The 51,855-nt window shown below is 68.5% G+C and carries 52 protein-coding genes, 4 tRNA genes and 1 pseudogene; 10 read left to right on the top strand and 47 right to left on the bottom strand.

The window, feature by feature from the left end; all coding sequences use genetic code 11:
- The 10 genes and pseudogenes from FHU35_RS18760 to rplJ all read right to left on the bottom strand — a co-directional run.
- Positions 1-1,003 (bottom strand): annotated as a pseudogene (locus FHU35_RS18760) (MCE family protein); the annotation flags it as partial.
- A 127-nt stretch (positions 1,004-1,130) separates the two neighbouring features.
- Positions 1,131-2,324, bottom strand: a complete 1,194-nt coding sequence (locus FHU35_RS18755; protein WP_145741391.1) for an MCE family protein — start codon at positions 2,322-2,324, stop codon at positions 1,131-1,133.
- Positions 2,321-3,301: an MCE family protein gene (locus FHU35_RS18750; protein ID WP_145741389.1), complete on the bottom strand. Its 981-nt coding sequence runs from the start codon at positions 3,299-3,301 to the stop codon at positions 2,321-2,323. The genes FHU35_RS18755 and FHU35_RS18750 overlap by 4 nt, the downstream gene beginning before the upstream one ends.
- On the bottom strand, positions 3,298-4,356 hold the full coding sequence (locus FHU35_RS18745) for an MCE family protein (protein WP_145741387.1): 1,059 nt from the start codon (positions 4,354-4,356) through the stop codon (positions 3,298-3,300). Before FHU35_RS18745 ends, FHU35_RS18750 begins: the two co-directional genes overlap by 4 nt.
- Positions 4,353-5,696, bottom strand: a complete 1,344-nt coding sequence (locus FHU35_RS18740; RefSeq protein WP_145741385.1) for an MCE family protein — start codon at positions 5,694-5,696, stop codon at positions 4,353-4,355. Before FHU35_RS18740 ends, FHU35_RS18745 begins: the two co-directional genes overlap by 4 nt.
- Positions 5,693-6,532 (bottom strand): MlaE family ABC transporter permease, encoded by an 840-nt coding sequence (locus FHU35_RS18735; protein WP_145741383.1) that lies wholly within the window; start codon positions 6,530-6,532, stop codon positions 5,693-5,695. The genes FHU35_RS18740 and FHU35_RS18735 overlap by 4 nt, the downstream gene beginning before the upstream one ends.
- Positions 6,533-6,554: 22 nt before the next feature.
- Positions 6,555-7,343 carry an MlaE family ABC transporter permease gene (locus tag FHU35_RS18730; RefSeq protein ID WP_145741381.1) on the bottom strand — a complete coding sequence of 263 codons (789 nt, stop codon included), beginning with the start codon at positions 7,341-7,343 and terminating at the stop codon, positions 6,555-6,557.
- Positions 7,340-8,650, bottom strand: coding sequence for an ABC transporter ATP-binding protein (locus tag FHU35_RS18725; RefSeq protein ID WP_145741379.1), 1,311 nt, complete (start codon positions 8,648-8,650; stop codon positions 7,340-7,342). The genes FHU35_RS18730 and FHU35_RS18725 overlap by 4 nt, the downstream gene beginning before the upstream one ends.
- A gap of 390 nt (positions 8,651-9,040) precedes the next feature.
- A complete protein-coding gene (rplL, locus tag FHU35_RS18720) occupies positions 9,041-9,427 on the bottom strand; it encodes a 50S ribosomal protein L7/L12 (RefSeq protein WP_145741377.1) in 387 nt (128 codons plus the stop codon).
- Between the two features lie 130 nt (positions 9,428-9,557).
- Positions 9,558-10,073, bottom strand: coding sequence for a 50S ribosomal protein L10 (gene rplJ / locus FHU35_RS18715; protein WP_145741374.1), 516 nt, complete (start codon positions 10,071-10,073; stop codon positions 9,558-9,560).
- A gap of 294 nt (positions 10,074-10,367) precedes the next feature.
- Here rplJ and FHU35_RS18710 point away from each other — a divergent pair, with 294 nt between their 5' ends.
- Complete coding sequence (locus tag FHU35_RS18710) at positions 10,368-11,147, top strand: hypothetical protein (protein ID WP_145741372.1); 780 nt, start codon at positions 10,368-10,370, stop codon at positions 11,145-11,147.
- 212 nt (positions 11,148-11,359) lie between these two features.
- Here FHU35_RS18710 and rplA read toward each other — a convergent pair whose 3' ends face one another.
- The 13 genes from rplA to FHU35_RS18645 form a co-directional block, all read right to left on the bottom strand.
- Positions 11,360-12,067: a 50S ribosomal protein L1 gene (rplA, locus tag FHU35_RS18705; RefSeq protein WP_145741370.1), complete on the bottom strand. Its 708-nt coding sequence runs from the start codon at positions 12,065-12,067 to the stop codon at positions 11,360-11,362.
- Between the two features lie 94 nt (positions 12,068-12,161).
- A complete protein-coding gene (gene rplK, locus FHU35_RS18700; RefSeq protein WP_145741368.1) occupies positions 12,162-12,596 on the bottom strand; it encodes a 50S ribosomal protein L11 in 435 nt (144 codons plus the stop codon).
- A 154-nt stretch (positions 12,597-12,750) separates the two neighbouring features.
- Entirely contained in the window at positions 12,751-13,611 is an 861-nt protein-coding gene (gene nusG / locus FHU35_RS18695) for a transcription termination/antitermination protein NusG (protein WP_145741366.1), read from the bottom strand.
- A gap of 80 nt (positions 13,612-13,691) precedes the next feature.
- Positions 13,692-14,066 carry a preprotein translocase subunit SecE gene (gene secE / locus FHU35_RS18690; protein ID WP_145741365.1) on the bottom strand — a complete coding sequence of 125 codons (375 nt, stop codon included), beginning with the start codon at positions 14,064-14,066 and terminating at the stop codon, positions 13,692-13,694.
- 30 nt (positions 14,067-14,096) lie between these two features.
- Positions 14,097-14,169: transfer RNA gene (locus FHU35_RS18685), tRNA-Trp, on the bottom strand.
- A gap of 185 nt (positions 14,170-14,354) precedes the next feature.
- Entirely contained in the window at positions 14,355-14,780 is a 426-nt protein-coding gene (locus FHU35_RS18680) for a MaoC family dehydratase (RefSeq protein WP_145741363.1), read from the bottom strand.
- Positions 14,777-15,226, bottom strand: coding sequence for a MaoC family dehydratase N-terminal domain-containing protein (locus FHU35_RS18675; protein ID WP_145741361.1), 450 nt, complete (start codon positions 15,224-15,226; stop codon positions 14,777-14,779). The genes FHU35_RS18680 and FHU35_RS18675 overlap by 4 nt, the downstream gene beginning before the upstream one ends.
- Positions 15,227-15,366: 140 nt before the next feature.
- A complete protein-coding gene (rpmG, locus tag FHU35_RS18670; protein ID WP_132621563.1) occupies positions 15,367-15,531 on the bottom strand; it encodes a 50S ribosomal protein L33 in 165 nt (54 codons plus the stop codon).
- 64 nt (positions 15,532-15,595) lie between these two features.
- Positions 15,596-15,671 (bottom strand) — tRNA-Met (locus FHU35_RS18665).
- Between the two features lie 102 nt (positions 15,672-15,773).
- Positions 15,774-15,846 (bottom strand) — tRNA-Thr (locus FHU35_RS18660).
- Between the two features lie 132 nt (positions 15,847-15,978).
- Positions 15,979-18,606, bottom strand: coding sequence for a putative bifunctional diguanylate cyclase/phosphodiesterase (locus FHU35_RS18655; protein WP_145741359.1), 2,628 nt, complete (start codon positions 18,604-18,606; stop codon positions 15,979-15,981).
- Between the two features lie 314 nt (positions 18,607-18,920).
- Positions 18,921-19,895 (bottom strand): alpha/beta hydrolase, encoded by a 975-nt coding sequence (locus tag FHU35_RS18650; protein WP_246110398.1) that lies wholly within the window; start codon positions 19,893-19,895, stop codon positions 18,921-18,923.
- Positions 19,896-19,955: 60 nt separating this feature from the next.
- On the bottom strand, positions 19,956-20,210 hold the full coding sequence (locus FHU35_RS18645) for a hypothetical protein (protein WP_145741357.1): 255 nt from the start codon (positions 20,208-20,210) through the stop codon (positions 19,956-19,958).
- Between the two features lie 65 nt (positions 20,211-20,275).
- Here FHU35_RS18645 and FHU35_RS18640 point away from each other — a divergent pair, with 65 nt between their 5' ends.
- Positions 20,276-20,584: a hypothetical protein gene (locus tag FHU35_RS18640; protein WP_145741354.1), complete on the top strand. Its 309-nt coding sequence runs from the start codon at positions 20,276-20,278 to the stop codon at positions 20,582-20,584.
- A 74-nt stretch (positions 20,585-20,658) separates the two neighbouring features.
- A tRNA-Tyr gene (locus FHU35_RS18635) sits at positions 20,659-20,740 on the top strand.
- A gap of 158 nt (positions 20,741-20,898) precedes the next feature.
- Here FHU35_RS18635 and FHU35_RS18630 read toward each other — a convergent pair.
- Both FHU35_RS18630 and FHU35_RS18625 read right to left on the bottom strand, forming a co-directional pair.
- Positions 20,899-21,306, bottom strand: coding sequence for a type II toxin-antitoxin system VapC family toxin (locus FHU35_RS18630; protein ID WP_145741349.1), 408 nt, complete (start codon positions 21,304-21,306; stop codon positions 20,899-20,901).
- On the bottom strand, positions 21,303-21,587 hold the full coding sequence (locus FHU35_RS18625) for a hypothetical protein (protein WP_145741343.1): 285 nt from the start codon (positions 21,585-21,587) through the stop codon (positions 21,303-21,305). The genes FHU35_RS18630 and FHU35_RS18625 overlap by 4 nt, the downstream gene beginning before the upstream one ends.
- A gap of 142 nt (positions 21,588-21,729) precedes the next feature.
- Between FHU35_RS18625 and FHU35_RS18620 the strand changes: the two genes are divergently transcribed.
- The 5 genes from FHU35_RS18620 (at position 21,730) to rfbA (ending at position 25,149) form a co-directional block, all read left to right on the top strand.
- On the top strand, positions 21,730-22,143 hold the full coding sequence (locus FHU35_RS18620) for a hypothetical protein (RefSeq protein WP_145741341.1): 414 nt from the start codon (positions 21,730-21,732) through the stop codon (positions 22,141-22,143).
- Positions 22,144-22,607: 464 nt separating this feature from the next.
- Complete coding sequence (locus tag FHU35_RS18615; protein ID WP_145741339.1) at positions 22,608-23,051, top strand: hypothetical protein; 444 nt, start codon at positions 22,608-22,610, stop codon at positions 23,049-23,051.
- A 39-nt stretch (positions 23,052-23,090) separates the two neighbouring features.
- Positions 23,091-23,483, top strand: a complete 393-nt coding sequence (locus FHU35_RS18610; RefSeq protein WP_145741337.1) for a VOC family protein — start codon at positions 23,091-23,093, stop codon at positions 23,481-23,483.
- Between the two features lie 47 nt (positions 23,484-23,530).
- On the top strand, positions 23,531-24,022 hold the full coding sequence (locus FHU35_RS18605) for a YajQ family cyclic di-GMP-binding protein (protein ID WP_145741335.1): 492 nt from the start codon (positions 23,531-23,533) through the stop codon (positions 24,020-24,022).
- 251 nt (positions 24,023-24,273) lie between these two features.
- On the top strand, positions 24,274-25,149 hold the full coding sequence (gene rfbA, locus FHU35_RS18600) for a glucose-1-phosphate thymidylyltransferase RfbA (RefSeq protein WP_145741333.1): 876 nt from the start codon (positions 24,274-24,276) through the stop codon (positions 25,147-25,149).
- Between the two features lie 7 nt (positions 25,150-25,156).
- Here the strand turns inward: rfbA and htpX are convergent, their stop codons facing one another.
- Complete coding sequence (htpX, locus tag FHU35_RS18595) at positions 25,157-26,032, bottom strand: zinc metalloprotease HtpX (protein ID WP_145741331.1); 876 nt, start codon at positions 26,030-26,032, stop codon at positions 25,157-25,159.
- A gap of 195 nt (positions 26,033-26,227) precedes the next feature.
- Here htpX and FHU35_RS18590 point away from each other — a divergent pair, with 195 nt between their 5' ends.
- Positions 26,228-27,136, top strand: coding sequence for a YceI family protein (locus FHU35_RS18590; RefSeq protein WP_145741329.1), 909 nt, complete (start codon positions 26,228-26,230; stop codon positions 27,134-27,136).
- 52 nt (positions 27,137-27,188) lie between these two features.
- On the opposite strand, the gene ddaH is transcribed toward FHU35_RS18590, so the two are convergent.
- Positions 27,189-28,043 (bottom strand): dimethylargininase, encoded by an 855-nt coding sequence (ddaH, locus tag FHU35_RS18585; protein WP_145741327.1) that lies wholly within the window; start codon positions 28,041-28,043, stop codon positions 27,189-27,191.
- Positions 28,044-28,117: 74 nt separating this feature from the next.
- Between ddaH and FHU35_RS18580 the strand changes: the two genes are divergently transcribed.
- Positions 28,118-28,561: an Lrp/AsnC family transcriptional regulator gene (locus tag FHU35_RS18580; RefSeq protein WP_145741326.1), complete on the top strand. Its 444-nt coding sequence runs from the start codon at positions 28,118-28,120 to the stop codon at positions 28,559-28,561.
- 61 nt (positions 28,562-28,622) lie between these two features.
- Here the strand turns inward: FHU35_RS18580 and FHU35_RS18575 are convergent, their stop codons facing one another.
- The 20 genes from FHU35_RS18575 to FHU35_RS18480 all read right to left on the bottom strand — a co-directional run bounded on the left by FHU35_RS18575 (position 28,623) and on the right by FHU35_RS18480 (position 51,789).
- Positions 28,623-29,804: a sunset domain-containing protein gene (locus FHU35_RS18575; RefSeq protein WP_145741324.1), complete on the bottom strand. Its 1,182-nt coding sequence runs from the start codon at positions 29,802-29,804 to the stop codon at positions 28,623-28,625.
- A 156-nt stretch (positions 29,805-29,960) separates the two neighbouring features.
- The gene (locus tag FHU35_RS18570) at positions 29,961-30,989 is read right to left on the bottom strand and encodes a polyprenyl synthetase family protein (protein ID WP_145741322.1); all 1,029 of its coding nucleotides are present in this window, start codon (positions 30,987-30,989) and stop codon (positions 29,961-29,963) included.
- A 47-nt stretch (positions 30,990-31,036) separates the two neighbouring features.
- A complete protein-coding gene (gene nuoN / locus FHU35_RS18565; RefSeq protein WP_145741556.1) occupies positions 31,037-32,578 on the bottom strand; it encodes an NADH-quinone oxidoreductase subunit NuoN in 1,542 nt (513 codons plus the stop codon).
- Positions 32,579-32,604: 26 nt separating this feature from the next.
- The gene (locus FHU35_RS18560) at positions 32,605-34,182 is read right to left on the bottom strand and encodes an NADH-quinone oxidoreductase subunit M (protein WP_145741320.1); all 1,578 of its coding nucleotides are present in this window, start codon (positions 34,180-34,182) and stop codon (positions 32,605-32,607) included.
- A gap of 64 nt (positions 34,183-34,246) precedes the next feature.
- Entirely contained in the window at positions 34,247-36,229 is a 1,983-nt protein-coding gene (gene nuoL, locus FHU35_RS18555) for an NADH-quinone oxidoreductase subunit L (RefSeq protein WP_145741318.1), read from the bottom strand.
- Positions 36,230-36,252: 23 nt separating this feature from the next.
- Positions 36,253-36,552, bottom strand: coding sequence for an NADH-quinone oxidoreductase subunit NuoK (gene nuoK / locus FHU35_RS18550; protein ID WP_093414272.1), 300 nt, complete (start codon positions 36,550-36,552; stop codon positions 36,253-36,255).
- Positions 36,549-37,505, bottom strand: a complete 957-nt coding sequence (locus FHU35_RS18545; RefSeq protein ID WP_145741315.1) for an NADH-quinone oxidoreductase subunit J — start codon at positions 37,503-37,505, stop codon at positions 36,549-36,551. Before FHU35_RS18545 ends, nuoK begins: the two co-directional genes overlap by 4 nt.
- The gene (gene nuoI / locus FHU35_RS18540) at positions 37,502-38,068 is read right to left on the bottom strand and encodes an NADH-quinone oxidoreductase subunit NuoI (protein WP_145741312.1); all 567 of its coding nucleotides are present in this window, start codon (positions 38,066-38,068) and stop codon (positions 37,502-37,504) included. Before nuoI ends, FHU35_RS18545 begins: the two co-directional genes overlap by 4 nt.
- Positions 38,055-39,362, bottom strand: a complete 1,308-nt coding sequence (gene nuoH, locus FHU35_RS18535) for an NADH-quinone oxidoreductase subunit NuoH (protein ID WP_145741310.1) — start codon at positions 39,360-39,362, stop codon at positions 38,055-38,057. The genes nuoI and nuoH overlap by 14 nt, the downstream gene beginning before the upstream one ends.
- Positions 39,359-41,893 carry an NADH-quinone oxidoreductase subunit G gene (locus tag FHU35_RS18530; protein ID WP_145741308.1) on the bottom strand — a complete coding sequence of 845 codons (2,535 nt, stop codon included), beginning with the start codon at positions 41,891-41,893 and terminating at the stop codon, positions 39,359-39,361. Before FHU35_RS18530 ends, nuoH begins: the two co-directional genes overlap by 4 nt.
- Positions 41,890-43,188 carry an NADH-quinone oxidoreductase subunit NuoF gene (gene nuoF / locus FHU35_RS18525; RefSeq protein ID WP_145741306.1) on the bottom strand — a complete coding sequence of 433 codons (1,299 nt, stop codon included), beginning with the start codon at positions 43,186-43,188 and terminating at the stop codon, positions 41,890-41,892. Before nuoF ends, FHU35_RS18530 begins: the two co-directional genes overlap by 4 nt.
- 8 nt (positions 43,189-43,196) lie before the next feature.
- The gene (gene nuoE / locus FHU35_RS18520; protein ID WP_145741304.1) at positions 43,197-43,952 is read right to left on the bottom strand and encodes an NADH-quinone oxidoreductase subunit NuoE; all 756 of its coding nucleotides are present in this window, start codon (positions 43,950-43,952) and stop codon (positions 43,197-43,199) included.
- Positions 43,949-45,277, bottom strand: a complete 1,329-nt coding sequence (locus FHU35_RS18515) for an NADH-quinone oxidoreductase subunit D (RefSeq protein ID WP_145741302.1) — start codon at positions 45,275-45,277, stop codon at positions 43,949-43,951. The genes nuoE and FHU35_RS18515 overlap by 4 nt, the downstream gene beginning before the upstream one ends.
- Positions 45,278-45,296: 19 nt before the next feature.
- Entirely contained in the window at positions 45,297-46,058 is a 762-nt protein-coding gene (locus FHU35_RS18510; RefSeq protein ID WP_145741300.1) for an NADH-quinone oxidoreductase subunit C, read from the bottom strand.
- 5 nt (positions 46,059-46,063) lie between these two features.
- Positions 46,064-46,735 carry a NuoB/complex I 20 kDa subunit family protein gene (locus tag FHU35_RS18505; RefSeq protein ID WP_145741298.1) on the bottom strand — a complete coding sequence of 224 codons (672 nt, stop codon included), beginning with the start codon at positions 46,733-46,735 and terminating at the stop codon, positions 46,064-46,066.
- An 83-nt stretch (positions 46,736-46,818) separates the two neighbouring features.
- On the bottom strand, positions 46,819-47,232 hold the full coding sequence (locus FHU35_RS18500; protein ID WP_145741295.1) for an NADH-quinone oxidoreductase subunit A: 414 nt from the start codon (positions 47,230-47,232) through the stop codon (positions 46,819-46,821).
- A 144-nt stretch (positions 47,233-47,376) separates the two neighbouring features.
- Positions 47,377-48,675: a geranylgeranyl reductase family protein gene (locus FHU35_RS18495; protein ID WP_145741293.1), complete on the bottom strand. Its 1,299-nt coding sequence runs from the start codon at positions 48,673-48,675 to the stop codon at positions 47,377-47,379.
- Between the two features lie 266 nt (positions 48,676-48,941).
- Positions 48,942-49,241, bottom strand: a complete 300-nt coding sequence (locus FHU35_RS18490) for an AtuA-related protein (protein WP_145741291.1) — start codon at positions 49,239-49,241, stop codon at positions 48,942-48,944.
- Positions 49,228-50,517 carry an acyclic terpene utilization AtuA family protein gene (locus tag FHU35_RS18485; protein ID WP_145741288.1) on the bottom strand — a complete coding sequence of 430 codons (1,290 nt, stop codon included), beginning with the start codon at positions 50,515-50,517 and terminating at the stop codon, positions 49,228-49,230. The genes FHU35_RS18490 and FHU35_RS18485 overlap by 14 nt, the downstream gene beginning before the upstream one ends.
- Positions 50,518-51,789 (bottom strand): CitMHS family transporter, encoded by a 1,272-nt coding sequence (locus FHU35_RS18480; protein ID WP_145741286.1) that lies wholly within the window; start codon positions 51,787-51,789, stop codon positions 50,518-50,520.
- Between the last annotated feature and the right edge of the window lie 66 nt (positions 51,790-51,855).

The raw sequence follows: 51,855 nt of genomic DNA, 5'->3' as shown, positions 1-51,855 counted from the left end.
CGGGTTTCTGGGGCTGTTGCGTCTGGCCGTTCAACGGGAGCGGAAGGCCGTCGGGCACCGGCAACAGCGGCTGACGCGACCGCCCGAGGTTGTCGACGATCGTGCTCAGGTTCAGGTCGACCTTGAGGTACAGGTTGGTGTAGTCGCTCATTCCCGATGCCTTCGACCCGCGTTGTCCGGGAAACGGGAAGGTGACGAGGGTTTCCAGCGACTTCGGCAGCGCGTCACCGGCCGCTGCGAGCTGGTGCAGCGTCGGCGCGAGCTGGTTGAGGTCGTGAACGAGGTCCTCGTGCGACTTGTCGACGACGTTGGTCGCCACGGCCCGAGAGCTTGTCCAGCGACTGCAGCATGGTCACCAGCTGGCCGCGCTGCTCGTGGAGCACCTGCAGCCCGGGGCCGAGGTCGCGCAGCGCGGTGTCGATGCTGCCGCGCTGCTCGTTGAGCTTGGCCGAGAGGCCGGTTGACGCTGTCCCAGGCGCGCACGATGTCGTTGCGCTGCGCGTCCAGCCCAGAGACCAGTTCGTCGAGGTTGTTGAGCAAGCCGCGGATGTCGGACTCACGCCCGCTCATCGCCTTGTTGAGCTCCTTGGTGATGTCCTGCAGCTGCGCGACACCACCACCGTTGAGCAGCAGCGACAGCGCGCCGAGGACCTCTTCGACCTCGGGGTTGCGGTTCGAGCGGTTCAGGCCGATGGTCGCGCCTTCGGTCAGCCGCCCGGAGGCAGCCTGCGGGGGCGCGGCCAGCTCGACGTACTTCTCACCCAGCAGGCTGGACTGGCGCAGCCGGGCGACGGAGTTGGCGGGCAGCTTGACGTCTCCGTTGAGGGTCACCGTCACCTCGGCGTCCCACGTCCCGGGTGCCAGGACGATGTTGGAGACCCGTCCGACCGCCACGTCGTTGACCCGGACACCCGCGTTGGGCACGAGGTCGAGCACGTCGGTGAAGCGGACCTTCACGTCGTAGGGGGTCGCTGCCGACGTCGGCTCCGCCCGGCAGCGGCATGTCGTAGACGCCGCGCGAGGAGCAACCCGACAGCGCCAGCAAGCCGACCGCCGCGACCGCACCGACCTTGACGGCGACTTGCGGTTGAGGACGGATCGCACGAGCCGGGTCATCGAACCGGGCCGCATCACTGGCCACCTCCAGCGGGCTGAAGTCCGTTGGTCAGCGGCAGCGGCAACGGCGGGAGCTTGCCGTTCTGCACCGCGTTGAGGGTTTCGGCCAGCGTCGGCAGCTTCTCGGCGCCGCCCAGGACCGGTCGCAGCGCGTCACAAGCCGTGCTGACCTCCAGCGGGACCTCCTTCGGCGTGCTCTGGTCGAGCAGCTTGCAGACGGAGACCAGCGGGGGTTGGTTGAGCTCGTTGAACATGGCGCGCTGGTCCAGCGTTCCGGAGGCACCGTTGTAGGTGTTGTTCAGGTTGCTCATGGCCAGTGGCGCGTTGGTCAGCGATTCGTTGAGCGCCGCCTTCTGCTTGACCAGCACGGCGGCCACGTCGTGCAGCTGGCTGACGTTGGACTGCACCTGAGAGCGGTTGTCCCGCACAAAGGTCTCCACCTTACCCAGCGCCACCGACAGCTCGGCCAGCGCCGCGCTCATGTCGTTGCGCTCACCGGCGAGATGGCTGCTGACCTCTTCCATCTGCGAGTTGAACCGGCGCATCTGGCCGTCGTTGTCGGCGAGCATCCCGGTGAACCGCTGCAGGTTGTCGACCGTCTTGAACAGCTCGTCGCTGTTGCCCGACAGCGTCGTGCCCGCTTCGCCGAGGTTGCGCAGGGTTTCCGACAGCGCCTTGCCGTTGCCCTCCAGGTTGGCGGCACCGGTGTTGAGCAGGTCGGTCAGCGCGCCGTTCTTGTTGGCCCCGTTGGGACCCAGCGCGTTGGTGAGGTCGTTGAGGCTCCGGTAGATGTTGTCCAGCTCGACGGGCGTCGCGGTGCGATCGGCGGGGATCACCGCGTCGTCGCCGAGCTTCGGGCCTCCCTTGTAGACCGGCGCGAACTGCACGTACCGGTCGGAGACGACGCTGGGCGAGACGGCGACCAGGTTGGCGCTGGCGGGGATCGCGGTGTCGCGGTCCACGCTCAGCGTGACCTTGACCTGCTTGCCCTGCGGCGTCACCTCGTCGATGGTGCCGACCGGGACGCCGAGGATGCGCACGTCACCGCCCGGGTACAGGCCCACGGCCGCGTCGAAGTAGGCGGTGACCTTGCGCTCGGCCGCGCCGTAGAACAGCCACCAGCCGCCGACGGCGCCGAGCAGCACGACCACGATCCCGACGGTGAGGACCTTGGCCAGCGTCGAGGTCTTCGAGGGTGCGTTCGTCATTGCTTGCAACCCTCCTGGTTGATCGGCCCGACGGCGGGCGGGAGCAGACCGCAGATGTAGGTGTCGAACCAGCGGCCGTTGCCGAGGACGTTGGAGAACAGCCTGGTGAACGGGGCGAAGGTGTTCAGGCTCCGGTCCAGGTTCTGCTGGTTGCGCTGCAGCATCTTGGTCACCTTGTCCAGCTGTTCCAGCGTCGGCCCCAGCTGCGCCTGGTTGTCGTCGACCAGCCCGGTCAGCTGCTGCGACAGCTCCTGGGTTCCGGTGAGCAGCGACGAGATCGATTCCCGGCGGGCCCGGAGCTCCTGGAGCAGCAGGTTGCCGTCGGAGAGCAGCTTCTCGAAGTCCTCGTTGCGGTCGGCGAGCTGCTGGGAGACCTGCGTGGTGTTGTTCAGCAGGTGCTCGATCTCCTCGTCCCGCGACGAGATCGTCTTCGAGAGCTGCGAGAGCCCGTTGAGGGCACCGCCGACTTCACCGGGCGTGTCCTTGAACGTGCTGGAGAGGGTTTCGAAGCTCTTGGCCAGCTGCGCCGTGTCGATCTGGTCGACGTTCTTGGACAGGTCGCTGAACGCTTCGATGACGTCGTACGGCGACATGGTCCGGTTCAGCGGGATCGGCTGGTCGTTGTCGAGCTCCTTGGAACCCTGCGGGTCCAGCGCCAGGTACTTCTGGCCGAGCAGCGTCTTGACCTTGATCGCCGCGGTGGTGTGGTCACCGATCTCGGCGTCGTTGATCCGGAAGCTGACCAGCACGCGGTCGCCTTCCAGCTCGACGTCGGAGACCGTGCCGACCTTGACGCCTGCGACCCGGACCTCGTTGTCGGCCCGCAGCCCCGCCGCCTCGCTGAACTCGGCGGTGTACTTGGTGCCGCTGATCAGCGGCAGCCGCTCGTAGTTGGCCACCAGCAGGAACGCCACCACCAGCACCAGGATGCCGGCGATGCCGATCTTGAGCGGGTCGCGCTGGGAGTAGGAAGTCATCGCTGGCACCTCGGCTGGGTCACCGGCGCGAGCGGCAGCGGCAGGTTAATGTTGCCGACGCCGACGTTGCCGGAGGCACTGCACATGTAGAAGTTGAACCACGACCCGTGGGAAGCGGTGCGGCTCAAGCTCTCCAGCTTGTTCGGCATGTTGTGCAGCACCCGGTCCACGATTTGCTCGTTGTCGTTGAGGTTCTTCGACAGGTCACCGAGACCGGCGATGTCCTGCTGCAGACCCGGCCTGGCGTCCTCCAGCAGCCCCGCCGTGGTGTTGGTCAGGCCGTCCAAGGAGGTGATCGCGCTGCCGATGGAGTCGCGGTCCTCGGCGAGTCCGGACACCACCTGCCGCAGCTGACCGACCAGCTCGGAGAGCCGCTGATCACGCGCGTTGACGGTGTCCAGCACGCCGTTGAGGTTGGTGATGACCTCGCCGATCACCTTGTCGCGGGAGGCGATGGTGGTCGTCAGCGAAGCGGTGTGCGACAGCAGGCTCTCGACCGTGCCGCCCTCGCCCTGCAGGACCTGGATGATCTCGTAGGACAGCTTGTTGACGTCCTCCGGTGACAGCGCCTGGAACAGCGGCTTGAAGCCGCCCAGCAGCACGGTCAGGTCCAGCGCGGACTTGGTGCGCTCCTGCGGGATCATGCCGCCCTCGGGCAGGAATCCGCCCTGCGCGGTCCGGCCGGCGGCACCGCCGGAGCCGGCGGGCGTGGCCCCCTGCTCCAGCGCGATGTAGCGCTGTCCCACCAGGTTCCGGTACTTGATGGTCGCGGTCACCGACGACGGGAGCTTCCGGTCGGCGACGTTGAACGTCACCTGCGCGATCTTGTTGTCGACGAGCTCGACGTCCTCGACCTCACCGACCTTGACCCCGGAGATCCGCACCTCGTCGCCCTCGTTGAGGGCGGTGGCGTCGGTGAACCGCGCGGAGTACGAGGTCGCCGACCGCAGGTCCTGGTTCGCGATCGTCATGATCAGCAGACCGGAGGCCAGCAACGTGACGACGACGAAGATCATGAACTTGAAGAGCGGTCCGCGAATGCTGATCCCGTTCATCGGTAGCTCACCTCCGCACCTCGCAGCACCGGTCCGACCAGCAACCCGCCCCAGTCGGGAACCTCCGAGGAAGGACGTCCCAGGGCCGGAGCCAGCACGGTGGCCACCATGTCCTGCTCAGCGGGCGAGTTGACCCACTGCGTCGCGGTACCGGCCGGTGCTGATTGCGGGCTGGTGCCCGCTGCCGGGTTCAGGCCACCGGTCGCCGGGCGGGATGCCGGCGGCGGCACCGAGCCGTCCTTGAACGGGCCGTCCGGCGGGTATTCCGGCATCGGGTCCAGGTGCTCCATGAAGTTGTAGCAACGCGGTCCGCGCTTGTCGGCGAACTCCGGCTCGTCCTGGTTCGGCTCGTACTTGCCGCGGTGCGCGGCGACTTCGAGCGTCACGTGCAGACCCGGCTCGTTGGTGCCCTCGCCGAACGCCTTGCGGATGCGCGGGACGTACTCCGCCATCTCGCCCAGGAAGCACGGGAAGGACGACGAGTACTTCGACAGCACGTCCAAGGTCGGCCGCTGGGCATCGGCGAGCTGGATGATGTTCTTGCCGTTGGCGTTGAAGAACGTCGTCAGGTCGCCGGACGTCGTGGTCAGCTGCCCGGTCATCTTCTGCAGGTTCTGCTTCTGGTCCACCAGGGTTCGCGCCGTGGTGGAGAAGTTGTCCAGCGCGGAGATGATGTCCGGTGCGGCCTGCTCGTAGGTCTGCGCGACCCCGACCAGCTCCCGCAGGTTGTCCCGCAGGTCCGGCACCGACGGGTTGAGACCGTCCAGGTAGGTGTTGAGCTGCGACAGCGTGTCTCCGACCTGGTCGCCGCGCCCGGACAGCGCGTGGTCCAGCGCGTTGAGCGTGGACGCCAGGTCTTCGGGGTTCACCGCCTGCAGCACCGGCATCGTGTCGGCCAGAACCGTTTCCAGCTCCAGGCCCGCGCGGGTCCGGTCCTGCTCGATCACCCCGCCCGAGGCGAGCGTCTTGGACGACGGCTCCTTGGGCATGTCCAGCGACACGTAGCGCTCGCCGAACAGGGTGCGCGGCAGCAGCTGCGCCGAGACGTTGGACGGGATCTTCTCCGCCATGTCCGGCTGCAGCGCCAGGTGCAGCTCCGCTCCCTTGCCCGTCGACTTCACCTCGACGACGCGACCGACGATCATGCCGCGGACCTTGACATCGGAGTCCGGAAGCAGCTGGTTGCCGGTGGAAGCCGCCTTGAGGATCACGTCCGAGGAGGCCGTGAACGCCTTGTTGTAGAACGCCAGGCACAGCACGACGAACATGACCATGCTCATCAGCAGCGCCAGACCCATGACCCTGCGCTTGACCGTGGTGACCGCTCCGCGCCCGCTCATCCCGTGATCCGAACGGTCGTGGTGGTGCCCCAGATCGCGAGGCTCAGGAAGAAGTCCAGCAGGGCGGTGGTCACGATCGCGGTCCGCACCGCGCGTCCCACCGCGACGCCGACCCCGGCGGGGCCGCCGCTGGCCCGGTAGCCGTAGTAGCAGTGCGTCATGATCACCACCACGCTGAAGATCAGGACCTTCCCGAAGGACCACAGGACGTCCTCGGGAGGCAGGAACAGGTTGAAGTAGTGGTCGTAGGTGCCCGCCGACTGCCCGTAGAGGTAGACGGTGACGCCTCTGGCCGCGACGTAGGACGTCAGCAGGCCCAGCACGTAGAGCGGGACGACGGCGACGAAGCCGGCCATCACGCGGGTGGTCACCAGGTACGGAAGGCTCGGCACGCCCATGACTTCCAGCGCGTCGATCTCATCGGAGATCCGCATCGCGCCCAGCTGCGCCGTGAAGCCCGAACCCACCGTCGCCGACAGGGCCAGACCGGCCACCAGCGGCGCGATCTCGCGGGTGTTGAAGTAGGCCGAGATGAAGCCGGCGAAGGCCGAGGTGCCGAGCTGGTCGAGGGCCGCGAAGCCCTGCAGCCCGACGACCGTGCCGGTGAACAGCGTCAGGCCGATCATCACGCCGACCGTGCCGCCGATGACGGCCAGGGCGCCGCTGCCGAAGCTGACCTCGGCCAGCAGGCGCAGCGTTTCCTTGGCGTAGCGGGTGATGGCCCTCGGAATCCACGCCAGCGAGCGCATGTAGAACGACATCTGGTCACCCAGGTCGTCCAGCATCTCCACCGGCCGTCGGGCCGCGCGCTTGGCGCGCTGCGAGATCGTCACCATGTTCCCATTCCCCTGGCGGCCATCACATTCCCTTTGGCGGGACCAACTGCATGTACAGCGTCGTGAGGATGAAGTTCACCGCGAACAGCAGCAGGAAGGTGATCACGACCGACTGGTTCACGGCGTCCCCGACGCCCTTCGGACCCGGTGGTGGGTTGAGGCCGCGGAAAGCGGCCACCACACCCGCCAAGAAGCCGAAGATCAGGGCCTTGAGCTCACTGATCCACAGGTCCGGCAGCTGGGCCAGCGCGTTGAAGCTGGCCATGTACGCGCCCGGCGTCCCGTCCTGCATGATCACGTTGAAGGTGTAGCCACCGACCACGCCGACGACGCTGACCATGCCGTTGAGCAGCACTGCCACCAGCATCGCGGCCAGAACCCTGGGCACCACGAGGCGCTGGATCGGCGAGACGCCCAGCACCTCCATCGCGTCGATCTCGTCGCGGATCTTGCGCGACCCGAGGTCGGCGCAGATCGCCGAACCACCCGCACCGGCGATCAGCAGCGCCGTCACGATCGGACTGGCCTGCTGGATGATCGCCAGCACGCTGGCGGCACCGGTGAACGACTGGGCGCCGATCTGCCTGGTCAGCGATCCGAGCTGGAGCGCGATGACCGCGCCGAAGGGGATCGAGACCAGTGCGGTCGGCAGGATCGTGACGCTGGCGATGAACCAGCACTGCTGGATGAACTCACGGATCTGGAACGGACGCGAGGGCATGGCCCGCACGATGTCCATCCCCAGCGCGAACAGCTTGCCCGTCTGGCGCAGACCACCGGCACCGGGGAACTGCACCCGGGACGCGCTCACTGCTCACCTCGCTTGCGTCCGAACCAGCGGCGGCGACCGCCCGCGGGCTCTTCGTCCGCCTGCAACCCGCCGGGCCACACCGGTTCCTGCTCCTGCTGGCGCGGGTGCGGCGAGGGCCGCTGCTGCTGCGCCTGCTGGGGCTGCGCCTGCTGCTGGGCGAACTGCTGCGGCGCGGGCTGCTGGGGTGCGGCCTGCTGCGGCTGCTGAGCGAACTGCTGCGGCGGCTGCTGCGGGTTGGCGAACTGCTGGGGTGCCGCCTGCTGCTGCGGTGCCGCCTGCTGCTGCGGTGCCGCCTGCTGCTGGGGCCAGGAACCGGTCGCGGGGGACTTGAACCCGTAGAGCGCCAACTCCTCCGGAGTCAGGCTCTTGAGGATCTCCTCCTGCGCGGTGGGGTTCAGCGAGCGCAGCTGGCGCAGCACGCGCTCCTTGCGGCGGTGCACGGCGGAGCGGTCCGGCAGGCCGGGGCTGACCTCCAGCTGCGGCATCATCGCGGGGACCTGCGGTCGGCCGTGCTTGGCCAGCTCGGCCTCCACCAGCGCGGTGTCCTTCTCCTCGCTCATGCCGATCGGCCCGTCGGGCCGGCCGTTGAGGAACTGCACGACCACGGGCTCGTCGGAGGTCAGCAGGACCTCGCGCGGCCCGAACATCACCAGGTTGCGGCGGTAGAGCATGCCGATGTTGTCCGGCACGGTCCGAGCGGTGTTGATGTCGTGCGTGACGATCAGGAACGTCGCGTCGATCTGCGCGTTGAGGTCGACGATCAGCTGGTTCTGCACCGCGGTCCGGACCGGGTCCAGACCGGAGTCCGGCTCGTCGAACAGGAGGATCTCCGGGTCGAGCACGAGGGCGCGGGCCAGACCCGCGCGCTTCTTCATGCCGCCCGAGATCTCACCTGGGAGCTTGTCCTCCGCACCGATGAGACCGACCATCTCCATCTTCTCGAGGACCACGTTTCGGACCTCGGTCTCGCTCTTGCGGGTGTGCTCGCGGAGCGGGAAGGCGATGTTGTCGTAGAGGTTCATCGAGCCGAACAGCGCGCCGTCCTGGAACAGCACGCCGAAAAGCTTCCGAACCTCGTAAAGATCCTTTTCCGAGCAAGTGCAGATGTCCGTCCCGTTGATGACGACCTTGCCCTCATCCGGCTTGAGCAGACCCACCAGCGACTTCAGGAACACCGACTTGCCGGTGCCGGAAGGCCCGAGCAGCACGCTGATCTCGCCCTGGGGCAGATTCAGCGAGACGTCCCGCCAGATGGTCTGCGGGCCGAAGGACTTCGAGAGCCCTTCGACAACCACCTCGACGCCCATCCGAACCTCCGCGTCCTCGATTACACCGATTCCGGGGACGTAATCCATCCCCGGAGAAGCACCCTCGCACACGTGACGCGCCTAACGAAGGTAGTTGGCGTCACACCTATGCAACGAGCTCGACGCAGCAGGGTTACTCATGAGTTCACTACAAATCAAGGACCCTTCTCGGATACGTCCGAAAAAAGGTCCTCGTTTCCGCGCAAAGGAAAAGAGAACGGGCACCCGCAACAGCGAGTGCCCGTTCTCTCACAGCGAGTCAAAGACTCAGCGACTCCGGAACCTGGTTTTCGAACCCGACGCGTGCGGCGCAGCCGCGAGTCGTGGAGCGGCGTGTCAGGTTCCGCTACCCGGACCGCCGGACGAAGCGCCCAGCGGCCGGGTGGTGAATCACTTGACGGAGACGGAGGCGCCGGACTCTTCCAGCTTGCCCTTGGCCTCTTCGGCCTTCTCCTTGTCGACCTTCTCCAGGATGGCCTTCGGGGTGCCCTCGACGAGCTCCTTGGCCTCCTTCAGGCCCAGGCCGGTGACGATCTCGCGAACGACCTTAATGACCTGGATCTTCTTGTCGCCGGCGCTCTCGAGCACGACGTCGAACTCGTCCTGCTCCTCAGCCTCGGCGGCCTCGCCACCGGCGGCGGGGGCAACGGCGACCGCGGCCGGGGCGGCGGCGGTGACGTCGAAGGTGTCCTCGAACTGCTTCACGAACTCCGACAGCTCCAGGAGGGTCATCTCCTTGAAGACGTCCAGCAGCTCGTCGTTGCTCAGCTTCGCCATGTCGGCGTTCCTTTCTGCTCAGTGCCCGGGCACCGTCGGTATCCGGGTAAGGGGGTTTCGCGCGAAAGACGTTCCACGGGCCCGCAACGGCGCGCGCTCCACGCACCGTCCACTGCGGACTGCGGGAGCCTTACTCGCCCTTCTTCTCCTGAAGGGCGGCGGCCATGCGAGCCACCTGAGACGCCGGCGCGACGAACAGCGCGGCGGTCTCGTTCATCTTGGCCTTCATGGCACCGGCCAGCCTGCCCAGCGTGACTTCGCGCGAGTCGAGGTCAGCGATGCTGTCGACCTCGGACACGGACAGCGCGCGGCCGTCCATGTACCCGCCCTTGACCACCAGGTTCTGGTTGCCCTTGGCGAATTCCTTGATCGCCTTGGCTGCATCGACCGGCTCGCCTTCAACGAAGGCGATCGCGGTCGGGCCGACGAACAGGTCGTCGAGGCCCTCGACGCCCGACTGCTCGGCGGCACGCTTGACCAGCGTGTTCTTCGCGACACGGTAGCTCACGTTCGAACCGAGTGCGCGGCGCAGCTCAGACAGCTGAGCCATCGAGAGCCCGCGGTACTCGGTCACAACGGCAGCGGTGGAGTTGTTGAACTTCTCCGAGATCTCGCTGACCGCATCGACCTTGTCGGACTTCGCCATGTCGCCTCCTCTCTGTTTCCGACTGTGGCTTGACCCATCCAGTCGGTCCTGAGACGACAAAACGCCCCGGCGCAGGGCAGCACGGGGCGTGAAAATCGGTGCACGCGCGACAAGACACGCGTGACCAGCCTCGTCCCTCCTGCGCAGGCCGCCCGCATCTCACGGGACCTTAGTTCCTCCTCGCCCGTAGCCGAGCGGTGAGGAAGACCAGCGGTCTTGGGTGGAACCTCGATTAGAATACTCGACCCCGGAGGGGCGCTTCCACCGGCCCCCGTCTCCCGGCATCATGTGTGCGTGGCTGATCAGCGGGAACCGCGTTCCGACAACCTGCCCGAGATCGTCGACGCCGAAGTCGTCGAGGTGGCCGAGCGCGACCGGTCGCCGGAACCGGCTCCGCGCGGCGACGCTCCGAAGGCGTCCGCCGACCCGAGCTCAGCGGACGCGGAGTACCAGGAGTTCTTGGAGTTCAAGCGGTTCAAGGAGTGGCAGGCCTCCCAGGGCGGCAGCACGGGCGCACCCGCGCCCGAACCGGAGAAGCCGTGGTGGAAGAAGGCTCTCGGCCTGCTCCGCTACAAGTGGGTCAGGAGGATCCTCTACGTCCTCATCGCCCTGCTCCTGCTGAACCTGGCCTACGACCACTACTTCGGCGACCGCGGCGGGTCGTCCGGCAGCGGCACCGGCGGAGGCGCCCCGGCCGACACGCTGCCCATGACGGCGCAGAACCCGCAGCAGGCGATTCGCAGCGTTCTCAACTACCTGCGAGCGGAACCGCCGGAGCAGGCGTGCGCGCTGTTCGACGCGGACGGCAGGAACGGTTTCGCCACCGCCTACGGGGCACCGGACTGCGAAACCGCGGCTCGGGGTCTGAACGCGAAGATCACCGACCCCAACGCTTACGCGAATCCCAAATTCGCCCACGACGCCATCGTCGAGAGCGGACCGGACGCCCAGGTTCCGGGTTGCCGAATCCAGGTCCGGGGCGGACCGGAACTCGGAACTTTCAAACTCACCCGAACTCCGCAAGGCGGCTGGACCATCTCCGCCTACGCCCTGACGTCTTCCGCCTGTCCCTGACCGGACCTCAATTCCTGAGAAACCGGGAATTGCCTCTCAGCGGTAACCGGCCCGCCACTCGCCGTCACATTTCGGCGAGTGGCGAGTTCTGGCCAGAACCGATCGGGCAAATGGGATATCGATCATGACCTGATCTCACGTCACCGGACCTGTGAATGCGAAAGAGGGCGAACGCTCGTTGAGCGTTCGCCCTCTTTCGAAGGGATCTCGGGTCAGGCGGCGGCCGGCGCGCGCGTGACGGCCGGGTCCACCGGGATGCCCGGGCCCATCGTGGTCGTGAAGGTGACCTTCTTCAGGTACCGGCCCTTCGACGCCGACGGCTTGGCGCGCAGGATCTCGTCCAGCGCGGCCACGTAGTTCTCCACCAGCTTCTGGGTGTCGAACGACGCCTTGCCGATGATGAAGTGCAGGTTGGCCTGCTTGTCGACGCGGAAGTTGATCTTGCCGCCCTTGATCTCCGTGATCGCCTTGGTGACGTTCGGAGTGACGGTGCCGGTCTTCGGGTTCGGCATCAGACCGCGCGGGCCGAGAACCCGAGCGATCTTGCCGACCTTGGCCATCTGGTCCGGGGTGGCGATCGCCGCGTCGAAATCGAGCCAGCCGCCCTGAATGCGCTCGATCAGGTCCTCGGAACCAACCGCGTCCGCGCCGGCGGCCTCGGCCTCAGCGGCCTTGTCGCCGGTGGCGAACACGATGACGCGGGCAGTCTTACCAGTGCCGTGCGGCAGGTTCACGGTGCCGCGGACCATCTGGTCTGCCTTGCGGGGGTCGACGCCCAGCCGCAGAGCGACCTCGACGGTGGCGTCGTAGTTGACCTTGGTGGTCTTCTGGGCCAGCTCGGCGGCTTCCGACGGGGTGTAGAGACGCTCCCGGTCGATCAGCTCGGCCGCCTGCTGGTATGCCTTGCTGCGCTGTGCCATGTCTGTCCTAAGTTCAGGTTGGATCAGTTGTGGTTGGTCAGGCTGCGCACGAGCCCTCCCACGACCTGTTCGCGCCGGTCGAACCGGCAGCGGCTCAGGCTTCGACCGTCAGGCCCATCGAACGAGCAGTGCCGGCGATGATCTTCGCGGCCTGGTCGATGTCGTTGGCGTTGAGGTCTTCCATCTTGGTCTGCGCGATCTCCTTGACCTGCTCCATGGAGACCTTGCCGACCTTGGACTTGTGCGGCTCGCCGGAGCCCTTCTGCACACCAGCGGCCTTGAGCAGCAGCTTCGCGGCCGGCGGGGTCTTCAGCTTGAAGTCGAAGGACCGGTCTTCGTACACGGAGATCTCAACCGGCACGACGTTGCCACGCTGAGCCTCAGTGGCCGCGTTGTACGCCTTGCAGAACTCCATGATGTTGACGCCGTGCTGACCCAGCGCAGGGCCGACCGGCGGAGCCGGGTTGGCTTGGCCGGCCGAGATCTGCAGCTTGATGATCCCTGCCAGCTTCTTCTTCTTGGGCGGCATGTTTGCTTCCTGTGTCTTCGCTATCCGGTTGCTCGGCACCGCCGGAAGGCGGCACCGAATCTGGCGAGACCACGAGACGGTGGAATCGCCCCTGCTGCGCGGGTCCTGCCAGATCCACGCGCAGCCCGCCGCGCTCCCGCAGCCGGGAGAGCGGTCAGAGCTTGGAGACCTGGTCGAACGAGAGCTCGACCGGGGTCTCGCGGCCGAAGATCGACACCAGCACCTTGAGCTTCTGGGCGTCGGCGTTGACCTCGTTGATGGTGGCCGGCAGCGTTGCGAACGGGCCGTCCATCACCGTGACGGACTCGCCGACCTCGAAGTCGACCTCGACCGCGGACTTGGTGGCCGTGGCGGTCTGACCCGCAGCGGCCTTCTTGCCCGCCTCCGGCTTCTTCTCCTCGACCTGAGGTGCGAGGAACTTCAGCACGTCGTTGATGGTCAACGCGGACGGTTTGGAGGTGGCACCGACGAATCCGGTCACGCCTGGCGTGTTGCGCACGGCGCTCCACGACTGGTCGTTGAGATCCATGCGGACCAGGATGTAGCCGGGCAGCACCTTGCGCTGCACCATCTTACGCTGGCCGTTCTTGATCTCGGTGACCTCTTCGGTCGGCACCTCGACCTGGAAGATGTAGTCCTCGACGTCGAGCGTCTGAGCACGGGTCTCGAGGTTGGTCTTGACCTTGTTCTCGTAGCCCGCGTAGGAGTGGATCACGTACCACTCGCCGGGGGCGCGGCGCAGCGCGGCGCGCAGCTCCTCGACCGGGTCCGCCTCGTCGGCTTCCGCGTCTTCGGCCTCGGCGTCGTCGGCTTCCGCCTCTTCGGACGCGGCCTCGCCGTCAGCGGGCTGCTCGGCGTCGTCGGCGTTCTCCTCGGCGGAGTCGGTCTCCGGGGAATCGACTGCGCCGGCCTCTTCAGCCTCGACGGTCACGGCCTCGGCTTCGGCAGCCTCGGGCTGCACCTGCTCATCGGTGAGGCCGGTGGCTTCCTGGGAGGTCTCCTCGTGCGAGGTCACAGTCGGTCTCGCTTCCTCTCGTGCGTTGCGTGCCGGGTTCGTTGTTCCGCCGCCGGCACCACTTGGGCGGGACCGGAGGTTCAGCCAGCGCCGAACAGCCAGCCCACGCCCTTCGCGAAGAGCACGTCCACACCGGCGACGAACGCCACCATGATGCTGACGAACACCAGCACCACGAGCGTGTAGGTCATCAGCAGCTTGCGCGTCGGCCAGATGACCTTACGCAGCTCGGCGACGACCTCGCGCAGGAAGCGCCCGATCTTCCGGAACGGCGAAACCCGACCTTGCCGACCGTCCCGCGAGGGAGTCGGCCGACCCTTCGACTCAGTTGTGCGCGCCGAATCGGAGCCCGATTCGGAACGGGCGGAGGCACGACGCTCGCGCCGCGCCGCGGCGCTGGACGGGCGTGCGTTCTCGCGCGCACCGTCCTGGCCCTGCTCGCGGTCCTCGCTCACGACCATCCTCCGCTCACCGTCGCATCGACGCAGGGGTGACAGGACTTGAACCTGCAACCTGCGGTTTTGGAGACCGCTGCTCTGCCAATTGAGCTACACCCCTCTGCGGCCCGTGAAGCCCGACCGCAAAGTCGGGACGCCTTTCACCAGCCCTGAAACTCAGGTTCCAAGGTGCTCAGGCATCCCAAGTTCGAAAGTGTACGGCACGCGGAGAACGCTCTTCCAACGGCACCCCCCGTGTTGGCGAGAAGACGACTTCGCCGCTGGTGAGCCGAGCGCTTCCGCAGGTCACTCGGGCAGGCGGACGGTCGCCGAAGCGCCGCCCAGCACGCTCTGATCGGCCGCGGAGGCGGTGATGCTGATCTTCACCGTGCCGTCGTCGTTGATCTTCGCGACCTTGCCGCTGAGCGTCACCAGGGCACCGTCGGCGTCGTCCGGGACGACCACCGGCCGCGTGAATCGCACGCCGTAGCGCACGATCGCGCCCGGGTCCCCGGTCCACTCGCTCACCAGGCGCCCGGCCACGGCCATCGTGAGCATCCCGTGGGCGATCACGTCCGGGAGCCCGACGTCCTCGGCGAACCGCTGGTTCCAGTGGATCGGGTTGAAGTCGCCCGAGGCCCCCGCGTAGCGGACCAGATCGGAGCGCTCCAGCGGCACGCTCAGCGGCGGCAGCTGGTCCCCGACCGCGATCTCCGAAAGCTTCACGTTCACGCCTCGGCCCCCCTCACCACGAGCATCGACGTCGCGGTGCACACGCTCTCGCCGTCCGTCGTCGCGATCTCCGCTCGCACGGTCAGGAAGTCGTTGCCCGCACGAGCCCTGATGTCATCGACGTGCGCAACCGTCACCAGCCGGTCGCCCGCGCGGATCGGCCGGTGGTGGACGAAGTCCTGCTGGCCGTGCACCACCCTGCTGTAGTCCAGGCCGAGCTGCTCGTCGCCCACGATCTGGTCCTGCGCGGCCATCGAGAGGATCACCGCGAAGGTCGGCGGCGCGATCACGTCCGGGTAGCCGGCGGCCTTGGCCGCCTCGACGTCGTGGTGCAGCGGGGAGTCGCCCTTGATCGCGCGGGCGAACTCGCGGATCTTCTCCCGGCCCACCTCGTAGGGCTCGGTAGGCGGATATTCACGTCCGATGAATGACTGGTCGAGCGGCACGGGCGAAGGCTACTAGGTCCGAGCGCGATCGGCGCCGGCCGCTTTCCCCGCCCCGCCCGAGGCCGTTCCGCAGCAACGAGAAGAGCCCGCCCCCTGCCGGGGACGGGCTCTTGAAGGCGTTCGCGAAGGAACCGCTGGGATCAGCGGGTCTCCTTGTGGAGCTTGTGCGTGCCGCAGTTCATGCAGAACTTCTTCATCTCCAAACGGTCCGGGTTGTTGCGCCGGTTCTTGTTGGTGATGTAGTTGCGGTTCTTGCACTCCTCGCACGCCAGCGTGATCTTGGGTCGAACGTCGGTGGCGGCCACGGGGGTGCCTTTCTCTCGGTCGTAACAGGTCGGTTCGCTGGAGAGATCCTTGCGAACCCGTGACTGGTAGCGGTGGCCGGACTTGAACCGGCGACACAGCGATTATGAGCCGCTTGCTCTACCGACTGAGCTACACCGCCATGCCGAGGCCGCGGTGTGCACCGGTTGCCTCAAGCGACGCAGGATATCCCACGCAAAACAGCCACAGCACCCAGTTTACCGAGCACCGCGGCTGCCTTTCGAGCCCCAATACGGAATCGAACCGTAGACCTTCGCCTTACCATGGCGACGCTCTGCCGACTGAGCTATTGGGGCGTGCCCTTGCGGAGCGATTAGAACTTTACACACCCGCAGAACCCCCTCGGAACGGGGGGTGCGGTTTCGCGAAAACGCAGGTCACGGCCGCCTTTTCGCACCACCGTACACCGGATCGGGCGAATTCGGACATCAGTGCAGGAGTGTGAGCACGGTCTCCTCGCGACTGCCCCGATCGCGCTTCGTGCGGGCCTGCAGCCAGGCCTCGAAGCGGTCCTCGGACAGCGGGCGGGAGATCAGGTAGCCCTGGGCCACGTCGCAGCCCATCCCCACCAGCTGATCGCGCGCGGCGTCGTCCTCGACGCCCTCGGCGACCACGGCGAGGTCCAGGGAGTGGCCGAGCTCGACGATCGTGCGGACCACCGCGAGGTCGCTGAGATCGGTCCCCATGCCCAGCACGAAGCTCTTGTCGATCTTGACCTCGTCCACGGGCAGCTGCCGCAGGTAGGCCAGCGACGAGTAGCCGGTGCCGAAGTCGTCCACCGCGAGCACCACGCCCATCGCGTGCAGCCGGCGCAGGACCGGCAGCGACCGCTCCTTGTCGGCCATCACGCTGGACTCGGTCAGCTCCAGGGTCAGCAGCTCGGGCGGGATGTCGTGGCGATCGAGCGCTTCGGCGACCCGGTCCGGGAAGGTCTCGTCCGCGAGGTTGCGGACCGACAGGTTCACCGCCACCGACATCCGCAGCCCGCGGTCCAGCCACTGCCGGATCTTGATCAGCGCGCACTCCATCACGAACGCCGTGAGCGCGTCGACCAGGCCGGTGGCCTCCACCAGCGGCACGAACTCGTCGGGGTCCAACCGCCCGTACTCCGGGTGCGACCAGCGCACCAGCGCCTCCGCGCCCACGACGTGGCGCTCCGGGAGCGACACCTTGGGCTGGTAGTGCACCTCGACCTGCCCGGTGTCCAGCGCCTGCCGGAACTGGGTGACCAGCTGGAAGCGGCGCAGGAACACCTGGCCCATGGCCGGGGCGTAGCAGCGCACCCCGTCCTCGCCGTTGCGCGCGGCCCGCACCGCCACGTCGGCGTGCTGCAGCAGCGTGTCGACGTCGGTCTCGGCCTCACCGTCGGCGGGCGCCGAGGAGGCGTAACCGGCGACTCCGGCCGCTTCGACGACGATCCGGTCCAGCGGGTAGGACATGGCGATCACTTCGCACAGCCGCAACGCCACCTGGTGCGCCTGCTCCTCGGTGTGATCGAGCAGCAGCACCGCGAAGGAGTTGGCCTCCAACCGGGCGAGCGGCGCGTCGCCGAGGGCTTCCCGCATCCGCTGCCCGGCGGCGACCACCATGCGGTCGCCCCAGGTGTAGCCGAGGGCCTCGCTGACCGTGGTGAGCAGGTCGAGATCGACCCGCAGCACCACCGCGGCGCGGCCGCTGCGGAGCTCATCACCGGAGATCTCGCGGAAGCCGGTGCGGTTGAGCAGACCGGTCAGCGGATCGTGGTAGGCGTCGTGGCGCAACCTGGCCAGCAACCTGCGGTTGTCCATCGCGGTGGCCAGGTGGCTCGCGAGCGTGTGCAGCAGCCGCACGTCGGCGCGGCCGAACCCGCGCCAGCGGCTGACGCGGTCGTGCACCTCAACGGCGCCGAGCAGCTGGCTGGCCCCGCGCAGCGGGACGACCAGCGCCTCGTAAGCACCGCGTTGCCGGAGCACGCGGCGAACTTCCTCCGGCGCTTCGAGAGTCCGGAAGGAACGGACGTGGCTGCCCGGGAGCTGCAGCAGCGGGTCATCGCGCAGCGCGTCCGGTGCCGCCTCGATCGCGGCGTCCGGGAGACCTTCACCTGCGACGAGCGTGGTGACCTCTCCTCGCGGGTCCAGGCGCAGCCGCAGCACGACCCGGGTCGCGTTGAGCTGCTCGCGGATCCGCTCCGCGACGGGCTCCCACTCACCGACCGGAACGGCCTGCTCGCCCACGGGATCCGGCGCGGTCGGAGCGCCCTGCCCGGAGCGGGCCACGCTGAGGCTGACGTCGCTGAGTGCTTCCAGGTCGCGCTGCTCGCGCAGCAGGTCGGAGTAGGCGCGGTAGAGACCGATCACGGCGACCGCGACGAGCCCGACCAGCAACCAACCCCACGGGGTGCCGATGGCGACCTCGTAGGCGATCAAGCCGACCGAGGTGTTGAGCAGACCGACCGCCAGGGTCCGCGCGGCCAGTCGCGCTCCCGCGGCGACCTTCATCGCACCGCCGAGCACGGTCAGCGCCGCCAGCGCGAAACCGCAGCTGATCAGCGGCGAGGTCAAGGTGCCGAGGACGGGACCGAACCAGTCCGGGGCGACGCCGGCGAGGGCCTGGTTGACCATGTTGGCGACCGCGAAGGGGACCGCGATCTCCAGGCACAGCACGCCCGCGTTGTAGACGACGTGGGTGGCCGCGCGCCTGCCCACCTGGGCGCCGAGTCCGGCCAGCAGGTTCGCGGCGAGCACCACCTCGAACGGCGCTGTGAGCAGTCCGAGCAGCAGCGGGATCTCGGTGAAGGAGATGGTCCAGCCAACGCGCTTGACGTCCACGTCGATGGTCAGCTGCTCGGCGAGCAGGAAACCGACGGCCAGCAGCGGACCGATGAACAGCAGCTCAGGGGTGTAGCGCTCGTGCAGGCCACCCGAGGTGAGCACCGAGACGCACACGCCCGCGGCGAGCACCACGAAGGAGAAGATGCCGAACGTCCGCCGGCGCACCGGATCGACTTCTGCTCTGACCGGCGGCCTGGTGGCTTCAAGACCGGGCTGCGGACCAAGGGAGCGGTGACGCTCGATCATCCACGCTCCTCCCGCTGGCGATACGGCCGTACCACATATGTCCGTACGCCGATCGTGACTCACAAGAGCACGGTTGGCCAGGGTCGAATGGACCTCCGAACCCACTCCGGATGCACGCATCAGATGAGTTCAACCGGCGGGTGGCGCGGACCCTCTTTTCTCAACGGCCTCGCTGACCTGCGGTGTTTTCGCCAGGCCAGCGGAGCAACAGAATTGCTTGCGCTTCTGACTGCTGACTCGCAACTTTGTGAGTATCACCGCAGCAACATCACATCGACCTCACGGTACGTGTTCGACTCCTCCACACGAAGTAGTCATTGGAGATCGAACTCGTCGAGGAAGTCACGCACCGCACGGTCCAGGTCGGCCAGACCGGACTCCTCGACGGGCAGGTGACCGGCCCCGCGCAGCGTTGCGTACCTCCTGGGCGCCTCGATCCGGTTGAAGAACTCCTCGGACAGCAGCGGGGGCGTCCAGTGGTCCTCGGCGGGGTGGGCGAGCAGCAGCGGCGTGTTCGCGAAGCGCTCGGGCGGGACCGCGGGAGCGGTCGCCAGGCAGCTGCGGGCGAAGCGCAGCGAGATCCAGCCGCCACCGGCGAGCTCGTCGCCCCAGACGAGGTTGGCGAACTGGCTCTGGTTGGCGGCCGCCGCGATGTTGACCATCCAGTGCACGGGGACGCGCACGGCCGACAGCGGTTCCCGCACCAGGGACAGCAGCCCGGCCCAGCGAGCCATCTCGGGACGCGCGGCCAGCACCCGCCGGACCTCGTCGCGGCTCGGGTCCGCGAGGCAGGTCGCGATGACGCCGTCTACCCGGGTGGTCGCTGCGACGTCGTAGGCGAGGCGGCCCCCTGTGCTCACCCCGAGCAGCACGATCGGCCGCGAGTCGCGCGCCCGCTCCCTCCGGACGAGGTCTCGGGCGCAGGCCACCCAGTCCGAGTACTTCGCGCCGAGCAGCGCCGTGCCGGTGAGACCGAATCCGGGCAGGTCAGGGGCGATGTACTCGAGGTCCGCCAGCGCGGGCAGCCTGCCGTAGGGCGCGAGCATCCGCCCGTAGGTCCCGACTCCGTGCAGCGCGATGACCTTGGCAGGTGCATCAGGACGCTCCACGCGGTCGACGTGCACGTCGAGCCCGCGCCACCGCCACCGCTGCTCCTCGGGAGCGTTGGCGGCGCTCAGCCGCAGCGCGCCCGGGAAGAACGCCTGGTACCGCTGCCAGTGCAGGTGGTCGTGGTAACCGGGGTCGACGTCGGTGCCCGACCCTGGAGTCGATGGAGCGCTCGAAGGCACACCCCGAACATACGTAGTCGGAGCGACCGCGCGCATCAGACGGGCACGCGCCACGATCGACTACGAACCCCGGAGCTTGATCCGGACGATCTGGCCGTCCAGGTCCAGCGACCCGCGGCCCCCCGACTCGCGGTCGTCCTCCTTGACCACGGCGTGGTGCGCGAGCTGCTCCAGCTGGTGCCTCGCCCCCGGGTTGAACAGACCCTCGACGCCCAGCGCTGACGCACCGACCGTGGCGCGCTCGGGCGGGCGGGAGCGCTCGGAGTCCCGCAGCGCTTGCCTGCGCCTCGCACGCCCCACCCGGTCGATGGCCATGAACCACGCTAACCCGGCGAAGCAGCCGGCAGCACCGTCAATCGGTCCCGGCTAAGGTCGGGCCCGTGCAAGATCCGTACTTCGTGCAGGTGGACACGGCGGAGCTCGCGGATCTCACGCGAGCCCTCGAACTGCTGGACGCCGAAGCACCGCTCAACGACCGCTACCGCAAGATGCTCGCCGAGTCCCGCGACCAACTCGCCGCACCGCAGATCCGCCTCACCCAAGCCCGGGGCCTCGCGAAACGCCTCATGGTGTTGATCAAGGCCGCAGGCCCGGACTTCCCCGGCACCCTCGCCGCAGACGGCCTCGAAACGCTGAACGCGGGCAAGGCCCAGGCCAACGACCTGGTGTTCCGCCCAGAGGAAGCCTGACCCCGACCCCACAGAAGATCCCCGCCGAGCGGACTGTATGCTTTTTCCCGCAAGCCAGCGCAGCTGGTGCGCACGCCGGGTTGCCCGAGCGGCCAAAGGGAGCTGACTGTAAATCAGCCGGCATTGCCTTCAGAGGTTCGAATCCTCTACCCGGCACAAGCAGGAAAAGGACCCCGTGACCAGCGATTGAGCGGTCACGGGGTCTTTGCTTTGCAGTCCAGCTATATCCGGCGCTACCCAGCCGTGCACACGCCGAAGCACAACGGGCCTGCGGTCGACCACGTCATGATTGCGCGCTCCGTCGTTGCCCTATTTCAGGACTGCGTTCCCGCACGCGGGTTGTGCACGGCGCAGCGCCGATCGGGGTGCTCCAGCAGTGCGGTGTCGGCCGACAGCAGCGTGGCGCCGAGGTGTTCAGCAGCCGCGAAATACGCCGCGTCGTAGGCGCTCAGGGCGTGCCGCAACTCCCACACCCGCTCGCCGATCTCGGTCAGGGCCACTAGGTCGAGATCGAGCTCGGCGAGGGTGCGCCGGGCGGTGAGCAGCGCCGGGGAGTCCTCGCGCAACGAGATCTTGCGCAGCACCGAAAGCACCTCGATGGGCAGGTGCTGCGGGCCGGCCAGGACCTCGGCGTCAGCCAGGGCGGTCAGGGCGGGTTGCTGGCGGGGCCCGGGCAGCAGAGCGTCGATGAGCACGGAGGCGTCGACGACGACGGTGCTCACCGATCGACCTCCCGCTCGTGCTCAGCGGCCCGACGGGAGTCGAGCTCGTCATGAGCGCCACGCAGCGCGCGGATCTCGGCCACGGCGTCAACCTCGGGGGAGGCGTGGCCGGCGGAGCCGACCGCCCGCAGCAGCGCCCGGTTGCGGGCGGTGCGCGCTCGCCGGTGCACCAGCTCACCGACGAGCCGGTTCAACGACGTGTCCCGCGCGGCGGCCTCGGCCTTCAGGACCGCGACGTCGTCAGGATCGAGGTCCCGGACGGTGATCGTGGTGCTTTCCATGTCCCCATCCTAACGCGGAACGGCAGAAAGTGATGCTAGATCTGCAGCCGCAATCCGCATCCATGAGGCGCACCGCACGCAAGCAAGCCGCTCTTTTCGCATACCTCTGTTCATTTTGGATAATTTCGTTCATAATGAACGTATGCCGAATCGGATCAACGACATCGCCCGCATCGCCCACCCGCACCCCCGGGAAGGCGAGGTCAAGCCCGCAGAGTTCTTCGACGACGCCGTCGTCGAGGCCCAGGAACGCCGCGAGGACTACGCCGAGAACCTGCAGGTCGTGGTCGACGCCACCGACGACGACGAGCTGCTTGCTGCGCTGAGCGCTGCGGCCGGCCAGCGCAAACAAGCCGAGCAGCTCATCCGCAAGCTGTTGACCTACGGACGACACTTCACCGGCGGCACTCAGCCCGGCTACAGCTGGCAAACTCTGGCCAACGCCGCAGACCTTTCCTACGCGACCGCCCGGCGCCAGGTCAGCGAAGACGACATCGCCGTGGTGCGCGAATCCCTCAGCCTTCCCCCCACGGCTGAACAGAAGGACGCGCTGTGATCAGCCGAGACCCGAATGGGGCACTCACGTCACGCTGCTCAACAGCGAGACGCCTCAGCCTCAGAGAGGACGTGAGAGGGCATGCTGACCGTGCGCGGCAAATGCGCACCCAAACGGCCAAACAGGGCAGCAAAAGGCCAGGTCAGGATGCACCCGGATGAGAGCCTGTAAATCAGCCGGCATTGCCTTCAGAGGTTCGAATCCTCTACCCGGCACCCAGTCAAAACGGCCCCCTGACCATCAGGCCAGGGGGCCGTTTCGCGTTGTGCGGGCGGGGCCGGGGAACGGCTTCTGGACGATGTCTGGTCGCAGCTGAGGCTTTCAACTCCTGCGCATGAGCGCCGTTGGACCAGGGCAGTTCGCCTCTGCCCGCTGCGGAACGCGCGATCGACGCTAGGAACGTCAGCCTCCGCAGCCGTCGCTGCGGAAGCGCACCCAAGCGCTGGGGCCGTCAGAGCGCGCAAGTGACCGCTGCAGCTCTTCCGCAGTTTGTGAGCAGGAACGCCTTTCGGAAGGAGTGCGCTATGCGATTTCCGCGTTTCCGCATCTTCACTTGGGTCATCCTCGCCATCAACGCGATCTTCCTCATCTGGATCATCGAGGGCATCTCCACACGAACCAATCCGACGGATGCCGCGGCCAACGTGGGCACGGCCATCGGTGCCGGGCTCGTCATCGGACTGTGGGTCGCTTCCGATGTCATCCTCGGCGTCCTGTGGCTGATCACGAAGCCCAAGACCCGTGATTGCCCGGCGTGCGGTCGCACGGTCAAGCGTGGCCAGACGCAGTGCAAGCATTGCGGGTACGACTTCGCGCAGTCCGCGCGATCTGCCCAGGACGTGCGGGACCCCGACGCCGTGCCCGAGACGCGAATCCGTCGCCACGACACCCGACCTCGCCACCAGTGATCGGCAGGAAAGTCGCGGCCGACGAAGCACCATGACCGGATGAACATCTCGTTGGTTTCTCTCGTGGTGGATGACTACGACCGGGCGATCGCGTTCTTCGTGGGCGTTCTGGGGTTCGAGCTGGTGGAGGACTCGCCTTCGTTGACCAACGACGGGCGGGAGAAGCGGTGGGTCGTGGTGCGGCCTGGTGGGGCCGGGACGGGGTTGCTGCTGGCGAAGGCCGACGGGGACGAGCAGGCGGCGGCCGTCGGGAACCAGACCGGGGGGCGCGTGGGTTTCTTCCTGCAGGTCGACGACTTCGACGCGCAGTACCGGCGGATGGTCGAGGCCGGGGTCGAGTTCCTGGGGGAACCCCGCAGCGAGCCCTACGGGCGGGTGGTCGTGTTCCGCGACATCGCGGGTAACAAGTGGGATCTGCTCGGCCCCCGGTAGCGTGTTCTGGCAGACCTGAACAGCGGCTCAACCGGGAGGTAGTGAAGGTGGCAAACCCGTCCTTCGACGTGGTCAGCAAGGTGGATCACCAGGAGGTGGACAACGCGCTGAACCAGGCGGCCAAGGAGCTCGCCAACCGGTTCGACTTCCGCGGCACCGGGACCAAGATCGCCTGGTCCGGAGAGGACGCCGTGGTCCTGGAGTCGGAGACCGAGGAGCGCTGCAAGGCCGCGATCGACGTCTTCAAGGAGAAGCTGATCAAGCGGAACATCTCGCTGAAGGCCCTGGACATGGGCGAACCGGCGAGTTCCGGCCAGATCTACAAGGTCAGCGGCAAGATCGTGCAGGGCATCTCGCAGGAGATCGCGAAGAAGATCTCCAAGAAGGTGCGCGACGAGGCCCCCAAGGGCGTCCAGGCGCAGATCCAGGGCGACGCGCTGCGCGTGTCCGGGAAGAAGAAGGACGACCTGCAGGCCGTCATCTCGCTGCTGAAGTCCTCTGACTTCGACGTGGCCCTCCAGTTCGAGAACTACCGGTAGTCGAGCCGGACTCGCGCCGGCATTTCGGCGCCGGCCGGGCGTCCTGGGGCCGGTCCCAGTTTTAGTCCAAACTGAGCGGACATTTCGGGCACGAAGGGTCCTCGGTTTGGACTAAAACTGGGACCGGTCTCGCCGTCCTGGCGGGAACCCGACTGAGAGCTGCGTGGATGCCCGGATCGGGTGTCACCCGGATACGCTCGTCCTCGTGCCCGGGGCGGGCGTGCCGCGCCGGTCGATCGGGAAGGTGCTTTGTGAAGGGGATCGTGCTGGCAGGCGGCAGCGGGACTCGGTTGCACCCGCTCACCCAGGCCGTGTCGAAGCAGCTGCTCCCGGTCTACGACAAGCCGATGATCTACTACCCGATCTCGGTGCTGATGCTGGCCGGGATCCGCGAAGTGCTGCTGATCTCCACGCCGTCCGACCTGCCGCTCTTCCAGCGCGTGCTGGGCGACGGATCGCAGTTCGGCCTGAACATCTCCTACGCCGAGCAGCCGCAGCCCAACGGGCTCGCCGAAGCCTTCGTCATCGGGGCGGACTTCGTCGCCGACGAGCCCGTCGCCCTGGTGCTCGGCGACAACATCTTCTACGGCCAGGGCTTCTCCGGCATCCTCCGCAACAGCGCCCGCGACCTGAAGGGGTGCACGCTGTTCGGATACCCCGTCCGGGACCCGCAGCGGTACGGGGTCGGTGAGGTCGACGCCGACGGCAAACTGCTGTCGATCGTGGAGAAGCCCACCGAACCCCGGTCGAACATGGCGATCACCGGGCTGTACTTCTACGACAACGCGGTCGTCGACATCGCCAAGGGCCTCTCGCCCTCACCCCGCGGCGAGCTGGAGATCACCGACGTCAACCTCGCCTACCTGCGAGAAGGCCGAGCTCACCTGTCCGAGCTGGGACGCGGGTTCGCGTGGCTGGACACCGGCACGCACGACTCGCTGCTGGAGGCCGGACAGTTCGTGCAGGTGCTCGAGCACCGCACCGGGGTCCGCATCGCCTGCCTCGAGGAGATCGCCCTGAAGATGGGCTTCATCTCCGCCGAGGCCTGCTACGAGCTCGGCGCCAAGCAGGCCAAGTCCGGGTACGGCGAGTACGTGATGGAGGTCGCCCGCAAGGCGGGCGCCTGAACGAGGGTCAGTGGATCGGCGGCAGCTGCTTGCCCGCCATGCCCTCGAGCCGCGAGATGCGCTCCTCCATCGGCGGGTGCGTGGAGAACAGCTTGGTCAGCCGCTCACCCGGCCGGAACGGGTTGGCGATCATCAGGTGCGACTGCGACACCAGCTGCGGTTCGGGAGCCAGCGGAGCCGCCTGAGTGCCCCTCTGCAGCTTGCGCAGCGCCGAGGCCAACGACAGCGGGTCGCCGGTGAGCTGAGCACCCGAGGCGTCGGCCTGGTACTCGCGGGACCGGCTCACCGCCATCTGCACCACGGCTGCCGCGATCGGGCCGACCAGGGCCACCAGCAGCATCGCGAACGGGTTGGGGCGGTCCTCGTCGCTGCCGCCGAACATGCCGAAGAACATCCCGAAGTTCGCCAGGAACGTCACCACGCTGGCCAGCGCGCCGGCGACGCTGGAGATCAGGATGTCCCGGTTGTACACGTGGGAGAGCTCGTGGCCGAGCACGGCGCGCAGCTCGCGCTCGTCGAGCAGCTCCAAGATCCCGGTCGTGCAGCACACCGCTGCGTTGCGCGGGTTGCGGCCCGTCGCGAACGCGTTCGGCGCGCGGGTCGGGCTGATGTACAGGGCGGGCATGGGCTGCCGCGCCGACGTCGCGAGCTCGCGCACGATCCGGTACATCGCCGGCTGCTCGGCCTCCGACACCGGACGGGCGCGCATCGAGCGCAACGCCATCTTCGCCGAGTTGAAGTACGCGTACCCGTTCATGCCCAGCGCCACGACGAGCGCGATGACCAGACCGGCCCGACCGAAGATCGCACCGACCATCAGCACCAGCGCGCTCATGCCGCCGAGCAGCACCGCGGTTTTCAGACCGTTGAACTGACTGTGCACCTCTGCCTCCGCCCGTGATTCAACTGGAAAACGCTTGGCGATGGCGACTGGTTCCGCTGACCGGATGTGCGGAATGCAACTACGACGTCCGATCGGATGAAATCAGATTTCGATCTAGGCTGAAAGGTCTAGCAGCTGAAACCGAATTTCATCTTCCGGTTCCCCCCACCGGAGGATGCTCAGAAGGGATTCTCAATGGTCCTCGCCAAGCTGCGCCGACGATGGTCGGCCAGCCCCGGCACCCCGTCGCCCTCCCCCCGCGGCGGGTTCTCCTTGCACCCCACGCCTCTGGACAGCGGTCTGGTGAGCGGCCAGGTGCACGACGAGCGCGGCACGCTCCTCCCCGGCGCGAGCGTCACGATCGTCGACCGCTTGAACCAGACCATCGGCGAGACGAAGACCGACGCCTACGGCGGCTTCGTTCTCTCGGTCGCGCCCGGCACGCACCGGCTGTCCCTCAGCGCCGGCGGCTACCGCCGGTTCAGCACCAGGGTTCAGGTGCAGGTCAACCAGCACTCCCCGCTCGGCAGCATCGGGATGCAGTCGGACGACTCGCTGCAGATGCCGCAGCCCGGTCGCTACCGGTTCGACCCGTACCACACCGAGATCCGGTTCGTGGCCCAGCACATCGGACTCTCCAAGATCCACGGCGAGTTCCGCCGCTTCGACGGCGTCATCGACGTGGCGCCTCGGTTCGAGGACTCGCAGATCGAGGTCGTGATGGAGGCCGCCTCCATCGACACCGGCGTGCAGATGCGCGACGACCACCTGCGCTCGGCGGACTTCCTCGACGTCGAGTCGCACCCGAGGGTCCTCTTCCGCAGCGAGCGGCTCACCCACGTGCGCGCGGACCGCTGGAACGTCAGCGGACGGCTCACCTTGCGCGGCACCACGAGCCCGGTGGAGCTGGAGTCGGTCTACCTGGGCCAGCGCCAGTTCCAGGGCCCGGGTTTCGACGGTGACCTGCGGGTCGCGTGCGACGCGAAGGCGACCCTGCGGCGCGAGGACTACTCGGTGAACTGGCAGGCCACGCTCGCCAAGGGCATCGCGGTCGTCGGCCCCACGATCAGCATCGAGCTGGGCGTCCAGGCCGTCATGGAGTGATCCGACACGAGAGCGGCTGCACAACCGGGTTGTGCAGCCGCTCTCGTGCGTTTCAGGCGTGCAGCTCCATCGTGCAGCACTTGGGGCCACCGCCGGACTTGCGGAGCTCGGAGATGTCCAGGCCGATCACCTCGTAGCCGCGGTCCTCCAGCTGCTTCGCCAGGCCGGTCGCCTCGGCGGGGAGCACCACGTGGTGACCGTCGGAGACGCCGTTGAGCCCGAGGCAGGACGCGTCGGCCTCGTCGGCGATCACCGCGTCCGGGAACATCCGCGCCAGCACCCTGCGCGAGCCCGCGGAGAAGGCGTCCGGGTAGTAGGCGATCTGCGCGTTCGGCCCCTTGTCCAGCACGAACAGGGCGGTGTCGAGGTGGTAGTAGCGGGCGTCGACCAGGTTGAGGGAGACGACCGGGACCCCCAGCGCCTCCTGCGCCTCGGCGTGCGCGGCGGGGTCCGTCCGGAACCCCGTCCCGGCCAGCAGCACCTCGCCGGTCCAGGCGAAGTCGCCCTCCGCCTCGTTGATCCGCGTCGGCATCACCAGGTCGCGGTGGCCGCGGGTGACGAACCAGCGGCGGAAGTGCTCGGCCTCCGCGGCGCGCTCGGGCGCGCGGAACTTCGAGCCGAGCACGCGGCCCTCGATCACCGTGCCGGAGTTGGCGGCGAAGACCATGTCCGGCAATCCGGGCTGCGGCTCGATGGTGTCCACCGCGTGCCCGAGCCTGACGTAGGTGTCCTTGAGCTCCTGCCACTGCGCCATCGCCAGCGCCGTGTCGACCGGCTGGTCCGGGTTCATCCACGGGTTGATCGCGTACTCGACGGTGAAGTACTCGGGCGGGCACATCAGGAAGTGGCGGGTGGTGGCCTGCCTGGCCACGAGCGTGTCGGCGGGTCGCGCCGCTGTTGCCGTCATGAATCGAAATCTAAGCTCTACGGATACCCGCCATCAACGCTGCTCCGTTCGTCGTTTGCGGCAGAATGTTGCGTATGGACGCCTTGGACCAACGAATCATTTCGCACCTGGTCACCGACGCTCGCGCGAGCTACGCGGAGATCGGTTCGGACGTGGGGCTGTCGGCTCCGGCGGTGAAGCGACGAGTCGACAAATTGCTCGACCAGGGCGTTCTGCAGGGATTCACGGCGGTGGTCGACCCCGAGGCGCTCGGCTGGGGCACCGAGGCGTTCGTGGAGGTCCACTGCCACGGCAACGTGCCCGCTCGCCGGATCCGGTCCGGCCTGGAGCCGCTGCCGGAAGTCGTCGCCGCCTACACCGTCTCCGGGCAGGCGGACGCCATCGTGCACCTGCGCGCCGCCGACATCCACCACTTGGAAGAGGCGATGGAACGGCTCCGCGAGGTCGACTTCGTCTCGCGCACGGTGTCGACCGTCGTGCTCTCCCGCCTCCTGGAACGCCAACCGCAGCCCGACTGACGCACAAGAGGAGACCGCGGGAATCGCGCAGACGATTCCCGCGGTCCTCGCAGTCGGTGGGTCAGCGGCGGGTGCGGTTCCAGGGCTCGAAGCCGGCGGTCTCGGCGTCCGACGGGTTGCGGAACCAAACGTCGGCGGTGATCTGGTCGTAGTGCGGGGAGTCCGGCGTGTGGTACTGCCGGGAGGCCGAGTGGCCCTTGATCATCGGACCGGTCGAACCGGCGCTCTGAGCCTGCTGGGCCGCGGGCACCTGACGGGTCTCCGCTGCGGCCTCGGGCGCTTCAGAAGCCTTCTCCCACTTGCCGTCGCGGCCGGGGTGCGGTCCCGCGCCCGGCGTGCGGCGGGGCAGCGGAGCCGAGTCGTCCGGGTTGTCGACGAGCCTGATCCCGGCCGGGTCCTCGTCGGCCTGCTCCGGGGAGAGCGGCTCCGCGTGCTCCACGCGTTGCCGCAACGAGTCCGGGATGTGCGGACGGTCGGCCTGGGCGGCGTCGCCGCGCGGCTGCGGGGTGCGCTTCGGGAGCGGCTCGGACGCCGCGCCGTCGCCACCGAGGCTACCGCTGAGCTGGGATGACTTGCCCTTCTGCTCCGCGGGGACGGCCGGGATGACCTGCGTGGCGTCCGCGCCGACCGGAGGTGTGTAGGGCTCCTCGGAGGCAGCCGCCGACTCCGGTTCGAACAGCGAGCGGAGCTGACCCGAGAGCTGGTCGGGTTCCTCGTCGGCTCCCGGTGGGAACTGCGACGGGCGCTGCTCGTTCCTCGTCTCCTCGAACTCCGGGTTGCGGAACCACGTGTTGTCACCGGCCGCGGGTTCCGGCTCGGGTTCCGGCACCGGTGCTGGTTCGGGCTCCGGTTCGGGCACGTGCTGCGTCTCCACCAGGTCCGACCGCGTCGTCGCCCCGGGCGCGACCCACGGGCGGGGCCTGCGGTCCCACTCGCCGAACTGGTCCTCGGAATGCTCCCGCTGCCCCGGGTGCTGGTCGAGCAGGTCCAGCGGAGCGGCCCGGTGCTCGGTGACCGGCTCGTCCTCGTAGACCTCGTGAGCCCGTTCGTACACCGGCTCGTCGTAGACCGTTTCGTCGTAGACGGGCTGGTCGTAGAGGGGCTCGTCGTAGTGCGGCCGGTTCAGCTCCTGCTTGAGCCTGCGCCGCAACGGCCGGACGAACAGCGCCCAGGTGACGAACGCTCCCACCAGGAAAGCGGCGAGGCTCCACAGCCACACCTGGGTGAACAGCCAGGTGATCACGAGAGATGTCCCTCCTCCGGGGCTTCAGAAGCACCGCCGGTCACACCGGGTTTCCTACCACGCGTGCGACGTCGCCCGGTACCGCTTTCACCGGCATGTGACGGATCCGGCGAGTTCAAGACAGGCACGCGGTGCTCGCCGGGCGGCAGCGGCACATCACCAGGTCCGGGCGACCACGTAGTCGACGAGCGAGGACAGCGCCTCACTGGCCGGCACGTCGGGCAGCGAGGCGAGCTCCTTGCGGGCGTCGTCGGCGAACTCCTGCAGCGTGCTGCGGGTTCGCTCCAGACCGCGGGAATCGCGCAGCAGGTCCAGGGCTTCCTCGACCTCGGCGTCGGTCGTCAGCGGGCGACCCAGCAGATCCCGGAGCCGTGCCGGGCACTGCTCGTCGGCCAGCGCGTAGAGCATCGGCAGCGTCTTGACGCCCTCCCGCAGGTCGGTGCCCGGGGTCTTGCCGGACTCCTTGGACTGCGAGGCGATGTCGATGATGTCGTCGGAGATCTGGAACCCGGTGCCGATCAGCTTGCCGATGCGTTCCAGCGACTCGATGGTCGCCTCGTCCGCACCGGAGAACCAGGCGCCGAACCGGCCCGCGGTCGCGATCAGCGACCCGGTCTTCTCGTAGATCACCTTGAGGTAGAAGTCGACGGCGTCCTCGCCCTCGCCAACCCCTTCGGTCTCGCGCATCTGGCCGGTGACCAGAGCTTCGAAGGTCGCCGCCATCCGGCGGACCGCTTCGGCGCCGAGATCGGCGATCAGCTGGGAGGCCTTGGCGAACAGGAAGTCGCCGGTGAGGATGGCCACCGAGTTGTCCCAGCGGGCGTTCGCGCTGGTCGCGCCCCGCCGCATGGTGGCCTCGTCCATCACGTCGTCGTGGTACAGGGTGGCGAGGTGGATCATCTCCACCACAGCGCCGGACTTGACGACCTCGTCCGTCGTGGGGTCGCCGAACTGCGCGGCGAGGAGCACGAACAGCGGCCGGAACCGCTTGCCGCCCGCGTCCACCAGGTGCAGCGAAGTACGCGTGGCGAAGTCGAGGTCGCTTTGCACCTCGTCGTGCAGCAGCTGCTCGACGCGTGCCATGCCCTGCTTGACCGAGTCGGCCAGCCCGGCGTCGGTGATCTGGAAACCACCCGGCCCGGCTGCGCTCAGTTCACTGATCGGGTCATCCGCTGGCCTGCTCACGTCACCGTCGCCTTCGCTCCCCCACGATCGCCCTACGGGCGAGCACTCTACGACACGAAGCCACCGACGTTCGCCCAGTCCAGAGCCAAGGTCGGCAACACGCCCAGCAACAGCGTCACGACCACGCCCAGCGTGATCGCCGCCGTCGTGAACGCACCCGGCACGCTCACGGTGGGGCCGTCAGCAGCCGGTTCTTGGAAGTGCATCAGCACGATGACACGAAGGTAGAAGAAGGCCGCAACCGCACTCGCCACCAGGGCCACCACCACCAGCGGTGCCATGCCATCGGTCAGAGCGGCCTCGAACACCACGAACTTCCCGACGAATCCGCTGGTCATGGGGATACCGGCGAGGGCGAGCAGCAGGAAGGTGAACACCCAGGCGACCAGCGGTGAACGCTTCGCCAGACCCGCCCAGTCCGAAAGGTGAGTTGCCTCACCGTCGGAGCGGCGCACGAGACTGATCACACCGAACACGGCGATCGTGGTGAACCCGTAGGCCAGCAGGTAGAAGAGCGTCGCGGCGACACCGCGATCGGACAGCGCGAGCGTGCCCAGCAGCATGAAACCGGCGTGCGCCACCGAGGAGTAGGCGATCATCCGCTTGATGTCGCGCTGGGTCAGGCCGAGCACCACGCCGATCACCATCGACACGACGGCGATCGTCCAGACCACGCCGCGCCACTCCCAGCTGGAGGCCTCGAACGCGACCTGCAGCACGCGGAGGATCCCGCCGAAGGCCGCGACCTTGGTGCAGGCGGCCATGAAACCGGTCACCGCGGTCGGGGCGCCCTGGTAGACGTCCGGCGTCCAGGTGTGGAACGGGCCCACCGAGGCCTTGAACAGCAGACCCACCAGCAGCAAGCCGAGTCCGGCGAACAGCAGCGTGTCGGAGCGCTCCGAGCCGGCGGTGGCGTCGGCGATCGCCTGCAGCTTCACCGAACCCGCGTAGCCGTAGAGCAGCGCCAGGCCGTAGAGGAAGAACGCGGAGGCGAACGCTCCCAGCAGGAAGTACTTCACCGCGGATTCCTGCGACAGCAGCCTGCGACGCTTGGCCAGACCGCACATCAGGTACAGCGGGAGGCTCAGCACCTCCAGCGCGATGAACATCGTCAGCAGGTCGTTGGCCGCGCAGAACACCATCATCCCGCCGAGCGAGAACAGGGCCAGCGGGAACACCTCGGTGCGCATCCCGGCGGCCGACGCGGCGGCGCGGCTCATCGTCCCCGGCCCCTCGGCCGGCATCGACTCCGCGACGAACGCCCCGCCCGGCTCCACCGAGCGGTCGGCGATCAGCAGCAGCGAGCCCAGGCCGAGCGCCAGCAACGTGCCCCACAGGAACAGCGTCGGCGGGTCGACGGCCAGCGAGTCCGACAGCGTCGTCACGCCGGTGCCCGCCGACCGCGCGAAGGTGGCCAGCGCGATGCCTGCGATCACGACCGACGCCAGGCTCAGGCCGACCTGCACCGACCAGCGCTGGTGCCGGGGCAGGAACGCCTCGACCAAGATCGCCAGGCAAGCGGCACCGAGGATCACCAGCACCGGCGCGATCGCCGCGTAGTCGATCGGCGGAATCTCGACGGTACCCAGCTGGCTCGGGAATCCCTTGACCACTGTCAGTTACCTCCCTGCGAGGTCACGGGGTCGGTGACGCCGACCTCGCTCATGGTTGCCGCGACCGACGGGTTGATCACGTCCAGGACCGGCTTGGGGTACACGCCGAGCCCGATGATCAGCACGATCAGCGGGGCCAGCACGGCGATCTCCCGGGCTCCCAGGTCGGTGAACCGGAGCCGGTGCGCGCCCTCGCGACTCGGGTCGATCACCGCGCCCGGGCCGCCCGCGGTGCCCAGCAGCGCGTCGCCGCGCACCGGGCCCTGCATGGTGCGCTGGTAGAGCCACAGCACGTAGACCGCCGCCAGCACCATGCCGATCGTGGCCAGCGTCGTGAAGACCGGGCGGGTCGCGAAAGACCCGACCAGCACGAGGAATTCGCTGACGAAGGAGTTGGTGCCGGGCAGCGACAGCGTGCTCAGCCCGGCGATCAGCAGCGAGCCCGCCAGCAGCGGAGTCACCTTCGCCATGCCGCCGTAGTCGGCGATCCGGGTCGAGCCGCCTCGCACGATGATCATGCCGATGACCAGGATCAGCATGCCCGTGGCGATGCTGTGGTTGATCATGTACGACACCGCGCCGACGTGCGCCTGCGAGGTGAACGCGAAGATCCCCAACGCGATGAACCCGAAGTGCGCGATCGAGACGTAGGCGATGAACCGCTTGAGGTCGGTCTGACCGAACGCCTGCAGCGAGCCGTAGAGCACGCCGATCACCGCGAGCACCAGCACCACCGGTGCCAGCTGCTGCGCGGCCACCGGGGTTAGCGGCAGGCTGTAGCGCAGGAAGCCGAAGGTGCCGACCTTGTCCAGCACGCCGACCACGATCACCGCGACGCCGATCGGCGCCTGCTGCGCGGCGTCCGGGAGCCAGGTGTGGAACGGGAACAGCGGAGCCTTGATCGCGAACGCGGCGAAGAAGCCCAGGAACAGCCAGATCTGCACGTTCGCCGGGGCGTCCGACAGGATCGGGACGAGCTTGGCCCAGTCGAACGTGCCCTCACCGGTGACCTGCGCGCTGTAGCTGTAGGCGCCGATCGCCGACGCCAGCATGATCAGGCCGCCGAGGAACGAGTAGAGGAAGAACTTCACCGCGGCGTAGGCCCGGTTCTCACCGCCGTAGCCGCCGATGAGGAAGTACATCGGGATCAGCATGATCTCGAAGAGCACGTAGAAGAGGAACACGTCGGTGGCGGCGAAGACCGCGACCGTCAGCGCCTGTTCGAGCAGCAGCAGCGAGAAGAACCCGCCGTGCGTACGTCCCTCCGGCAGCCGCTCTCCCCAGCTGTAGCCCAGCACCAGCGGCATCAGCACGGCGATGACCAGGACCATCACCAGGGCGATGCCGTCGACGCCGAACGAGAGGTTGATGTCGAACGACGGGATCCACGAGATCGAGCTGGTCAGCTGCATCCGCGGACCGGCCGGGTCGTAGGCGAACCACGCGGCGACGGCGATGACGAGCTCGGCGAGGGAGAAGCCCAGCGCGGTCCACTTCGCCGCACCGGCGTTGCCGCGCAGCAGCGCCACCACCACCGACCCGGCGATCGGCAGCAGCACCAGGGCGAGCAGCAGGGTCATCGGATCTCCTCCCGGAGCTCACCGTGTCGATACGAACTGGGCAGAACGGGTCCGTGCGAGGTCGTCATGACGGGAACCCCACTGCCATCAGGGCGGCGATCACCACGACACCGCCGAAGAGCATGGACAGGGCGTAGGACCGGACGAAACCGGTCTGCCAGCGGCGCATCCGGCTGGAGCTGAAGGTCAGCACCGAGGCGATGCCGGAGACCGTGCCGTCGACGCCCTTGCGGTCGACCGCGAGCAACCCCTTGGTGAGACCGAAGGTCGGGCGCACCGCGAGGAGGTCGTTGACGGCGTTGCCACCGAGGTCCGCGCGGGCTGCGCGCACGACCGGCGAGACCTTCGCCGGGCGCTCGACCGGAACCGGTTTGCGGCCCACGACCAGCCACGCGATCACCGCACCCAGCGCGGAGATGGCCACCGTCAGCACGGGGATCATCGCGTGCGGGATCGCGGTGTGGGGGGCTTCTTGCAGCTCGCCCAGCGAGGGCGACAGGAACGTCACCAGCCGGTCGCCACCCGCCAGGAACATGCCGGCCCCAATCGAACCGACCGCGAGCACGATCATCGGCGCGGTCATGATCGCCGGGGACTCGTGCGGGTGGAAGTCCTTGCCGTTGCCGGCCTTCAGGTCCTTCCAGCGCTTCTCGCCGAAGAACGTCATCAGCACCAGGCGCGTCATGTAGAAGGCGGTGATCCCGGCGCCCAGCATCGCGGCTCCGCCGAAGATCCAGCCGCGCCAGCCCTCCTGACCGAAGGCCGCCTCGATGATGGCGTCCTTGGAGTAGAAGCCGGACAGGAACGGGAACCCGATCAGCGCGAGGTAGCCGAGTCCGAAGGTGCCCGCGGTGATCGGCATGTACCGCGCGAGGCCGCCGAACTTGCGCATGTCGACCTCGTCGTTCATGCCGTGCATCACCGAACCGGCGCCGAGGAACAGCCCGGCCTTGAAGAAGCCGTGGGTGAGCAGGTGCATGATGCCCAGCGCGTACCCGGCCGGGCCGAGCCCGACCGCCAGCATCATGTAGCCGATCTGGCTGACCGTGGAGTACGCGAGGACCTTCTTGATGTCGTCGTAGGCGCAGCCGATGACGCACCCGACCAGCAGCGTCACCGCGCCGACGATGGTGACGGCCAGCTGACCGCCCGGCGAGAGCGAGAACAGCGGGTTGGAGCGGGCGACGAGGTAGACGCCCGCGGTGACCATCGTGGCGGCGTGGATCAGCGCCGAAACCGGGGTCGGGCCCTCCATGGCGTCCGGCAACCACGCCTGCAGCGGGACCTGGCCGGACTTGCCGCAGGCACCGAGCAGCAGCAGGAGCGTGATCGCCAGCAGCACGCCCGGCGAGAGCTCACCGGCGCGAGCGAAGACCTCCGCGTACTGGGTGGTCCCGAGGTTGGCGAACAGCAGGAAGATCGCCAGCGCCAGCCCGACGTCGCCGACGCGGTTCATCACGAACGCCTTGGTCGCCGCCGCGGCCGCCGAGGGCCGGTGCTGCCAGAACCCGATCAGCAGGTAGGACGCCAGACCGACGCCCTCCCAACCGAGGTAGAGGGTCACGAAGCCGTTGCCCAGCACCAGGATCAGCATCGAGGCGACGAACAGGTTCAGGTAGGCGAAGAACCGGCGGCGCTCGGTGTTGGCCGCGCCGGTGCGCCCCTCCTGGTCGTGGCTCATGTAGCCGATCGAGTACAGGTGGATCAGCGATCCCACACCCGTGATCAGCAGCAGGAACACCATCGCCAGCGGGTCCAGGCGGAGCCCGAAGTCGACCTGCAGCGCGTTGACCGGGATCCAGGAGAACAGGTGCAGTTCGCGGACCTGCTCGCCCTGCGGTGCCCCGGACACGGAGGTGAACAGCCAGAGCCCGTAGACGAACGAGGCGACCACCGTCGCCGTTCCCAGCAGATGTCCCCAGCCGTTGGCCCGCCGTCCCGCGATCAGCAAGATCGCGGCACCCAGCAGCGGGAACGCGACCAGCAACCAGGCGTAGGACTGCGCGGGCCCGGCCGCCTCGGCGACCCCCGCTGCGGTTTCAAGCATCTTTGCCGTCACCACGCGCCCTCTCAGTACTTGAGCAGGTTGGCGTCATCGACCGAGGCCGAGCGACGCGTCCTGAAGATCGACATGATGATGGCCAGGCCGACCACCACTTCGGCGGCCGCGACGACCATCACGAAGAACGCCATGACCTGCCCGTGCACCGTTCCCTCGATGCGGGCGAAGGTGACCAGCGTCAGGTTGACCGCGTTGAGCATCAGCTCGACGCACATGAACACCACGATGGCGTTGCGCCGCACCAGGACTCCGACCGCGCCGATCGAGAACAGCAGCGCGGACAGCAGCAGGTAGTACGTGGGGGTCACTGGTGAACCTCCTCGGTGGCGTGCTCGGCTCGCTGGTCCGAGTGCCCGTTGCCGTTGGCCTGGGGCGCCGGGATCTCGGGGCCGGAGTCGATGACCGGCTCACCGGACTTCCCGGAACCGGTGGCGCCCGGCGGGTCCGGCTCGTCGGTCAGCGCGCGGGCGTCGGGTTCGGGTTCGTCCCCGGCGACCGCGCGGCGCTCGTCGTCGAGCGCGTCGGCGGGCAGGTTCTCCAGGAGCTCCGACAGCGATTCCGGCGCGACCGAACCGTCCGGCAGCAGCGCGGGAACGGCCACGGAGTTGGCCGTGGCGTACACGCCCGGGCCGGGCAGCGGCGACGGGCGCTCACCGCGGAACCGCGCGTTGGCCTGCTCGCGCTGGCTCAGGCGCGGCCCGCGGCCCTTGCCGCCGTAGGCCAGCACCATCGCGGCGACCGCGGCGGTGATCAGCAGCGCGGAGGTCAGCTCGAACGGGAACAGGTAGTCGGTGAAGATCAGCCGGCCGAGACCGCCCGCGCCACCGCCCGACGGCTTCCAGGCGTCCAGCGGCGGGGCCGCCTGCACCGAGGTCAGCGACCGGGCCAGGCCCGAGACCAGCAGCAGCGCCAGGCCGATCCCGCCGATGCCCGCCCAGAGCCGTTGCCCGCGAAGGACTTCCACCACCGAGTCCGAGGAGTCGCGACCGACCATCATCAGCACGAACAGGAACAGCATCATGATCGCGCCGGTGTAGACGATGATCTGGGTGAACCCCAGGAACGACGCGCTCTGCCCCATGTAGAGCACGCCCAGGCTCAGCATCGTCAGCACCAGCCACAGCGCGGAGTGCACCGCGTTGCGGGCGAAGACCATGCCGAGCGCGCCCAGCAGCGACAGCGGACCGAGGATCCAGAACAGCACCGTCTCACCGGTGCCGACCACGTCGCCGGCCTGCGCCAGCACTACTCCGGTGCTCATCGCGCGTCCTCCTCAGGGCCGGACTCGACCGTCGCGCCCGCCGGGACGCCCCGCTGCTTGGCGAGCTGAGGACCGTTGACGTAGTAGTCCTGCTCGTCCTCGCCGAGGCGCATCTCGTGCGGCGGCTGCTCCATCCCGGGCAGCAGCGGCGCCAGCATGTCGGCCTTCGTGTAGATCAGGTCCTGGCGGTTGTCATCGGCCGTCTCGTACTCGTTGGTCATCGTCAGCGCCCGCGTCGGGCACGCCTCGATGCACAACCCGCAGCCGATGCAGCGCAGGTAGTTGATCTGGTAGTCCTTGCCGTAGCGCTCACCTGGCGAGAAGCGGGCCTCGTCGGTGTTGTCCCCGCCTTCCACGAAGATCGCGTCGGCCGGGCAGGCCCACGCGCACAGTTCGCAGCCCACGCACTTCTCCAGCCCGTCCGGGTGCCGGTTGAGCTGGTGACGTCCGTGGAACCGGGGCGCGGCGACCTTCTTGACCTCGGGGTACTCCTCGGTGACGACCTTCTTGAACATCGTCGAGAAGGTGACGCCGAATCCCTTGATCGGATCAAACATTCCCATGAGGTGCCTCCTCGCCTTCCGGACCCGCGAGTTCGCCGGAACCGGTGCCGCTGCGCACCGGGGTGCGTCGCGGCGGGGTCTTGGGGACTTCCAGGTCGAGCGGCGGCACCGGGAACCCGCTGCCCGCCAGCGGCACCTCGTCGGAGTCCTTCTCGGGCTTGCGGTCCGGGATGAGGAACGTGGCCGCGACCAGGATCACCACCACGACCGCTCCGCCGATCATGAACTGCTGGGTGCTGACCGTCTCGGAGTTGCGCAGCGCGCGGATCACCGTCACCGCCACGATCCACACCAGGCTGACCGGGACCAGCAGCTTCCAGCCGAGGTCCATGAACTGGTCGTAGCGCAGGCGGGGCAGGGTGCCGCGCAGCCACACGAAGAAGAACAGGAACGCGATCGTCTTGCCGAGGAACCACAGCACCGGCCACCAGCCGGTGTTGAGCACCCCGTCGCCGATCAGCGACAGCGGCCACGGCGCGTGCCAGCCGCCGAGGAACAACGTCGTCGCCAGCGCGGAGACGGTGACCATGTTGATGTACTCGGCGAGGAAGAACAGCGCGAACTTCAGCGACGAGTACTCGGTGTGGAATCCACCGACGAGCTCGGACTCGGCCTCGGGGAGGTCGAACGGGGCCCGGTTGGTCTCACCGACCATCGACACCACGTAGACCAGGAAGCTCACCGGCAGCAGCGCGAAGAACCAGCCGTTCTCCTGCGCCGCGACGATGCCGGAGGTCGACAGCGTGCCCGAGTACATGATGACCGCGACGAACGACAGGCCCATCGCGATCTCGTAGGAGATCACCTGCGCCGCCGACCGCAGCGAACCCAGCAGCGGGTAGGGGGAACCGGAGGACCACCCGGCGAGCACGATGCCGTAGACGCCCACCGAGGCGCAGGCCAGCACCACCAGCAGGCCGACCGGCAGGTCCACCAGCTGCAGCGCGGTGCGCTCGCCGAAGATCGTGACCTCGGGCCCGATCGGGATCACCGCGAACGACACCAGCGCGGGCGTCGCGGAGATCACCGGGGCCAGGAAGTACACCCACTTGTCGGCCATGACCGGCCGGATGTCCTCCTTGAACGCCAGCTTCAGACCGTCGGCCAGCGACTGGAGGATGCCGAACGGCCCCGCGCGGTTCGGGCCCGGCCGGTGCTGCATCCGGCCGATGACCCGGCGTTCCGCCCAGATAGTCAGCAGCGTCATCAGCACCAGGAAGGCGAAGATCGCCACGACCTTGATCAGGATCAACCAGATCGGGTCGTCGGCGAGCAGTTCGGCGGTTCTGGTCATGCCTTCCCCCCGTTGTGGTGGGCCGGGGAACGGCCGTTGCCGTTCGGCGAAGCGCCGTTGCCGTCGAGACTTCCGCTGCGCGGAGCGAGGTCGACCAGGGCTCCGTGACCGACGCCGAGCGCCTCGTGGACCCGGGCGCTCCCGGAGTCGGTCGGCACCCACACGACGTCGTCGGGCATGTCGGCGATCTCGACCGGCAGCACGATCTCGCCCTGCTCGGTGCGGACCTCCAGCCGCTGTCCGGAGCTGATCTCGATCCGCTTGGCGGTCTCCGGCGAGAGGATCGCGACCCGGTTGCGGGCGGTGCCCGCGAGGCTCGGCTCCTCGGCTTGCAGCGAACCGTTGTCCAGCAGCTGGCGCCACGTGCCGAGCACGGCCTGGCCGGGGCCCGGCCGGGGCGCGTGCGCGACGGGTTCGTCCGGGGCGGCGGTGCGCCCGCCGGTGTGCGTGCCGAGCCGCTGGAGCTCGGCGCCCGCTGCGGCCGGGCTCTGCGTGAACAGGTCGGCGTCCATCTCCACCGCGAGGGTGTCCAGCACCCGGCAGTCCGGCAGCGCGCCGGTCCCGTCGATGGTGGTGGCGAACTCGCGGCGGCGGCCCTCCCAGTTGAGGTAGCTGCCGTTCTTCTCGGCGCTGGGCGCGATCGGCAGCACCACGTCGGCCCGCTCGGTCACCGCGCTCGGCCGGAGTTCCAGGCTGACCACGAAATCGGCCTCGTCCAGCGCCTTCCGCGCCAGCGCCGGGTCGGGCAGGTCGTCCGGGTCGACACCGCCGAGCACCAGGCCCGGCAGCTCACCGGAAGCGGCGGCGGTGAGGATCTCGGTGAGGTCGCGACCCGCGGCGGCGGGCAGCGAACCGGGCGCCATGCCCCAGGTCCGCTCGACCTCGGAGCGGGCGTGGTCGTCCACGACCGGACGGGCACCGGGCAGCAGCGTCGGCAGCGCGCCCGCTTCGACGGCACCGCGCTCCCCGGCCCGGCGGGGGATCCAGGCGACCTGGGCTCCCGTGCGCTGAGCGGTTCGCAGCACCTCGGAGAGCAGGCCAGGCACCTCGGCGGCGCGTTCGCCGACGATGAGCACCGCGCCCTGCTGGCGCATCGCCTCGTCCACGTCGGACGGCAACGACTCCAGCGCGGCGGCCTCGCCACCGGGAGTGCACTGCACGAGCGACCCGGTGCGCACCGGCCCGCCGGCGTGCGTGATGACGGTCGTCTTCTCGACACCCGGCGAGTTGCGCGGAGCGACGTGGAAGACCTGCGTCCCACCGGCGCGCGCGGCCTTGCGCAGCCGCAGGAAGACGATCGGCGACTCCTCCTCCGGCTCGAACGCCACGCACAGCACGGCCGGGGCGGACTCCAGGTCCTGGTAGGTGACCCCGGTTTCCGGCGTCACGCCGACCACCGTGGACTCCAGGAACCGCAGTTCCTCGGTGGAGTGCGGCCGGGCGCGGTGGTCGATGTCGTTGGTGCGCAACGCGACCCGCGCGAACTTCGCGTAGGCGTAGGCGTCCTCGACGGTCAGCCGGCCGCCGGGCAGGACGCCGACGCCGCCCGCGTCACGCGCGGTCGCCAGGCCCTCGGCGGCCGCCTGCAGCGCCTCGGTCCAGGACGCCTCGCGCAGCTCGCCGTTCACCCGGACCTGCGGCCGGGTGATGCGGTCGGCGGCGTTGGCGTAGCGGAAGGCGAAGCGGCCCTTGTCGCAGATCCACTCCTCGTTGACCTCCGGGTCGTCCCCGGCGAGCCTGCGCATCACCTTGCCGCGCCGCCAGTCCGTCCGGGTCGCGCAGCCCGATGCGCAGTGCTCGCACTGCCCCGGGGTGGAGACCAGGTCGAAGGGGCGCGACCGGAACCGGTAGGCAGCGCTGGTCAGCGCTCCGACCGGGCAGATCTGGATGGTGTTGCCGGAGAAGTAGGACTGGAACGGCTGCTGCTCGCCGATGCCGATCTGCTGCAGCGCACCGCGTTCCAGCAGCTCGATGAACGGGTCACCGGCGATCTGCTTGGAGAAGCGGGTGCAGCGCTGGCACAGCACGCAGCGCTCGCGGTCCAGCAGGACCTGCGAGGAGATCGGGACCGGCTTGGCGAAGGTCCGCTTGGTGTCGTGGAATCGGGACTCCGCGCGACCGTGCTTGAGCGCCTGGTTCTGCAGCGGGCACTCGCCGCCCTTGTCGCAGACCGGGCAGTCCAGCGGGTGGTTGATGAGCAGCAGCTCCATCACGCCCTGCTGCGCCTTGTCCGCGACAGGCGACGAGTTCTGCGTCTTGACGACCATCCCGTCGGCGACCGTCATGGTGCAGGAGGCCTGCGGCTTCGGCATCGGCCGGCCGTTCATCTCGACCTCGACCAGGCACTGCCGGCAGGCGCCCGCCGGATCCAGCAGCGGGTGGTCGCAGAACCGCGGGATGGTGATCCCCATCCGCTCGGCGGTCCGGATCAGCAGCTCGCCCTTGGGGGCGTCGACCTCGATCCCGTCGATGGTCAGCCGGACGTGCCCGTCCGGAACGGGACGCGCTTCGGATTCGGGTGCCAGGGTCATCGGGCCGCTCCTACGAGTTCCGCGGCGGACTTGTTCGTGTCGCAGAGCGCGAGGAATTCCTCGCGGAAGTACTTGATACCGCTGGTGATCGGGCTGACCGCACCGTCACCGAGGGCGCAGAACGAACGGCCGAAGATGTTGTCGCAGACGTCCAGGAGGGTGTCGATGTCCTCCTCGGTGCCGTGCCCGTCGACCATCCGCTCCAGCACCTGGGCGAGCCAGTAGGTGCCCTCCCGGCAGGGAGTGCACTTGCCGCAGGACTCGTGCTCGTAGAACTGTGTCCACTTCATCACGGCCCACGGCACCGACACGGTCTCGTTGAAGACCTGCACGGCCGTGGTGCCCAGCATCGATCCGGCCTCGGCGGCGCCCTCGAAGTCCAGCGGGACGTCCAGGTGCTCGGCGGTGAACAGCGGCGTGGAGGACCCTCCCGGGGTCCAGAACTTCAGCGGGACGCCGTCCTTCATGCCGCCCGCGAGTTCCAGGAGCTGCCGCAGCGTGGTGCCCATCGGGGCCTCGTACTGGCCGGGCTTCTCGACGTGACCGGAGATCGAGTAGATCTTCGGGCCCGGCGACTTCTCGCTGCCCATCTCGCGGAACCAGTCCGAACCGCCGTTGACGATGAACGGCACCGAGGCGATGGTCTCCACGTTGTTCACCGTCGTCGGGCAGGCGTAGAGCCCGGCTGCGGCGGGGAACGGGGGCTTGAGCCGCGGCTGACCGCGCTTGCCCTCCAAGGAGTCCAGCAGCGCCGTCTCCTCGCCGCAGATGTAGGCGCCCGCACCCGCGTGCACGACGATGTCCAGGTCGAACCCGGAATCGAGGATGTTCTTGCCCAGGTATCCGGCGGCGTAGGCCTCGCGGACGGCGTGGTGGAGCCGCCGCAACGGGTGCAGGGCTTCACCGCGCACGTAGATCATGCAGTGGTGGGCCCGCATCGCGTAGCTGGCGATGATGCAGCCCTCGATCAGCGAGTGCGGATCGGCCATCATCAGCGGGATGTCCTTGCAGGTCCCCGGTTCGCCCTCGTCGGCGTTGATGACCAGGTAGTGCGGCTTGACCGGGTCCTTGGGCATGAAGCCCCACTTCACGCCGGCCGGGAAGCCCGCACCCCCGCGACCGCGCAGGCCGGACGCCTTGACCAGCTCGATCAGCTGGTCCGGGTGGGCCTGCAGCGCCGTGCGCAGCGCGGTGTAGCCCTCCAGCTGCTCGTAGGTGTGCAGCGTCCAGGAGTCCGGCGACAGCCACCGCTTGGTCAGCACCGGGGTCACCGGGCTGGGAGTCGGTTCGGTCATGGCCACCCTCACTTCTTCTCCGGCAGGGGCGGGAGTTCCGCGTCATCGGGCATGCTCGGCGCGGTCCAGCCGCGGTCCCGGGCCAGTTCCGCGCCGCGCACCGTCTCGGTCGCCAGCGACGGGCCGGTCACGGTCTCGTCGAGGTCGTCGAAGAAGCCGGCGAGCTGGCGTTCGGCCCCGCGGAAGTCCGACAGGGCGGGGCCGCGCGTCGGTGCGGGCTTCTCGCCTCGCTGCAGGCTCTTGACCAGGTCCAGCGCCTGTTCCGGCGTCTGGTTGTCGTAGTACTCGTAGTTGACCTGCAGCACCGGGGCGAGGTCGCAGGCCGCCAGGCACTCGGCGTGCTCGATCGTGATCGAGCCCTCGGTGCCGGGTTCCCCCGCGGTGCCCTCGTGCCCGACGCCCAGGTGATCGCCCAGCGCCTTGTAGATCGCGTCGCCGCCCAGCGCCGCGCACATCGTGTTGGTGCACACGCTGACCAGGTGCTGACCGCACGGCTTGCGCTTGTACATCGTGTAGAAGGTCGCCACGGCGCTGACCTCGGCGACCGACAGCGCCAGCTCCTCGGCGCAGAACTTCATGCCCGCCGGGCTGACGTGCCCCTGCACGGACTGCACGAGGTGCAGCATCGGCAGCAGCGCCGAACGCGATTCCGGGTACCGGGCGATGATCTGCTTCGCCTCGGTCCTGGTGTCCTCGCCGAACACCGAGGTGTCGACCGCGTCGGTCTGCTCCTCGGTGGTGGTGAAGTCGAACTGCTCGGTCATCGGTCCACCCCGCCCATCACCGGGTCGATGGAGGCGACGGCCGCGATCACGTCGGCCACCAGCCCGCCTTCGGCCATCGCCGGCATCGCCTGCAGATTCACGAAACTGGGTTCGCGCACGTGCACCCGCATCGGCCGGGTGCCGCCGTCGGAGACCAGGTGGACGCCCAGCTCGCCGCGCGGCGACTCGACCGGCGCGTAGGCCTGGCCGGGCGGCACGTCGAAGCCCTCGGTCACCAGCTTGAAGTGGTGGATCAGCGACTCCATGGACTGGCCCATGATCTTGCGGACGTGCTCCAGGGAGTTGCCCATGCCGTCGGCGCCGATGCTCAGCTTCGACGGCCAGGCGATCTTGGCGTCCTCCACCATGTGCGGCCCGGACTCCATCTTGTCCACGCACTGCCGGATGATCTTCAGCGACTCGTGCATCTCCTGCACCCGCAGCATGTAGCGGGCGTAGCAGTCACCGTCGTTGCTGGTGGGCACCTCGAAGTCGTAGTCCTCGTAACCGCAGTACGGTTCGACCTTGCGCAGGTCCCACGGCAGTCCCGCCGCGCGCAGCAGCGGTCCGGTCACGCCCAGCTGCAGCGCGCCGTCCAGCGGCAGGTGGCCGACGTCCTTCAACCGCTGCTTCCAGATCGGCTGACCGCTGAACAGCTTGTCGTAGTCCGGCAGGCGGGTGTCCATGACCTTGATGAACTCGCGGACCTTGTCCTGCCAGCCCGCCGGCAGGTCCTGCGCGACGCCGCCGGGGCGGACGAACGCGTGGTTCATCCGCAGACCGGTCAGGAACTCCAGCAGGTGGAGCACCTCTTCGCGCTCGCGGAAGCCGTAGGTCATGCCGGTGGTCGCACCCAGCTCCATCGCGCCGGTGGCCAGGAAGACCAGGTGCGAGGAGATCCGGTTGAGCTCCATGAGCATCACGCGCATCGTCTGGGCGCGCTCCGGCGCCTCGATGCCCAGCAGCTTCTCGATGCCCAGGCAGTAGGCGGTCTCGGTGAACAGCGGCGCCAGGTAGTCCATGCGCGTCACGAACGTGACGCCCTGGGTCCACGTCCGGTACTCGGTGTTCTTCTCGATGCCGGTGTGCAGGTAGCCGATGACCGAGCGGGCCTTGGTGACCGTCTCGCCTTCCAGCTCCAGCACCAGCCGCAGAACACCGTGCGTGGACGGGTGCTGCGGGCCGAGGTTGATGACGACCCGCTCCTCGCCACCGGTTTCGTCCAGGAACTCGTCCCAGTCGCCGCCGGTGACGGTGAAGATGCGGCCCTCGGTGGTGTCTCTCGACTCGGCGGGGTACGCGCCGGTGAGTGATTCGGTGGTCATTGCCCACACCTCTCCGCGATCACGAGTAGGCCCTGCGCTGGTCCGGCGGCGGGATCTCGGCGCCCTTGTACTCCACCGGGATTCCGCCGAGCGGGTAGTCCTTGCGCTGCGGGTGGCCGTCCCAGTCGTCGGGCATGAGGATCCGGGTGAGCGCCGGGTGCCCGTCGTAGACCAGCCCGAACATGTCCCAGGTCTCGCGCTCCTGGAAGTCAGCGGTCGGGTAGACCGGCACGACCGACGGGAGGTGCGGGTCCTCCACGTCCACCGCGACTTCGAGCCGGATGCGACGCCGGTAGGTCATCGACGTCAAGTGGTAGACCGAGTGCAGCCGCTGCGGCGCCTCGGTCCCGTAGTCCACACCGGACACCGAACTGCACAGCTCGAAGCGCAGCGCCGGGTCGTCGCGCAGGACGCGGCAGACCTCGAGGAGCTCGTCGCGGCGCAGGTAGTAGGTGATCTCGCCGCGGTCGACGGTCACCTGCTGCACGGTCTCGACCGGAATTCCCTTGGCCCGCAAGCCTTCGAACAACGCGTCGGTGACCTCGTCGAACCAGCCCCCGTAGGGCCGCTCGCTGGCGTGCGGCACGTGGGCCGGGAGGCGCAGGCCGCCGAAACCGGAGGTGTCACCGGTACCGCGCACGCCGAACATGCCCTGGCGCTCGCGACCCGCGGCCGGGGCTCCGGAGCGGGCCGGCTCCCGGCCTGCGGGCGAGAGGTCCGTCGCGCGCTCAGCGCTGGAACCGGGCTCGCCGGGGGCCGGGGTGGTTTCCTCGTCTGCCATCGAACTCACCTACCCGACTTGAGTTCCGGGCGCTGCGGAGCGCTCTCGAACGCGCCGAGCTCTTCGGATCCGCCCATCTCGCGGCGCTGCGCGGCCTGCTGCCGCTCGGCGCGCTTGCGCTGCGCGGCGTTCTTCGGCGCGAACCGTTCGGAGGACGGGATCATCGGCGTGCGGTCGCCGCGCTCGAGCTTCTCCTGCGCGCGCTTGCCGTTGATCGGCTCGTCCATGATCTTGGCGTGCAGCTTGAGGATCGCGTCGAGCAGCATCTCGGGGCGCGGCGGGCAGCCCGGCAAGTACATGTCCACCGGCACCACGTGGTCGACGCCCTGCACGACCGCGTAGTTGTTGAACATGCCTCCGCTGGAGGCGCACACGCCCATCGCCAACACCCAGCGCGGCTCGGGCATCTGGTCGTAGATCTGGCGCAACACCGGCGCCATCTTGTTGGTCACCCGTCCGGCCACGATCATCAGATCGGCCTGTCTCGGGGTGGCGGAGAAGCGCTCCATGCCGAACCGCGAGATGTCGTAGCGGGAACCGCCGACGGTCATCATCTCGATGGCGCAGCAGGCCAGCCCGAACGTCGCCGGCCACATCGACGTCTTCCGGGTCCAGTTGACGAGCTTCTCCACGTTGGCCAACAGGATGCCGTTGGGCAGCTGCTCTTCGAGCCCCATCGCCGGCACTCCTTCCCGCGTCCTTGCGGCTAGTACCTGTAGTTCGTCTCAGGCGCCCGGAGGACCGGGCGGTCGCGCTCCGGTCAGTTCCAGTCCAGGCCGCCTCTCCGCCAGACGTAGATGTAGGCGAAGCCGACGGTCGCGATGAACAGCACGATCTCGATGACGCCGAACATCCCCAGGGCGTCTGCGGAGACCGCGAACGGGTAGAGGAAGACCATCTCGATGTCGAAGAGGATGAACAACATCGCGGTCAGGTAGTAGGCGACCGGCATCCGGCCGCCGCCGATGACGGGCTGCGGCGAGGGCTCGATGCCGCACTCGTAGGCATCGAGCTTCGCCTTGTTGTAGCGACGGGGACCGACGAGCGGCGCGATCGCGACCGAGAACACCGCGAAACCCAGTGCCAGCGCGAACAACAGCACCAACGGGATGTACGGGTCGAGCACCTTTGCTCCCCTCCAACCGGTTCCGGGTTCGTGACCCGGAACACACATCGCCAGTCCCCGCCGAGACGCAGGTCACGCCTCAGGCATCAGGTCCGCACTCTATGCGGTCGCCCGAATCGGCTCCGTAGTGAGGCGTACCTAACTTTATGACTTGTCTCACCCTTGCCGGGACATCTGACCAGACACTCGGCGTCACGCGCTAGGGGTGACGCGAGTAGTGGTGCTGATCACACGATCCATGGCGTCCCCACCCTTCTCGTCGTAGAGATTTGCCAGCAGCTTCAACACGAAACGCATCAACGTCCGGCGCGGCAGACCGTGCTTGGTGGCCATCCGCATGACCGTGGGATTGCCAATCAACTTGCTGAAGATATTGCCGAGCCGGAAGTAGCCGCCCATCGCTTGCTGGACGGCGATCGGGTACCGGGCGAGGGCTTGTTCGCGGGAGGCCTCGGTCGGACGCGCCATCGCGTGCACCACGCACTCGGCGGCCAGCCGCGCCGACTCCATCGCGTACGCGATGCCCTCGCCGTTGAACGGGTTGACCATGCCGCCCGCGTCGCCCACCAGCAGCAGGCCGTTGCGGTAGTGCGGGGTGCGGTTGAAGCCCATCGGCAGCGCGGCTCCGCCGATCTTGCCGGTGGCGTTCTCCTCGCGGAATCCCCACTCCTCGGGAGTCCCGTCCAACCAGGACCGCATCAGCTGGCGGTAGTCGGTCTTGCCGTAGGCCGACGAGGTGGACAGGATGCCCAGCCCCGCGTTGACCGTTCCGTCGCCCATGCCGAACAGCCACCCGTAGCCGGGCATCAACTGCGGATCGGCGGGGTTGGACTTGTCCCACAGCTCCAGGTGCGACTCCAGGAAGTCGTCCTTGGTGCGCGGGCTGGTGTAGTACCGGCGCACGGCCACGCCCATCGGACGGTCGTCGCGCTTCTGGATGCCCACCGACAGCGCCAGCCGCGCCGACACCCCGTCGCAGGCCACGACGAGCGGGGCCCGGTAGGTCACGGGCTTGCGCTCGGGACCGGTCTTGGCCTCCACGCCCACGACCCGGCCGGTGCGGTCGTCGGTGATGGCGGCGCTGACCGACGTCTGCTGGAACAGGCGCGCCCCTGCGCGCTGGGCCGCCTTGGCCAGCAGGTCGTCGAAGTCGTTGCGCGGGCGGACCACGCCGTACGGCGGGAAGTCGGACAGGCTGGGCCAGTCGAGCTCCAGGCTGATCCCGCCGCCGACGACCCGCAGACCCCTGTTGTGCAGCCAGCCGGCTTCTTCCCTGGTGTCGATGCCCAGGTCGATGAGCTGCTTGACGCCCCTCGGCGTGATCCCGTCGCCGCAGACCTTCTCCCGCGGGAAGACGCTCTTCTCCAGCAGCAGGACGTCCAGTCCCGCCCTGGCCAGGTACGTCGCAGCCGTCGAGCCGGCCGGTCCGGCTCCGACGACGATCACGTCGGCGTCATCGTCCGGTGTGCGGCGGCTGGTGGCGCTGGTCATGACACTCCTCGAACTAGTGCAGTGCTCGGTGCGAACCCGCTTGTGAACGAGTTCACTAACTCCGAGTCTAAGCCGCTGCACCAGCGCGATCGACCCTTTCCCGTAGGCCACCCGAGTGAGGAAACCCGCCCTCCGGTGCCACGCCGCGGGCCTCGCCGAGGGTCACCCCAGCCCAGTTTTAGTCCAAACCGAGGAGCCTTCGTGCCCGAAATGTCGGCTCAGTTTGGACTAAAACTGGGACCGGGCGAGGCACGGCCCCGCGCGGCTCAGAGGTCCAGGGCGAGGAGGCGGGAGCTGAGGGTCTTTCCGTGGGCGTCCAGGGACAGGGACGTGGTCACGCCACCACCGAGCGCTCGGTGGCAGGTGAACTGCAGGGCCTTGAGGAGCGGGAGCTCGCAGCGGACGACCTCGCCCCGGACCTGTCCGGCGAGGTGGGCGCGGACACGCTCGACAGTGAGCTCCCGGCGCAGCCGCTCGTAGTCGGCGTCGTCGAGGGGGAACACCGAGAGGATCGACGTATCGCCCTTGTCCCCGGCGCGGCAATGCGCGATCTCATGCAGTCGCATCGTTCACCTCCAGGGTCGTGACCTGCGATTCCACGTCCGATCTGGGCATCAGGGCGGAGACGATCCCGATCACCTCGCGCACGTCGGTGCGCACGCCCCCACCTCCGGCGGGGCCGTTGGTGTAGAGCGATTCGACCTCGTGGCAGACGTGCAGCGCCGCCGTCCGGTCCTCCGCGAGGGCAGCCACTCGCAGTCGGCACTCGCCGTCCGGATCGCCCATCGCCCCCAGCACGTCGGCGCGCACGCGCAGCCCGGTGCGGCGCACCCGCTCGGTCACCACGTCGGCGGCCAGCTTCGCCCGATCGGCCGCCCCCGGTCCGGCGTAGCTGATACCGCATTCGGCTCGGTGGCCCGCGCGGTATCCGACGCTGACCTTCAGCTCCTCCGGCCTGGCCCGCCCCTGCGCCCCGCTGATGCGCACCCGATCGGCCCCGGCCCGCTCCGCCCGGACCTCGCGGAAGTCCAGGACCACGTCGGGCGTGCGATAGGCCGCCGGATCGGTGACCTCGTAGAGCAGCTGCTCCCGGACCGTCCCGACCGTCACCACGCCACCGGTCCCGTCGGGTTTTCCGATGGTCGCGGTGCCGTCGGCCTCGATGTCGGCGAACGGGAAGCCGAGCTCGGCCAGACCCGGGACCTCCTTGCGGCCCGGGTCGGCGAAGTAGCCGCCGGTGACCTGTCCCGCGCACTCCAGGACGTGCCCGACCAGCGTCGCGGCGGCCGCGCGCGGGACGTCGTCGAGATCCCAGCCCATGCGCTGCGCGATCGGCGCCACGAACAGCGACGGGTCGGCCACCCGGCCGGTGATCACCACGTCCGCGTCCAGAGCGGGCAGCAGCGCCTCGGCGCCGAGGTAGGCGTTGGCCGAGACGATCTCGCCGTGCCCGGACAGCGGGACCCCGTCCTCCAGCGCGGGCGCCTCCAGGTCGAGGCGGTCCAGCACGTCGTCCCCGGTGACCACCGCGATGCGGCCGATCAGCCCAGCCGCCGTCATCACCTCCCGCGTGACCTCGCCCGCCCGCAGCGGATGGGCGGCGCCCATGTTGGTGATCACCCGTGCTCCGTTCGGCACCGCGACCGGCAGCAACCGCTCGAAGCGAGCACGCAGCAACGGGTCGTACCCCTGATCCGGATCGCCCAGCCTGCGCTGCTGCCCGAGGGCGATGGTGCGTTCGGCCAGGCACTCCAGCACGAGGTCGTCCACTCCGGCCCGCGCGAGCTCCAGCGCCGGCTCCAGGCGGTCCCCGGCGAAACCCGCTCCACTGCCGATGCGCACTCACAACACCCCCGTCACCAGCGCGACCAGCGTCATCACCAGCGTGGTGCCGAAGGCCCAGCCGAAGATGAACCGCTGGTGGTCGCCGAGATCGACCTTGGACATGCCGAGCAGGATGAAGGTGGAGGCGGTCAGCGGGCTCAACGGGAACCCGGTGGTCATCTGGCCGAGGATCGCCGCCCGCCCGATCGCGGCGGGGTCGCCGCCGAGCGCCGCGCTGGTCTCCGCCAGCACGGGCACCACTCCGTAGTAGAAGGCGTCCGGCGTGAAGACCAGGCTCAACGGCATCCCTGCGACGGCCGTGATCAGCGGGAGGAGGGCGCCACCGGCGTCCGGGATGACCGCGACCAGGCCCTCGGCCATCGCCTTGATCATGCCGGTCCCGGTGAGGATCCCGGTGAACACGCCCGCCGCGAAGATCACCACGACGACCAGCACCACGTTGTAGGCGTGCTTGGCGAACAGCTCCTGCTGACCCTGCCAGGAAGGGCGGTTGACCAGCAGCGCGACCAGGAAGGCGATCAGGAACAGCACTTCCAGGTCGGCGATCTGGGCGAGCAGGCAGCCGACCAGCGCCAGCGTCAGCAGCGCGTTGATCCAGAACCGCACCCGGTCCGCACCGGTGAGCTTGACCCGCTCGCCCGCTTCGACGCTGACCACGCCGAGCCGCTTCCGCTCGGACCGGCCGATCAGGTACGCGGCGAGCAGCACCCAGCAGATCCCGGCGATCATCGCCGGCAGCACCGGCAGGAACAGCTGCGCCGAGTCGAGCTTGAGCGCGGCCATCGCCCGGGCGGTCGGACCGCCCCACGGAACCATGTTCATGACCCCGGCGCCGAGGCAGACCACGCCGGCGAGCACGATCCGCCGCATGCCGAGCCGCTGGTAGATCGGCAGCAGCGCGGAGACGGTGATCAGGAAGGTGGAGGCTCCGTCGCCGTCCAGTGCGACCAGCAGCGTCAGCAGCGCGGTGCCGACGGTGATCTTGAGCGGATCGCCCTTCGCCCAGCGCAGGATGCGGGTGACTGCGGGATCGAAGAGCCCCGCGTCGATCATCAGGCTGAAGTAGAGCACCGCGAAGGTGATCATGATGGCCACCGGGGCGACGGTGACCAGGCCATCGGCCACCAGCTCGCCGAGCTCGGCGCCGCGACCGCTGATCAGCGCGGCGGCGATCGGCACCAGGGTGAGCGCGAAGAGCACCGACACCCGGCGCGAGAGCACCAGGGCGAGGAACACGCCGATCGTCAGGAATCCGCTCGCGGCGAGCATGGGCTACCTCCGAACACCGCCGTTGGGCCGGACGGGAGAACTGTGATCCACCTCGCTCATGCCGGT

Source organism: Saccharopolyspora dendranthemae (assembly GCF_007829955.1).
In the GTDB taxonomy this organism is placed as follows: domain Bacteria; phylum Actinomycetota; class Actinomycetes; order Mycobacteriales; family Pseudonocardiaceae; genus Saccharopolyspora; species Saccharopolyspora dendranthemae.
Note: the sequence above shows the minus strand (reverse complement) of the source record. Positions and strands in the feature narration are given on the sequence as shown.

What these genes read in the sequence shown, in the direction of transcription:
- FHU35_RS18500 (WP_145741295.1), bottom strand. Translation starts at nt 47,232, where the DNA reads ATGTGTGTTCCGGGTCACGAACCCGGAACCGGTTGGAGGGGAGCAAAG.
- nuoE (WP_145741304.1), bottom strand. Translation starts at nt 43,952, where the DNA reads ATGACCGAGCAGTTCGACTTCACCACCACCGAGGAGCAGACCGACGCG.
- FHU35_RS18510 (WP_145741300.1), bottom strand. Translation starts at nt 46,058, where the DNA reads ATGGCAGACGAGGAAACCACCCCGGCCCCCGGCGAGCCCGGTTCCAGC.
- ddaH (WP_145741327.1), bottom strand. Translation starts at nt 28,043, where the DNA reads ATGACGGCAACAGCGGCGCGACCCGCCGACACGCTCGTGGCCAGGCAG.
- nuoH (WP_145741310.1), bottom strand. Translation starts at nt 39,362, where the DNA reads ATGACCAGAACCGCCGAACTGCTCGCCGACGACCCGATCTGGTTGATC.
- FHU35_RS18740 (WP_145741385.1), bottom strand. Translation starts at nt 5,696, where the DNA reads ATGAGCGGGCGCGGAGCGGTCACCACGGTCAAGCGCAGGGTCATGGGT.
- FHU35_RS18745 (WP_145741387.1), bottom strand. Translation starts at nt 4,356, where the DNA reads ATGAACGGGATCAGCATTCGCGGACCGCTCTTCAAGTTCATGATCTTC.
- FHU35_RS18515 (WP_145741302.1), bottom strand. Translation starts at nt 45,277, where the DNA reads ATGACCACCGAATCACTCACCGGCGCGTACCCCGCCGAGTCGAGAGAC.
- FHU35_RS18495 (WP_145741293.1), bottom strand. Translation starts at nt 48,675, where the DNA reads ATGACCAGCGCCACCAGCCGCCGCACACCGGACGATGACGCCGACGTG.
- FHU35_RS18620 (WP_145741341.1), top strand. Translation starts at nt 21,730, where the DNA reads ATGCCGAATCGGATCAACGACATCGCCCGCATCGCCCACCCGCACCCC.
- nuoI (WP_145741312.1), bottom strand. Translation starts at nt 38,068, where the DNA reads ATGGGAATGTTTGATCCGATCAAGGGATTCGGCGTCACCTTCTCGACG.
- FHU35_RS18610 (WP_145741337.1), top strand. Translation starts at nt 23,091, where the DNA reads ATGAACATCTCGTTGGTTTCTCTCGTGGTGGATGACTACGACCGGGCG.
- nuoL (WP_145741318.1), bottom strand. Translation starts at nt 36,229, where the DNA reads ATGCTTGAAACCGCAGCGGGGGTCGCCGAGGCGGCCGGGCCCGCGCAG.
- FHU35_RS18545 (WP_145741315.1), bottom strand. Translation starts at nt 37,505, where the DNA reads ATGAGCACCGGAGTAGTGCTGGCGCAGGCCGGCGACGTGGTCGGCACC.
- FHU35_RS18580 (WP_145741326.1), top strand. Translation starts at nt 28,118, where the DNA reads ATGGACGCCTTGGACCAACGAATCATTTCGCACCTGGTCACCGACGCT.
- FHU35_RS18655 (WP_145741359.1), bottom strand. Translation starts at nt 18,606, where the DNA reads ATGATCGAGCGTCACCGCTCCCTTGGTCCGCAGCCCGGTCTTGAAGCC.
- rplA (WP_145741370.1), bottom strand. Translation starts at nt 12,067, where the DNA reads ATGGCACAGCGCAGCAAGGCATACCAGCAGGCGGCCGAGCTGATCGAC.
- FHU35_RS18750 (WP_145741389.1), bottom strand. Translation starts at nt 3,301, where the DNA reads ATGACTTCCTACTCCCAGCGCGACCCGCTCAAGATCGGCATCGCCGGC.
- rplL (WP_145741377.1), bottom strand. Translation starts at nt 9,427, where the DNA reads ATGGCGAAGCTGAGCAACGACGAGCTGCTGGACGTCTTCAAGGAGATG.
- FHU35_RS18725 (WP_145741379.1), bottom strand. Translation starts at nt 8,650, where the DNA reads ATGGGCGTCGAGGTGGTTGTCGAAGGGCTCTCGAAGTCCTTCGGCCCG.
- rplK (WP_145741368.1), bottom strand. Translation starts at nt 12,596, where the DNA reads ATGCCGCCCAAGAAGAAGAAGCTGGCAGGGATCATCAAGCTGCAGATC.
- FHU35_RS18490 (WP_145741291.1), bottom strand. Translation starts at nt 49,241, where the DNA reads ATGCGACTGCATGAGATCGCGCATTGCCGCGCCGGGGACAAGGGCGAT.
- FHU35_RS18735 (WP_145741383.1), bottom strand. Translation starts at nt 6,532, where the DNA reads ATGGTGACGATCTCGCAGCGCGCCAAGCGCGCGGCCCGACGGCCGGTG.
- rplJ (WP_145741374.1), bottom strand. Translation starts at nt 10,073, where the DNA reads ATGGCGAAGTCCGACAAGGTCGATGCGGTCAGCGAGATCTCGGAGAAG.
- FHU35_RS18480 (WP_145741286.1), bottom strand. Translation starts at nt 51,789, where the DNA reads ATGCTCGCCGCGAGCGGATTCCTGACGATCGGCGTGTTCCTCGCCCTG.
- FHU35_RS18645 (WP_145741357.1), bottom strand. Translation starts at nt 20,210, where the DNA reads ATGGCCATCGACCGGGTGGGGCGTGCGAGGCGCAGGCAAGCGCTGCGG.
- FHU35_RS18560 (WP_145741320.1), bottom strand. Translation starts at nt 34,182, where the DNA reads ATGACCCTGCTGCTCGCCCTGGTGCTGCTGCCGATCGCCGGGTCGGTG.
- FHU35_RS18530 (WP_145741308.1), bottom strand. Translation starts at nt 41,893, where the DNA reads ATGACCCTGGCACCCGAATCCGAAGCGCGTCCCGTTCCGGACGGGCAC.
- nuoF (WP_145741306.1), bottom strand. Translation starts at nt 43,188, where the DNA reads ATGACCGAACCGACTCCCAGCCCGGTGACCCCGGTGCTGACCAAGCGG.
- FHU35_RS18505 (WP_145741298.1), bottom strand. Translation starts at nt 46,735, where the DNA reads ATGGGGCTCGAAGAGCAGCTGCCCAACGGCATCCTGTTGGCCAACGTG.
- FHU35_RS18590 (WP_145741329.1), top strand. Translation starts at nt 26,228, where the DNA reads ATGGTCCTCGCCAAGCTGCGCCGACGATGGTCGGCCAGCCCCGGCACC.
- FHU35_RS18755 (WP_145741391.1), bottom strand. Translation starts at nt 2,324, where the DNA reads ATGACGAACGCACCCTCGAAGACCTCGACGCTGGCCAAGGTCCTCACC.
- FHU35_RS18625 (WP_145741343.1), bottom strand. Translation starts at nt 21,587, where the DNA reads ATGGAAAGCACCACGATCACCGTCCGGGACCTCGATCCTGACGACGTC.